Source organism: Collinsella sp. TF12-2AT, from assembly GCF_003436735.1.
Taxonomy (GTDB): Bacteria; Actinomycetota; Coriobacteriia; order Coriobacteriales; family Coriobacteriaceae; genus Collinsella.
Map to the genome: position 1 here is coordinate 57,672 of NZ_QSQK01000008.1, position 42,443 is coordinate 100,114.

General features: G+C 62.7%; 30 protein-coding genes, 1 pseudogene and 1 riboswitch (1 of these 32 only partly in view). Of the genes and pseudogenes, 14 read left to right on the forward strand and 17 right to left on the reverse strand.

Translation table 11 applies throughout. The features are described from left to right. From DXD24_RS06610 to DXD24_RS06635, 7 genes and pseudogenes are all read right to left on the reverse strand, one after another. Positions 1-516 carry the 5' portion of a transcription repressor NadR gene (locus tag DXD24_RS06610; RefSeq protein WP_117646419.1) on the reverse strand. Its footprint begins 30 nt before the window's first position, so 516 of the gene's 546 nt are visible here — the first part of the coding sequence; the start codon lies at positions 514-516; its stop codon lies beyond the left edge, outside the window. After that, positions 516-1,376, reverse strand: a complete 861-nt coding sequence (gene nadC / locus DXD24_RS10185; protein WP_117839956.1) for a carboxylating nicotinate-nucleotide diphosphorylase — start codon at positions 1,374-1,376, stop codon at positions 516-518. The genes DXD24_RS06610 and nadC overlap by 1 nt, the downstream gene beginning before the upstream one ends. 3 nt (positions 1,377-1,379) lie before the next feature. Beyond that, positions 1,380-2,783 carry an FAD-binding protein gene (locus DXD24_RS10190; protein WP_199407991.1) on the reverse strand — a complete coding sequence of 468 codons (1,404 nt, stop codon included), beginning with the start codon at positions 2,781-2,783 and terminating at the stop codon, positions 1,380-1,382. A 28-nt stretch (positions 2,784-2,811) separates the two neighbouring features. After that, a complete protein-coding gene (gene nadA, locus DXD24_RS06620) occupies positions 2,812-3,837 on the reverse strand; it encodes a quinolinate synthase NadA (RefSeq protein ID WP_117583639.1) in 1,026 nt (341 codons plus the stop codon). Between the two features lie 994 nt (positions 3,838-4,831). After that, positions 4,832-5,884, reverse strand: a complete 1,053-nt coding sequence (locus DXD24_RS06630) for an IS3 family transposase (RefSeq protein WP_158550166.1) — start codon at positions 5,882-5,884, stop codon at positions 4,832-4,834. Continuing rightward, positions 5,785-6,012, reverse strand: a pseudogene (locus DXD24_RS10260) (transposase); the annotation flags it as partial. The pseudogene DXD24_RS10260 and the gene DXD24_RS06630, both read right to left, overlap by 100 nt. Before the next feature lie 82 nt (positions 6,013-6,094). Then, complete coding sequence (locus DXD24_RS06635; protein WP_233502349.1) at positions 6,095-7,201, reverse strand: hypothetical protein; 1,107 nt, start codon at positions 7,199-7,201, stop codon at positions 6,095-6,097. Positions 7,202-7,304: 103 nt separating this feature from the next. Here DXD24_RS06635 and DXD24_RS06640 point away from each other — a divergent pair, with 103 nt between their 5' ends. Continuing rightward, entirely contained in the window at positions 7,305-8,459 is a 1,155-nt protein-coding gene (locus tag DXD24_RS06640) for a sensor histidine kinase (RefSeq protein ID WP_158548951.1), read from the forward strand. 18 nt (positions 8,460-8,477) lie between these two features. Here the strand turns inward: DXD24_RS06640 and DXD24_RS06645 are convergent, their stop codons facing one another. Beyond that, a complete protein-coding gene (locus tag DXD24_RS06645; protein ID WP_117564541.1) occupies positions 8,478-9,053 on the reverse strand; it encodes a hypothetical protein in 576 nt (191 codons plus the stop codon). 136 nt (positions 9,054-9,189) lie between these two features. Here DXD24_RS06645 and trxA point away from each other — a divergent pair, with 136 nt between their 5' ends. From trxA to hypE, 7 genes are all read left to right on the forward strand, one after another. Further along, positions 9,190-9,510 carry a thioredoxin gene (trxA, locus tag DXD24_RS06650; protein WP_117564566.1) on the forward strand — a complete coding sequence of 107 codons (321 nt, stop codon included), beginning with the start codon at positions 9,190-9,192 and terminating at the stop codon, positions 9,508-9,510. Positions 9,511-9,731: 221 nt separating this feature from the next. Next, entirely contained in the window at positions 9,732-9,980 is a 249-nt protein-coding gene (locus tag DXD24_RS06655; RefSeq protein ID WP_117564540.1) for a hypothetical protein, read from the forward strand. Between the two features lies 1 nt (position 9,981). Further along, positions 9,982-10,476 (forward strand): nickel-responsive transcriptional regulator NikR, encoded by a 495-nt coding sequence (nikR, locus tag DXD24_RS06660; protein ID WP_233502350.1) that lies wholly within the window; start codon positions 9,982-9,984, stop codon positions 10,474-10,476. Positions 10,477-10,534: 58 nt separating this feature from the next. Further along, positions 10,535-12,973, forward strand: coding sequence for a carbamoyltransferase HypF (hypF, locus tag DXD24_RS06665; protein ID WP_117646422.1), 2,439 nt, complete (start codon positions 10,535-10,537; stop codon positions 12,971-12,973). 146 nt (positions 12,974-13,119) lie between these two features. Further along, a complete protein-coding gene (locus DXD24_RS06670) occupies positions 13,120-13,380 on the forward strand; it encodes a HypC/HybG/HupF family hydrogenase formation chaperone (RefSeq protein ID WP_117564538.1) in 261 nt (86 codons plus the stop codon). Continuing rightward, positions 13,380-14,492, forward strand: coding sequence for a hydrogenase formation protein HypD (gene hypD, locus DXD24_RS06675; protein ID WP_117646423.1), 1,113 nt, complete (start codon positions 13,380-13,382; stop codon positions 14,490-14,492). The genes DXD24_RS06670 and hypD overlap by 1 nt, the downstream gene beginning before the upstream one ends. 48 nt (positions 14,493-14,540) lie before the next feature. Continuing rightward, entirely contained in the window at positions 14,541-15,575 is a 1,035-nt protein-coding gene (gene hypE, locus DXD24_RS06680; protein ID WP_117564536.1) for a hydrogenase expression/formation protein HypE, read from the forward strand. Positions 15,576-15,756: 181 nt separating this feature from the next. On the opposite strand, the gene DXD24_RS06685 is transcribed toward hypE, so the two are convergent. Beyond that, positions 15,757-20,301: an FIVAR domain-containing protein gene (locus DXD24_RS06685; protein WP_117564535.1), complete on the reverse strand. Its 4,545-nt coding sequence runs from the start codon at positions 20,299-20,301 to the stop codon at positions 15,757-15,759. Positions 20,302-20,468: 167 nt separating this feature from the next. After that, positions 20,469-20,596: riboswitch (cobalamin riboswitch) on the reverse strand. 261 nt (positions 20,597-20,857) lie between these two features. Between DXD24_RS06685 and DXD24_RS06690 the strand changes: the two genes are divergently transcribed. Further along, positions 20,858-21,523, forward strand: coding sequence for an HAD family hydrolase (locus tag DXD24_RS06690; RefSeq protein ID WP_199407992.1), 666 nt, complete (start codon positions 20,858-20,860; stop codon positions 21,521-21,523). 257 nt (positions 21,524-21,780) lie between these two features. Here DXD24_RS06690 and DXD24_RS06695 read toward each other — a convergent pair whose 3' ends face one another. The 4 genes from DXD24_RS06695 to DXD24_RS10025 form a co-directional block, all read right to left on the reverse strand. Continuing rightward, positions 21,781-22,338 (reverse strand): hypothetical protein, encoded by a 558-nt coding sequence (locus tag DXD24_RS06695; protein WP_117646425.1) that lies wholly within the window; start codon positions 22,336-22,338, stop codon positions 21,781-21,783. A gap of 235 nt (positions 22,339-22,573) precedes the next feature. Next, on the reverse strand, positions 22,574-23,110 hold the full coding sequence (locus tag DXD24_RS06700; RefSeq protein ID WP_055310775.1) for a PTS glucose transporter subunit IIA: 537 nt from the start codon (positions 23,108-23,110) through the stop codon (positions 22,574-22,576). Positions 23,111-23,249: 139 nt separating this feature from the next. Next, positions 23,250-24,689, reverse strand: a complete 1,440-nt coding sequence (locus tag DXD24_RS06705; RefSeq protein ID WP_117564532.1) for a glycoside hydrolase family 1 protein — start codon at positions 24,687-24,689, stop codon at positions 23,250-23,252. A 248-nt stretch (positions 24,690-24,937) separates the two neighbouring features. Then, entirely contained in the window at positions 24,938-25,939 is a 1,002-nt protein-coding gene (locus DXD24_RS10025) for an AraC family transcriptional regulator (protein WP_158550167.1), read from the reverse strand. A 124-nt stretch (positions 25,940-26,063) separates the two neighbouring features. On the opposite strand from DXD24_RS10025, the gene DXD24_RS06725 reads away from it, so the two are divergent. Together DXD24_RS06725 and DXD24_RS06730 are read left to right on the forward strand one after the other, a co-directional pair. Continuing rightward, on the forward strand, positions 26,064-28,679 hold the full coding sequence (locus DXD24_RS06725) for a glycosyl hydrolase (RefSeq protein WP_158548949.1): 2,616 nt from the start codon (positions 26,064-26,066) through the stop codon (positions 28,677-28,679). Positions 28,680-28,952: 273 nt separating this feature from the next. Further along, positions 28,953-29,807 carry a MurR/RpiR family transcriptional regulator gene (locus DXD24_RS06730; RefSeq protein ID WP_117564529.1) on the forward strand — a complete coding sequence of 285 codons (855 nt, stop codon included), beginning with the start codon at positions 28,953-28,955 and terminating at the stop codon, positions 29,805-29,807. A gap of 150 nt (positions 29,808-29,957) precedes the next feature. Here the strand turns inward: DXD24_RS06730 and DXD24_RS06735 are convergent, their stop codons facing one another. Continuing rightward, positions 29,958-31,271: a DUF4038 domain-containing protein gene (locus DXD24_RS06735; protein ID WP_117564563.1), complete on the reverse strand. Its 1,314-nt coding sequence runs from the start codon at positions 31,269-31,271 to the stop codon at positions 29,958-29,960. Positions 31,272-31,478: 207 nt separating this feature from the next. Then, a complete protein-coding gene (locus tag DXD24_RS06740) occupies positions 31,479-32,906 on the reverse strand; it encodes a PTS transporter subunit EIIC (RefSeq protein WP_117564528.1) in 1,428 nt (475 codons plus the stop codon). Between the two features lie 489 nt (positions 32,907-33,395). Here DXD24_RS06740 and DXD24_RS06745 point away from each other — a divergent pair, with 489 nt between their 5' ends. Beyond that, positions 33,396-34,733: a prolyl oligopeptidase family serine peptidase gene (locus DXD24_RS06745; RefSeq protein ID WP_117564527.1), complete on the forward strand. Its 1,338-nt coding sequence runs from the start codon at positions 33,396-33,398 to the stop codon at positions 34,731-34,733. Between the two features lie 266 nt (positions 34,734-34,999). After that, positions 35,000-36,511 (forward strand): nucleoside hydrolase-like domain-containing protein, encoded by a 1,512-nt coding sequence (locus DXD24_RS06750; protein ID WP_117564526.1) that lies wholly within the window; start codon positions 35,000-35,002, stop codon positions 36,509-36,511. A gap of 376 nt (positions 36,512-36,887) precedes the next feature. On the opposite strand, the gene pyrE is transcribed toward DXD24_RS06750, so the two are convergent. After that, complete coding sequence (pyrE, locus tag DXD24_RS06755; protein ID WP_117564525.1) at positions 36,888-37,568, reverse strand: orotate phosphoribosyltransferase; 681 nt, start codon at positions 37,566-37,568, stop codon at positions 36,888-36,890. Positions 37,569-38,004: 436 nt separating this feature from the next. On the opposite strand from pyrE, the gene mgtA reads away from it, so the two are divergent. Beyond that, positions 38,005-40,773 (forward strand): magnesium-translocating P-type ATPase, encoded by a 2,769-nt coding sequence (mgtA, locus tag DXD24_RS06760; protein ID WP_117564524.1) that lies wholly within the window; start codon positions 38,005-38,007, stop codon positions 40,771-40,773. 99 nt (positions 40,774-40,872) lie between these two features. Here the strand turns inward: mgtA and DXD24_RS06765 are convergent, their stop codons facing one another. Then, positions 40,873-42,417: a helix-turn-helix domain-containing protein gene (locus tag DXD24_RS06765; RefSeq protein ID WP_117646426.1), complete on the reverse strand. Its 1,545-nt coding sequence runs from the start codon at positions 42,415-42,417 to the stop codon at positions 40,873-40,875. Positions 42,418-42,443: the final 26 nt, after the last annotated feature.

Here is a 42,443-nt window from a genome sequence, read left to right on the forward strand (position 1 = left end):
ATCGGCAAGGTAGCCTTTCTCCTTGAGTATGGCCTCGATCTCGTCGAGGGTCTGCTCGTCTTCCGCCGCGATGCGATGGAAGTGGTAGCCGCTCGTCACCGTCAGCAGCGGGAAGCTCTTGCCGCTGGCGATGCCCTCTAGGTAGCGCTCGACATCGCGGCGGTTGCGGATGTCCAGGTCGGCCGTGATCTTGCCGTACACGCGGTGATTGACGATCACGTTGAGCACGGCGCCACCGGCGTCGACGATACTCGTGAGCTCATCGCCTGCCTGCTCCACGCTGTGGCGAACCTTGACCAAGCGCGTGGGCACGGCGGGGCTGCTGGGGGCCTCCTGCAGCACGTAGCCGCGGTTGGTCGCCACGATATCGTGCCCATCGGCACGCAACAGGGCAATATCCTGAACCACGACCTGACGGCTCACGCCAACCTCGCGGGCAAGTGCGCTGCCCGAAACGGGCTCCTTGGCTCCTTCGAGCACGCCCATGATGGCACGGCGACGCTCGCGGGCGTTCATTATTTACCGTCCAGCAGACGCAGGTGCTTAAGCGAGAGGTCGAGGATCGGCGCAGAGTGCGTCAGGGCGCCCGAGCTAATATAGTCGACACCCAGATCGGCCAGGGCGCGAATGTTGCTGGCGTCCACGTTGCCCGAGCACTCGGTCTTGGCGCGACCGGCGATAAGCTCGATGGCGGCGGCCATGTCGTCATGGGTCATGTTGTCGAGCATGATAATGTCGGCACCGGCCTCCACGGCTTCGCGCACCATGTCCAGGTTCTCGCACTCAATCTCAACTGTCGTGGTAAACGACGCATGGGCGCGCGCCATCTCGATCGCGCGCGTCACGCCACCGGCGGCATCGATATGGTTGTCCTTGAGCATGACGGCCGTCGACAGGTTGTAGCGGTGGTTGCTGCCGCCGCCAATCTCAACCGCCGCCTTCTCAAACACGCGCATGCCCGGCGTGGTCTTGCGCGTGTCGACGAGCACGGTCTTGGTTCCCTCGAGCGCCGCGGCCATGCTGTGCGTGTAGGTAGCGATGCCGCTCATGCGCTGCAGGTAGTTGAGCGCCACGCGCTCACCCGAAAGCAGCACGCGCGCATCGCCGCGCACCTGACCCACATGGTCGCCGGCGTGCACCTCGTCGCCATCGGCAACGTCGAGCAGCACCGAGCTCTGCGAATCCAGCAGCTCAAAGGTACGGGCAAACACATCCAAGCCGGCGATGATGCCGTCGGCCTTGGCGATAAGCTCCACCGTGGCGGGACGCGCCGTGGGGCACACGCTCGCCGTGCTCACGTCCTCAAACGTAATGTCCTCGCGCAGAGCCTGCAAAATCAGATCATCGACGACGAGCTTCATGGTAATGGGATTCATGGTCTACTCCTCTGCGGCCTGCGTGCCGGCGGCACGGGCCAAATCATCGATTGCAAGGGTATCGGAACTCAGGGCGCGATGGCGTCCATCGAGCGCGGGCTCGCCCGCCTGCTCCACGGCCAGCGACTCGCCGGTGCGCATGTACCACGCGGCGCGACGACCCCAGACCAGCGCCTCGAGCAGACTATTTGATGCAAGGCGATTCTTGCCGTGAACGCCGTTGCAAGCCGTCTCGCCCGCGGCGTAGAGCTCGGGCATCGAAGTGCGGCCGTCCTTATCGACCCATACGCCGCCCATAAAGTAGTGCTGCGTGGGCGTAACGGGGATGGGCTCGTCCAAGATGTCGCGGCCGTCCTCAAGGCAGCGCGCGCGAATGTTGGCAAAGTGCCCAGTCACCACGTCGCGCTCGACGGGGGCAAAGCTCAGCCACTCGTGCTCGGTGCCGTCCTGCTTCATCTGCTCGCGGATGGCGGCAGCGACAACGTCGCGCGGCTGCAACTCGTCGGTAAAACGCTCGCCGGCGGCATTGAGCAGAATCGCGCCCTCACCGCGGCAGCTCTCGCTGATCAGGAACGTACGGCCTGGCTGCGGCGAGAACAGGCCCGTGGGATGGATCTGCACGTAGTCCAGGTGCTCCATCTTAATGCCGTGCTCCTGCGCGATGTAGCAGGCGTCGCCCGTGAGCTGCGGGTAGTTGGTCGAATGGTCGTATACGCCACCGATGCCGCCCGTCGCCCACAGCGTATGGCGGGCATGGATCTTAAACGGCTTACCGACATGCACGCCCTCAGCGGCATTTGCCAGCTCGTCGGCGGGGCGAGCTGAATCGTCCTCGTCCACGGCAACAGCGACGACACCAGTGCACACCGTGGCCCCATCGCGCTCGGCCGTCAGGATGTCGGTCATGGCAACGTGTTCGAGAATCTGCACGTTGTCCAGCTTGCGGACGGCCTGAAGCAGCTTGGTCGTAATCTCCTTGCCCGTAATGTCGGCATGGAAGGCAATGCGCGGACGGCTGTGCGCGCCCTCGCGGGTAAAGTCGAGGCCGCCATCGGCCTTGCGCTCAAAATCCACGCCCATCGCTAGCAGGTCGTTGATGACCGAGCGGCTCGAGCGGATCATGATGTCGACGCTCTCGCGGCGGTTCTCGTAATGGCCGGCGTGCATGGTGTCCTCAAAGAAGGCATCGTAGTCCGAGCCCTCGGGCAGCACGCAGATGCCGCCCTGCGCGAGCATCGAATCGCACTCGTCGACCGCGCCCTTGGAGAGCATGATCACGCGCGTACTCGTCGGCAGGTTGAGCGCCGCGTACAGGCCCGCCACGCCGCAGCCGGCAATGACGACGTCGCACTCCATATCGGGGTATTGCTTGGTTTCCACAGGAATCCTCTCCCTTGAATGTGACATAAGGAACCGTCCATCATGCCACATTGTTCTAGCGTGCTGCGTACTCGAGCATGCGGTCGAGCGTGAGCTTGGCCTGGTCTGCCGCCTCGTCCGAGACGCCGATCTGCACCTCGCCCTCGCCCGTCTCCAGGCAGCGCACGAGCTTTTCGAGCGTGATGAGGTCCATGTTGACGCAGGTGGGCTGCACCGCGGGGAAGTAGAACTTCTTGCCGGTGCCCTGGCAGCGGCGCTCGAGCTCGTAGAGCACGCCGCGAACCGTCACGATAATGAACTCGCTCGCGTCGGACTCCTCGGCATACTTGATGATGCCGGCGGTGGAGCCGATGTAGTCGGCCTCGGCCAGGACGTCGGCCTTGCACTCGGGGTGCGCCAGCACGAGCGCGTCGGGGTGGGCCTCCGTCGCGTCGACGATCTGCTCGACGGTGATGATGTGATGGCGCGGGCAGTAGCCGTTGTTGAGAATGACGTGCTTTTGCGGCACCTGCTCGGCTACGAAGCGGCCGAGGTTTTGGTCGGGAATGAACAGGATATGCTGCTGCGGCAGCTCGGACACGATCTTGACGGCGTTGGAGCTGGTGACGCACACGTCGCTCCAGCTCTTGATCTCGACCGTGGAGTTGACGTAGCAGACCACGGCCAGGTCGTCGCCGTACTCGGCGCGCGCCGCGTCGACCGTCTCGCGCTTGACCATATGAGCCATGGGGCAGTCCGCGCCCGGCTCGGGCAGCAGCACGGTCTTGGTGGGGTTGAGCAGCTTGGCGCTCTCGCCCATAAACTCCACGCCGCACAGCACGATGGTCTGCTGCGGCAGGCTCTTGGCGAGCTTAGCCAGGTAGAAGCTGTCGCCGACGTAATCGGCCACAGCCTGGACCTCGGGCGCCACGTAATAGTGCGCCAGGATCACCGCGTCGCGCTGGGTTTTAAGTTGCTGAATGGCCTCGACGAGCTCTGCGGGCACCAATGCCGCGCGCTCCGTTGCCGTCGTTGCCGATGCCAGGCCGGCCGCAATGTCGCGTGCAAGCTCCGACGCATCCATGTTCGCGCTCTGTGCCATCAAGGCCCCTCTCTTTTGGCGAATCTTGGGGCTTTAGTATGACACCTAGGTTTACAGCTGACAAGACAGCTGTAAACCTAGGTGTAAAGTTGGAATAAAGATTCAATCTTGGAGCGGGTCCGTTTTCGAACTAGCAAGCTGAGGATAGTCGAAAATGGATCCGCCCCAAGATTCGAGCAGCCCGTTTTGTCCTGGACCAAGGGGCAGTGGTCAAAAAAGGCCAAATATGAGTACTGTCACCAAATTAGTAGCAGCGATTTTCCGGTCCAGATCAGCAAAATCGCCTTGTTTGGAGCCCGATCGTGACTCTGACGGACGAAAATCGATGCGCTTTTGGCCGCTGGCACCGATTTTGGAGGCCATTTGGCTGCCACTAAACTGGTAACAGTACTCATATTTGGCCTTTTTTGACCACCGGGCTTCCGGCAGACCCCAAAAGCGGGCCCGAATCGCTCGATTCGGACCCGCTGGGGGTAGCGAGCACAATCGAGGTGTAAGAAGCAAGAGAGGGCCATCGCCTAGAATCGTCAGCGCCTAGATATTCAACGAGAGGAAAGACAATGGTCCGCAGCGACATGCTACCCCAGCCGGACCGGGGGCTCGGCCTCGACCGGCCCCAGACCGAGGCATTTCACCGACGAGTTCAAGAGGAAGATAGTCGATCTCCACAACGCCGGAAAGCCCAGGCGCGAGGCCATGGACGAGTGCGACCTCGACAAGAGCACCGTGGAGAGGCGGGTCAAGTCGATAAACGAGACCGGCTCGCCGCGCGCCGCGGACAACCGCACGCCCGAGCAGAACCGGATCCTGGAGCTCGAGCGCGAGAACCGCAGGCTCCGGATGGAGGTCGATGTCTTAAGACGAGCGGCGCCAGCATACGCTCGGAAGTCAGGGCCATGGCGGCCAACGGGGGGCCGCTGCCCCATATCGGCGCAGCGCTGGCATCGAGGCCTTCTGACCTGTGTCAAGATTTCGGACACGCAAGCTCGAGGAATCAAGCGGCCATAGGCATGGCCTCGGGCTTGGGCTCGGTTCTCTCGAAGAAGGCCGCCATGGCCTCGGCCGGCACCTTGTAGCCGATCGTCGAGCGGGGCCTTCGGCGGTTGTAGTACGCCTCGATGAACTCGACCACCGCGTGCTTGGCGGAATCCCTGGTCGGGAAGCTGCGCCTGTAGTACATCTCGTTCTTCAGCGTGGCGAGGAACGACTCGGCCACCGCGTTGTCGTGGCAGTTGCCGGTGCGGCTGCAGGACAGCCGCACGTCGTTGTCGCGCGCCCATTCGGCCAGAAGCCTGCTGGTGTACTGGGCGCCGCGGTCGGCGTGGAATATCGCGTTGTCGGCCACGTAGCCGCGCGATTTGGCCGACGCCAGCGCCGAAACCACGATGTCGGCGGTCATGCGCTCGGAGAGCGACCAGCCCACCACCATGCGGGTGTTGAGGTCGATGACCGTCGACAGGTACAGCCATCCCTCGCCGGTGCGCAGGTAGGTGATGTCGCCCACGAGCTTGTAGGTTGGAACGGGACTGGTGAAGTCGCGGCGCACCAGGTCGGGCCGGGGCCTGGCCTTCGGGTCGGGGATGGTGGTGCGCTTCCTGGCGTTGGGCGTGCAGCCGCGTATTCCCAGCTCGCGCATCAGCTTGCGCACCCTGTACAGGGTCAATCCGGAGAACTCGCCGGGCAGGAAGCATTTCACGAACCGGAAGCCGAACCTGCGGTCCGACTCCAGCCACACGCGCCGGACCGCCTCGCGCTCGGCCGACCAGTCTTCTCGCGGGCAGCCGTTGGAGAGCCACGAGTAGAAGCCCGATCGGCTCACGCCGAGCACGCGGGCCATCATTTTCACCGGGAATTCGGCCTTCTCCGCCAACATCATCCGGTAGCATGCGGCTACGCCTGGCTTTTGGCGAAGAAGGCCGCGGCTTTTTTCAAGAAGGCGTTCTCCATCTCGAGCTCGCGTATGCGCCTTTTCGCCTCGCGAAGCTCGCGGTCCTCGGCCTTGGGGTCGGGCCCGCCGGCAAGCTCGCGCCGGCGGCTCTGCACCCACTTGTTCACGGTCTTGGAATTCAGGCCCAGTTCTGCGCAGCATTCCGTTATCGGCCTGCCCGTCGAGATGATGTAGTCGGCGGTCTCGCGCCTGAACTCGTCGGTGTACTTGGCGGCTGGGTTGGACATAGCATACCGTCCTCTCGGTCGTCGATGAATGCATTCTAAAGGATTGGGCCTCTAGCATGCGTGTCCGAAAAGACGATACAGGTCAGACAACCCAATCAGACGTCGTCTCGAGCACGTCCTCTGCACGGTCGAGCGTGCTTCTGGCCTTGGCACCCTGTTTGAACCACGAGCGCAGGTCCTCGAGCGTGCTGCCCGCTGCGTACACCTTGATTTTGCGACCGCCTTTCGTGGTCACCGTGCAACGGTCGCCGCTCTCGCTATCCTCGTGCGCCGTGACCTTCTTGAGATAATCGCGGCGGAACGCCACGACGCGGGCGTTGCTGATCTCGATGAACCAATCGTCGTCGACAAGCGAGGTGCCCGTGGCACCTCGGCTCGCCATCTCCTCGGCGAAGGAGAAACCGAGTTCGCGCTCCTGTCTGCCGATCTCGTAGATACCACGGGCGGGCATGCTGAGCATGAGCAGAGGCAGGAGTCCCCCTATGAACAGGAAGAGGCATGGGACGAGCAGGAGCAGACGAGCACCGGCGTCGGTGAAAACAGCCATGAAGGCGATCACGAGCGAGAAGACGAGCGCCATACCGTTGAAAACAACCGTCAACGGCTTGATGGCAGACCAACACAGACCCGCCTTGGTCATCGGGCCGTCAACAGCGTCCGAGACCTCGATGCCCTCTTCCTCCAGACGGGCGAGGAGGTTGAGCGAGCACACCCCCTCGAGGCTTATCGAGCAGAACTTCCGGTCGCCCTCGAACAGGTCGATCCTCATCATCTGCGTGTGAAGCGTTGCACGGGTGATGTTGCCAAACGTCGTCTCCTTGCGGATGCCGAAGGCGTTACGCGAGAGAATTCGCTCACCGTCCACGTCGATGCGCGGGATGCTCAGCAGGGCCCAGATGGCCATGCCCGCGAGCGCCATGGCGTGACCGAACCACACAAGTTCGTGGTCCCACTCGCCCAACGAGACGCCCTGCCAGACGTAGACACCCAGCATGAGCAGTTCGAACGCGACGGCGCAGCAGGCGATGATCGTGCGAATGGCAGCGGGCATGCGCACCGTGAAGCGATCGAGGCTGTCCGTCGCCTCACTGCGCTCGCGCGCGCCGCGACGGGCGACCCATGCAGTGAGCGGACCGACGATGAACACCACCATCGCCACGCGCAGGAACGATTCGAGTATGTCGCCCATATTAACCACCATCCCAATAGAAAACGTGAATTTGGGAGACTATAGCAGAGCGAAGCGATCTGCACGGCATCGTCCGGGTGTTTTCGGCATACGGTGGAAGCTGGTGGGGGTCGGCGCCGTAACCGGATGCGCATTCGGCCTCGCCAATGCCGTCGGCGGCGAGCTTTTCGCCCGACAGGCCTATCCACTCGTCGTGTATCTGCCGCTTGTCGTCTACCTGTGCGTACGCTATCGCCTGAGTCCGCTGCTCGCCATCCTGGGCGTTACCAGTGCCTACCTGAGCTGCCAGTTTAGCAACTGGATGGGCATCGCCGCATTCGCTGCCACCGATTCGCAAATCGCATATTACGCGGCGCGCATCATCACGACGCTCGGCGTCTTTGCGATCTTGCTGCATTGGGCCAGAGACATCGGTCCGCGCCTGGCGGCCAAAAGCCCCACCGAGTTGGAGATTCTGCTCATCCTGCCGCTCGTCTACTACATCTTCGACTACGCCACCAACGTCTATACCACGCTCTTCCACTCGGGCTCGGTAGTAACCGTTGAGTTTTTGGCGTTCGCCCTCTGCGCGTTCTACCTTATGTTTCTTGCCGTCTACCTTCGCGAATACGAGGCAAAGGAAATCGCCGAGCGCGAGCGCTGGATGCTCGCGACCCGCGACAGCGCGGCCATCAAAGAGCTCGAAGCCTGGCGCCAGTCCGGACGCGAGCTCTCGGTTCTCCGTCACGACATGCGCCACTACCTGCGCGGTCTAGCGGCCCTGATCGAAGAGGGTCACACCGATGAGGCACTCGAGCGCATCGACGCGCTCTGCGAGACCAACGACCGCACCGCCGTGCGCCGCTACTGCGCCAACGAAACGGTCAACATTGCGCTCTCGTCGCTTTCCGCGGACATCAACGCGCACGGCATCACCGCCGACCTGCACGCCGCCGTGCCCGAAACCGTCCACGTGGGCGATGTCGATCTATTCAGTGTGGTATCGAACGCCCTGGACAATGCCATCGCCGCGGCGAGCGCCGCCCCCGAAGGCAAGCGGTTTGTCGACCTGGACCTTCGCTACGAAGACGGTCAGCTTCTATTGCTGGTTTCCAACACGTTTGGCCGTGCGCCGCACATGGTCGACGGCATGCCCGTGGCTCAGCACACTGGGCACGGCTTTGGCACCAAGAGCATTATGCTTGCCGTCGAGCGCATGAACGGCAACTGCCAGTTCCGCATTAACGGCGACCGGTTTGAGCTGCGCGCCGTGATGTAGGGGCTGCCGCCAACCTCGCTACAGCGGTGCAGCCGCCGGGGTCAGCTGCTTAATGTAGGCCCACATGCGCTGCTTGGCGGCCTTGTCGGTGAGCGCCGCCTCAAAACCGTCGAGCGCCAGCACGCGGCGCCCCTGCACATGGGCGACCAGGCCGGGCTTGAGCATGGCGGTGTCAAAGTCATCAATTGCCACAAGCATATCGGCATAGGTCTCGCGCATGACATCGGCCGCACTGTTGTCCAGCAGCAGCACCGCCTCGGGGTCCAAGGTCTCCAGCGCCTCGCGGAACAGGTCGCACGTCAGGGCCTCGCCCGCCGCGACCGCTCCGTCGCCCGCGCCGGCGACGCTTGCCAGCACACAAAAATCCTCGGGGGCATATCCGATGGCACCGAGCGCCTTGCGCAACGCGGCGCCATCCGCGCCGGCGGCCAGCTCGCCGCCCGAGCACTCGGCTTCATCCAAATCGCCTTTGACCAGCACAATCGGCGAGCACGCGTTGCCCGCGATACGCACACCGCGATCTGCAAGCGACGCGAGCTCCTGCTCGGTCGCCTGAGCGATGGCTTCTTTTTTCTGGCTTTGTGACGTGGGCATGCGCTCTCCAATCGTTTGCGTGCCCACCATTATATAAAAGAGCCGCCCGCGAGTGGTTGCTTTGCGGGCCGCTGGGTATAAGCACGGTCGTACTGAGTTTTACGCGGCCGAGCCGCGTCGTATTATGGAGGTCACCATGGCTGACATTAAGCAGATTACCCCCGAGAACTTCGGCGCTGTCGTCAACGATAGCCTGCCCGTACTGGTTGATTTTTGGGCCCCGTGGTGCGGCCCCTGCCGCTCGCTCTCGCCCATCGTAGACGAGGTTGCCGACGAGCTGGCCGGCAAGTTGGCTGTGGCCAAGTGCAACGTCGACGACAACCAGGACCTGGCCATGAAGTATGGCGTCATGAGCATCCCCACGCTGATTGTGTTTAAGAACGGCGAGGAGATCGACCGCTCGGTCGGCGCTCTGCCCAAGGCGAGGCTGCAGGCGCTGCTGGAGAAGCATCTGTAATACGCTTGTTACTTACCCGCCGTCCATGAGCGGTTTTGTACCGCTCGCCGGACTGCCGGGTGCGGCGCGTGCGACCACGGATAGTATGGTAGTCACAAACAGCCCCCAGTGAACGGGTGCGAGTCGCACAGACTCGCACCCGTTTTCTTATGCAGTGGCGCGCAGAGCGGGCGTAGTAAAATCTGAACCGCCGGATTACCGCCTACACAAGGAGATTTCCCATGCATGATGTTGGAATGAACATGAGCCAGCTTGCCATGAGCGTCAAGCAGGTCGACGACACCATTGAGCTCGCTCACGAGTGGAGCCATCAGCTGCTGCACGCGACCGAGAACTTTGACATGGAGCGCATTGGCGCCAAGCTCGAGGCCGCCATGTCTGCGCTGCACGAGGCGCACGATGCGCTCGAGGGCTACGAGGAGGCCATCGAGGCAGATCACAACTCCGTCGGCTCTGTGAAACTGGTGTAACGTGGCCGAGCACGAGCACACGCACGATCACGGTGTGGACGACGATGCGAGCTGCCGCTGCAGCGGCTCCAGCTCCGAGCTGGTCCGCTTTTCGGTCACCGCGCCCGACGACCTGCTGCGCCGCTTTGACGAGCAGATCGCGCGCCGCGGTGACGTGGCCAACCGATCCGAGGCCGTACGCGATCTGATTCGCGCCTCGATCGCTAAGCAGCAGATGCGCACGCCCGACGAGCAGGTCATCGGTTCGCTCACCATGATCTATGACCACCATACCGGCGATCTGACGCGCCGTCTGGACGAGGTGCAGCACGACTACACCGACGAGATCGTCTCGACCATGCACGTGCATCTGGACCACCACAACTGCCTGGAGATTCTGGCGCTCAAGGGTCGCGGCGAGCGTGTCTACGAGCTGGCCGACCGGTTGCTGGGGCTGCGCGGCGTTAAGCACGGCGAGCTCACGTGCGCCGCCACCAAGCAGAGCCTGGGGCTGTAGCGGGATTTCCCACAGCGCACCTGCCATAAAGGGACAGGTTTCAACGAAGGAAGGTCGCATGCGGCATGTGCATATTCATGTAACGGGCATTGTGCAGGGCGTTGGCATGCGGCCATTTGTGTATCGCGAGGCTATGGCGCATGGCATTTGCGGCTGGGTGCTCAACGCGGGCGATGGCGTGCACATCGAGGCGCATGCTTCAGTCGAGGCACTCGACGGCTTTGTCGCCGCGCTGTCGGAGCACGCGCCTGCCGCGGCCCGCGTTGAGCATGTCGCTGTTGCAGACCTGGAGCCCGACGCTTGGGATGCCGACGATGAGCAGGTCTTTCGTATTGTAGCGTCGCAGGATCAGACCGTGCACACGACGCTCATCTCTCCCGATATCGCCACCTGTGACGACTGCCTGCACGAACTGTTCGACCCCACCGACCGACGCTATCACTACCCCTTTATCAACTGCACCAACTGTGGGCCGCGCTTTACCATCATCCGATCGCTGCCTTATGACCGAGCGGCCACGTCGATGGATTGCTTTCCTATGTGCCCCGAGTGCGCCGCAGAGTATGGCGACCCGCTTGACCGGCGCTTTCATGCGCAGCCCGATGCCTGCTATGACTGCGGGCCACATATTACCTGGCGCGAGGCGGCGGGCGACATGGGGCTCGAGGGCTCGGGGGCGATGCCGGCCGTCGGCAGCACGCGCGAAACCAGCGATGCCATTATTGACCGCTGTGTCGAGCTGCTGGCCAGCGGCGGTATTGTCGCCATCAAGGGGCTGGGCGGATTCCATATGGCCTGCAACGCCGCCAATGAGCAGGCGGTGGTCGAGCTGCGCCGTCGCAAGCGCCGCAGCAACAAGCCGCTTGCCGTTATGGTGCGCAGCCTTGCCGATACTGAACGCCTGTGCCATGTCGATGATGCCGAGCGCGACTTACTGGCCGGCAGCATCCGCCCCATTGTGCTGCTGCGCCGCCGTGTTGTTGGCGAGGGAGATTCCCCCGACGGCCTTACACTCGCGCCATCCGTCGCGCACGATCTACCCGAGCTCGGCGTCATGCTCCCCTATACACCGCTTCAGCATCTGCTGCTTGCAGCTGCCTCGTCGCATGGCATGCACGCGCTGGTCATGACCAGCGGAAACCTGAGCGAGGAACCTATCGAGACCGACGATGCCCTTGCATGGGAACATCTTGTTGCCGCCGGCATCGCCGACGCGCTACTTGGCAACGACCGTGCGATTCTCTCACGCTACGACGACTCCGTGGTACGTGTGGTCGACGGCACCGTCATGCCTGTGCGTCGCGCACGCGGATATGCGCCGCAACCGTTGTCGCTGCCGGCGCTCGACGGCACTGCACCCTGCGTGCTCGCCTGCGGGCCGCAGCAAAAAGCCACGATCGCGCTCACGCGCGAGGACGCCGACGGCCATGTGGCCTGTTTTGTGTCGCAGCATATCGGCGATGTCGAAAACGGCGCGACCTTCGATGCCTGGAGCGCCGCCCGCGCACGTCTAGAAAACCTCTTTGACCTGACGCCTGCCGCCCTGGCATGCGACATGCATCCCAGCTATCTGTCGAGCCAGTGGGCGCGTGAGCGGGCACGGGAGCACAGTCTGCCGCTAATCGAAATCCAACATCATCATGCGCACATCGCGAGCGTAATGGCAGAGGCGATTGTCGCTGGCCGGCTTGCGCCCGATGCGCGCGTCCTCGGTATTGCCTTCGATGGTACGGGTGCCGGCACCGACGGCACCATATGGGGCGGTGAGTTTCTTATCGCCGGCCTTGCCGATTTTGAACGCGCCGCGCACCTGCGCACCTGGGCGCTCCCCGGCGGGGCGGCCTCCGTGCGCGACGCCCGCCGCAACGCCTTTGCCCTGCTCAGTGAGCTCGGTCTGCTCGAGCACCCAGGCGCCGCTCGGCTTTTGGGCAGCCTCGACGAGCAAACGCGCAGCGTGACAGCCACCATGATCGAGCACGGCATCAACAGCCCGCGCACCAGCAGCATGGGGCGTCTCTTTGATGCCGCGGCAGCAATTCTGGGCATCTGCGACAAGGCAACCTACGAGGGCGAGCCCGCCATAGAACTCGAAGCCGCCGCCTGGCGCGCGCTCGGCGGTAAGACCGTTCGTCTCGACGACAATCACACAGGCGTATTCACGTCTGCCGACGACTCCCCCATCTTGGACCCCCAACCGCTCATCGAAGCTCTTCTGAATGGAATCGAGGCAGGCGCGCCGGCCGACAGGCTCGCCCTCGGGTTTCACATCGCCATTACGCACGCTACGACCCACATCGCACGCGAAATCTGCGCGCGCGAAGGCATCGATACCGTCGCGCTCTCGGGCGGTGTGTTCATGAACCGGCTTTTGCTTCAGCTCCTTACCCACGAACTCAAAGACGCCGGTCTTGCCGTCTTGGTCCCCCACGCTGTACCCGCCAACGACGGCTGCATCGCCTACGGTCAGGCCGCCATCGCTCGCGCTCGCCTCGCGTAGACGGCGTTGCGATAGGCTGTTTTGCCAGCCTGCGCGCCGCCGTCTCACAGGTGTAACGCGTTTGCTCGTGACTCCCGCGAGCGCTACCATCAACTGATGGGTAATTAGGCGCCTGTCCAGCGCAAAACGTATAAAAGGGGAACATTATGTGCCTTGCCGTTCCCGGTAAAGTGGTCAAACGCGACGACGACCTTAAGGCGACCGTCGACATGATGGGCATCGAGCGCCCCATTTCGCTGCGCCTCGTGCCGACGGCACAGGTAGGCGACTATATTCTCGTGCACGCCGGCTTTGGCATTCAGATTGTCGACGAGCAGGAAGCCCAAGAGACACTCGAGCTCGTCAATACCATGACCGAGCTGGCCGAAGAGGACCAACTCGCCACCAACCCGGCCGAGGCATACTAGTGGCGGCGGCGCAGCCGGTTCGCTCCGGTATCGACTTTTCGGCATTTCGCGACCCCAAGCTGGCCCGCGAGCTCATCGATCGTATTCATGAGCTTGTCGGCAACCGCAGCATCAACCTTATGGAAGTCTGCGGTACGCATACCGTGAGCATTGGCCGCTATGGCTTTCATTCCATTATGCCGACGGGGCTCAAACTGCTAAGCGGCCCGGGGTGCCCCGTTTGCGTCACCGCCAACCGCGACATCGATCACGCAATCGCGCTTTCCAACATGGACGGCGCCATCATCACCACCTTTGGCGACATGATGCGCGTGCCCGGATCGTCCACCTCGCTTGCCGCGCAAAAGGCGGCGGGGCGCGACATCCGCATCGTCTATTCTCCGCTCGACGCACTCGACATTGCCGAGCAAAATCCCGAACGCCCGGTCATCTTTATGGGCGTCGGCTTTGAGACCACAACGCCCACCATTGCCGCCGCCATCCTAGAGGCCGACGCGCGCGAGCTCCAGAACTTCTCGGTCTACTGTGCTCACAAGACCACGCCGCCGGCTCTGCGTGCGATCTCCAACGACCCCGAAACGACCATCGACGGCTTTATCCTGCCTGGTCACGTCGCTACCATCACGGGCCTGGCACCCTTTAGGTTTTTGGTCGATGAGTTCGAGACCCCCGGCGTAGTCACCGGGTTTGAGCCGGTCGATATCTTGCAGGGCATCTGCATGCTGGTCCAGATGGTTGTCGAGCACAGGCCCGCAATCGACAACGCCTACCGCCGTGGCGTCAATGCAGACGGCAATCCCGTAGCGCGCCAGCTGGTCGAGCAGGTGTTTGAGCCGTGCGACACCACGTGGCGCGGACTGGGACCGATTGCGGCTTCGGGTCTTTCCATCCGACCCGAATTCGCGCGCTTTGATGCCGGCGCCCGCTTTGATGTGCCCGTTGAGGCGACGGTCGAGCCACGCGGGTGCCGCTGCGGCGACGTGCTGCGCGGAGCCATCACGCCGAGCGACTGCCCGCTGTTCGGCCACGCATGTACGCCCGAACACCCCGTCGGCCCCTGCATGGTGAGCTCCGAAGGCAGCTGCGCGGCGTACTTTAGATACCGCGACTAGCCCGGACGCCCCCACGTACCGGCACCACCCACGATTGGAGTTTTCGATATGTCCCGTAATGCCACCGATAGCACTGTCCTGCTGGGCCACGGCTCCGGCGGCCAGATGATGAAGCGCATTATCGATGAGGTCTTTCTGGATGCCTTTGGGTCGCCCGAGCTGCTCGCGGGCAACGATGCCGGCGTCGCTGCGCTGCCCGCAAGCGGGCGAATCGCCATGTCGACCGACAGCTTTGTGGTAACGCCGCAGTTCTTCCCCGGCGGCAATATCGGCCGCCTCGCCGTATGTGGAACCGTCAACGACGTCGCGACCTCGGGCGCCAACGTGCGCTACCTCTCATGCGGCTTTATCCTCGAAGAGGGCTATCCCATGGACAAGCTCCGCCAGATCGTTCAGACCATGGCCGAAACGGCACATGAGGCAGGCGTGAAGATTATCACCGGCGACACCAAGGTGGTCGAGCGTGGAGGTGCCGACGGCGTCTACATCAATACCGCCGGCGTGGGCGAAGTGCCCGCGGGCGTAGCGCTCAGCGGTGCAAACTGTCGGCCCGGCGATGTCATCCTGGTGTCGGGTACGCTAGGCGACCACGGCATCGCCATCATGAGCCAGCGCGAGGGCTTGGCGTTTTCGAGCAACATCGAAAGCGACGCCGCACCGCTCAATCATCTGATTGCCGACGTGCTCGCCGCCGCCCCCGACACCCGCTGCTTCCGCGACCCCACGCGCGGCGGCCTGGCATCCACGCTCAACGAGTTTGCCCAGGCCAGCGGCGTTGCCATGGAGATCGACGAGGATGCCGTGCCCGTGCGCCCCGACGTGCAGGCCGCCTGCGAGATGCTCGGTTACGATGTGCTGCAGGTGGCAAACGAGGGCAAGATGGTTGCCGTGGTGCCGGCCGAGCAGGCCGATGCCGCACTGACGGCCATGCGCGCCGCGCGCTACGGCGAAAACGCCGCGATTATCGGTCGCGCGCTGCCGCTTGCCGAGGGCGCCCGTCCCGCCGTGCGCGTACGCACCGGCTGGGGATCGACCCGCATCCTCGACATGCTCGTAGGAGAACAGCTGCCGAGAATTTGCTAGCGGCTGCTCTGCAAGCTGCTCAGCATCCGGCCACAATCGGCCCGCCCATTTTCACTGGGACGTTGGCCCACTCAAACTGCGAGGAGATGGAAGGGCCCTCCTGCCGAGCTGATCGGTAGGAGGGCCCTTCGCTTTGCAAGACCATACTCCTTGCAGTATTTACCTGGTAGGCAGAGGCTCGCTACGCCGCGCGGCGTTTGGTGTAGACAAACCAGCCGCCGACGGCCCCGATACCGACGATGCCCACGGCAACGCCAGCGATAGCAAAGCCGTTTGGACCCGCGTCCGCAGCCTTGTTGGCGGCGCCGGCGCTCAACGCGGCGGTCTTGCCGGACGTACCCGACTTTTTGCCGCTCTTGTCTGTCTTACCGGCGACGGAAGACTCCGTCAAATCCTTCTTGCCGGATTCAGCCTCGTCCTTGGAATCGCCAGCTGCCTTGGCGCCCTCGCGCGAGGAAGCACCGGCCATCTTGGCGGCCACAGGAGCCATTACGCCCGCAAAACCGCCGGTCCCGTTGCCGGCACCGCCGTCCGACCCGGCACCCGGCGTCAGGACGCCCGGCGCCACCGTGGGCTTCTGCGGGTCCTTGCTGCTCGAGCCCTTGCCCGCCGTCACGGCCGTCTTCCAGGCAATCGTCTCTCCCGAGGAGACACGATATGTCGTGAGCGCGCGGAGCGCCTGCTCGGTCGCCATGGCGTTGGCCGCGCCGCCCTTGCTGTGCGCATAGCCGTTGCCGCCGTCCACGCGGTACAGGTCCAGCGCGCAGACCACGTTGGTCACAGCATTTGCAAACCCGTTGACGGGGTTGGCCGGGTCTCGGTCGAGCGAAAGCAGCGCGAGGATCACCTGGGCATTGGCCTCGGCAGAACCAAAGTCGCAGGTGCCCGCATTCATCTTGCCCTTGAGGTAGGAGAGGCCATTCTCGATGGCAGCATCGACCTTGGTGTCAACCGCGTAAGGCGCCACGGCCTGGATCGCCATAGCCGTCAGGTCCACGTCGCCCAGGCGCGTACCCTCCACAGCCGCGTCGCTGCCGAGGAGCTCACAGACGGCATCCACGAGACTCGCGCACGTCCAGGTGGAGCCGGCGGGCGCATCCGAGCCGCTCGCATTGAGCGCCATCAGCGCGAAGATCTTCTCGTTGGCGCGCGCCATATCGGTGCGGCTGCAGATGAGCTCGACCAGGTTGACGCCGTCATAGTTGGTGATGTCCTTGCCTATGGCGGAGAGAGCCAGCGCCACACGCTCGGTCTCGGTCAGAGCGCAGGTCGCACTCCCCCACTCGGCCTTGTGCTCGGCCAGCGAGGCATGGTAGTTGTCGAGCAGCTTGGAATCGATCTTGCGGCCCGCCTTGGCAAAGTCGTAGATCTCCCACTCGTCGCCGTACTGGAAGGCGTCGGAGCTGCGGCGCGCGTCGATGAACGCAGCGGCAGCGTCGATGCCCGCCGAGGCGGACTCACTCGTGGCGGGGCTCGCGGCCACACCGGCCACGGTGATGGTAAGCGTCACGGGCTCGGCGGGGGCAGTCGTGTCCACCGGCGTACCCGTCGCGACCACCGTGCCGGCCGAAAGCGCCGTCACCGTGTAGTCGCTCGAGGCCACGTACAGGCCGTCGTCGGGAGCGCCGTCGACGTGCTTCCAAGCGCCCTTCTCGTTGCGGTCGATGCTCACGATCCCCGAGGCGTCCTTGCCGTCGAGCGTCTTGAACGTCCAGGTGAGGCCGGGTTCGGTCACGCTCCAGCCGTCCGCGTCGTTCTTGCCGGTAAAGGCCAGGTCGAGCTTTTGCGCCGAGCCGGCCTTGAGGTAGAGGCTGTCCGTGCCGGCCGTCACGCTCGCAAGCGGATTTTGGTAAGCATAAGTCACGTCGCACGACGCGCTGATGACCTTGCCATCGGCGTCCGTGTCGGGCAGCGTCGCGGTAAACGTGGTGGTGCCAGCCTTGTACGCCGTGTAGCCGATCTCGCCCGCGGTGGTGTAGGCCGCCACGGCAGGATCGCTGCTCGTCACGGTAAAGTTGTCGCGGTTGGTGGCGTTGTCGGGCGCCACCACCGGGCGTGCGTGATCGGTCAAAAACGCGCCGCGCTCGGAGAGTGGGCTGCGGCCCTGCAGGTAGACGGTGGCGCCGTCCTCGTTATAGCCCATCGAGATGGACGTGGCGGCCACGGCTTCGGACGTCAGCGTCACGCTCTTGGAGCCGGCGCCCGCAGATGCGGCGTCGCGCGGGGTAACGGTAATCGTGGCACTGCCGGCATGCTTGAAGTAAAAGCAGGCCGAGTAGTCGTTGCTGTAGATGGTCGTAGGATCGCTCGAGGCAAAGTGGAAGCGGCTGAACGAGACGGGCACGTACTCGCCCTTATCGGCATCGACGTAATGCACGCGAATCTCGAGGTTGCGCACCTCGGAGCCCTGGACGGTAGCCGTACCATCGGTCACGTTGCTCACGGTGCCGTCGGAGGCACGATACCACAGCTCAAAGTCGTCGAACTGCTTGGCTTTGGCCTTGATCTTGATGGTAGCCACGGTCTGCTCGGAGCCATCGGCCTTGCGCTCGGTGGCGGTCACCGTGCCGGTAGCGTTGTCGTAGACGTAGAGCTCTCCCGTGGACTCGTTGATGCCGATGTTGCCGCGGTTGGCGTCATCGGTGCCCCAGGTGATGGTGCTCGTGGCCGGGACGCCCTTAAGTGCAAAGACGCCAAGTTTGCGGTAGGCGTCCACAGCATCAGGCGAAACCTCGAGCATATGGCCGGCAACCGTCTGGCTGGTGCCGTCGTTGGCCGTGAAGCTCACGGTGTAGGCGTCGGCGGGCGTGGTGTCCTCGGGCGCCTGGTAGCTGTTGCCCGAGCCAAAGACCGGCGTGCCATTTTTATCGATACCCCAGCTGCTGCCGTTGGCGCCGCAGTTGGCGTTGATAAGATCGGCGAAGGCATCGGTGGCCATGTCGGCGGGGTCGACGGCATAGGAGTTGACGAATGCCGAGGCGGGAGCGTCCATCTTGTTGGTGAGGAATGCGCCCCAGTAGGTGTTGACGAGCTGGCCCGCGCTATAGGTCGCGAACAGCGCGCCCGCTGTGCCCTCGGAGGTCGACACGCAGTTGGACACGATGCCGCCGTCGAGCGTACGCGCAAAGCCCGCAACGCCCTTGCCGGTCACACTCGTGGAGCAGTTGAGCACGGCACCCTGAACCTTGTTGCCCAGGGGGCCGAACGCCTTACCGTCCGTCGCCTGCTTGAGTTCACCGGAAAACGAGATGTTCTGCACCACGCCCGTGGAGGCAACGCCGTCCATGAGCGACTTCACGCCGCCACCGTTGGCGAAGGTGATGGTGTGGCCCTGGCCGTCGAGCGTGCCCGCGAGCATGCCCATGGGGGCAAAGAACCAGCTGTCATCGATGGTGATGTCGTTGTCGAGAACGTAGTAGGCGTCGGCGTCGGCGGGCTTGAACTTGTTTTCGAGGTCGCTCTGCGAGCTCAGGCGCACTACGTTCTGCGGCCGAGCCACGGGCTCGGTGGGCTTGGGCTTCTCGAGTGCGGCAATGGCATCGGTGAGCGCCTTGGTTGCGCCGTTGACCTCGACCTGTGCGGCATCGTCGTTGGCGTAGACGTCCTGGGCGCTCACAAGGGCCTCGGCGAGCTTCGACCAGCTCTCGGCCGTGTAGTCGCCCTCGACCCTGGCGCTGGCATCGTCAATCGCAGCCTTAAGGGCATCCTTGTTCACGACGACCGCAGCACCGCCCGAGACCAGCACGGGCAAACCGCCCTGTGCAGACCAGCTAAAGCCGGTGGCAGGAGCATCGGTGTTGAGCTTATCGACCGAGGCCTGGGTCTTGAGGTCGTCGACAGAGATTTTGCTGCCGAAGGAAGAATCATTGCCAAAACCGCAAGCCTGGTCGCCCGCGGTGAAGAGGTTGTTGACCATAGCACCGGAGCTATACCGGCAAACGAGACCATGAGCGAAATAGCCCGACATCGATCCGGAAACGTAAGAGTTGATTACAGACCCACCGTTGAGCGTTCCCACCAGGCCACCGTAATCGGCCCAAGTGCCGCCATCGCTCAAAGTGACCGTCGACCAGCACATCTGCACGGTTCCCGAGCAATTGATCGCAAGGGCGCCCTCATAATCGCCCATGGTTGCCCGGCCCGTCACGCCCAGATTCTGCACCGTGCCAGTCACGCTCTTCGCAAGTGCCTTGCCGTTAAGCACGATGCTGTGGCCCTGGCCATCGAGCGTGCCGGCCACGGTCTCGATCTGCTGGTCGGCGCCAAGACTGATATCCGCCGTAAGCCTCACGACGGCCCCAGCCTCGATGGTGGTAGGCAGCTCGCCAGCAGAAGAGACCGTCATGGTCTCGCCGGCCTTGGCAACGCGCACGTCACGTGCCTGCTGAACATCGGCGTCGTCATCGTCGACGTTCACCGCAGCGGCGTTCTGCCCGTCCGCACTCAGCATGGCGGCAAGCCCCTCATCGGCAGACGGAGCAACGTCGGATCTTGCCTCGTCCGCCGACGCCTCGGCGCCTTCAGCACCCGTCTGCTCGTCCGCAGTGAAACTCGACTCGTCGGCATTCTCGGCAGTATCCGCCTGCTGCGAGGCCTGGGCCTGCGCCTGCACAGCGATCTCTGCCACGCCCTCGGCAAATGCCGACGTACCCGGCATCGACCAGACTAGCAGCACCGAGAAAGCAGCGGCCCCCAGGCGCTTGAGCATAATGTTGTTTCGCGTCACCCGTTCTCCTTCTTTCGCGAACCTGCAATAGAGCCATGGCGAAGAAGGCGGGACAGGCGATACCCCGGCAGCACAAAGGCGCACGTCAGCCACCCTATCGGCAGCAAAACACACGCTCAGCAGCACCCCTTGTAGACCGGAATCCAGCGGCAAACAGAAAGGCCCTCGGTTTCGAGAAGAGCGCGGGCAGGTAATCTGGCTCGCGGGCGCGCCCGCACACAGTAACCGCCTTGCTCGGGATTCTCACCCGATTCCCCTTTATGCGCTCGCGCGCACCCGTGCTCCGGCTTCTATTTTTTAACGGAGGAAGTGTACGTTACCGCAGGTAAATTGGTCAATGCACTACACAAAAACCGCCATATCCGAGCCATATGGCTCCCGGATAACCGCCTATAGGCAACCTCTATCGCCACCAGGCCGCTGACGAACCAAACCCACCCACAAGATTGAGCGGCCCGAATGCCCCCGCGGGACTTTTGACCCGCCCATTCCCGGCTGGGCGGCACGCGCTATTATGGTTGCCGTTTGCGTGAGCTATATAGATGGGAGCGTACCTATGGCAGCTTTTTCCACCGTGATCTTTGACCTTGACGGCACCATCCTCAACACGCTCGAGGACCTGGCGGCCGCCGGCAACCATACCTGCGAGACGCACGGCTGGCCTACGTTTGCCGTCGACGAGTACCGCTACAAGGTGGGAAACGGCATGCTCAAGCTGGTTGAGCGCTTTATGCCCGCCGAGTATGCGGGCGACGGCCGTATGTTTGAGCAGACGCTTACCGAGTTTAGGGCTTACTACGGCGAGCACAAGGAGGACCACACCGCCCCCTATGCCGACACGATCGAGATGCTCGACCGCTTGCGCGCCGCGGGTGTGCAGCTTGCCGTACTCACTAACAAGGACCACGTCTCGGCGGCTCCGCTTATCGAGAAATACTTTGGTTCCGAGCGCTTTGCGCTGGTGCAGGGCCGTGTCGATGCGTTTCCGCCCAAGCCCGAAGCACCCGTCACGCTGCATGTGATGGAAGAGCTGGGTGCCGATCCGGCAACCACGCTCTATGTGGGCGATTCCAATGTCGATATCCTGACCGGCCACAACGCCGGCCTTAAGAGTGCGGGCGTCAGCTGGGGCTTCCGCGGCCGCGCAGAGCTGGAAGCCGCCGGCGCCGACTACGTGGTGGACACCCAGGCAGAGCTCACGGCGCTGGTACTGGGCGAGTAACCGCCCATCCCTCCCACGGGCAGCTAATGTGGGACGGAACTCTTTTAGCCGTCCCCCGCACCAAAGAAATGTCCCCAACTGCCGGCAGAAAAGGAACGCCCCCAAGTGCAGCACCATGGCAACGTCGCAGGTAGAGGACGGACAGCGAGCGGGCACCAGAGCGAACAAATTGGCATGAAAAGAGGACGGCATAGACCTTCTGGTCATGCCGTCCTCTTTGAATGACAAGTTGTCGCTCTGGTGCCCGCGTAACCCCCCTAGTTCATCATCGCATTCATCATCTCGGTGGTTGCGGAATCGTCGGCAGACCACTCGCCATCGTCATTGCAGGAATACTTGAAGGTGACCTTGGTGTCCTTGGTCTTAGCAGCCTTGGTCACATCGACCATAACCTGACCGGCCATCTTGTACAGCTCGTCATCGGAAGGCATCGAATCGAGCGCGGCGACCTTCTCCTGATACTGGGTGGCAAAATCCTCAACGATCTGGTTCATGGACTTGCAGGTAATGGTGACCTCGGCAGTTGCGGTGCCCTTGTCCTCGTCGACCGTCACGTCACCGATCTTGTAGTCAAAACCCTCGAGATAGCTCTTGGCGTACTCCTTGGGATCGATACCCAGCTGCTCGAACTCGTCGCCCGAGGCCTCTTCCAGGCCGGCGAGGAAGTCGTCGCCGCCGTTCTTGACCTCGTCAAACAGCGTCGTAAGATCCTCGGTGATGAGCTCCTCAACCGAAGGACCTCCGCAGCCGGAAAGCACAACCACGCACGCGACCAGAACAGCCATCAGGGGCGCAAGCAGCAGCTTCTTCTTCATGACATTCCTCCCAACAAGCGGCACCGCGCTTCCCGACGCGGTGCGCGTCGTAACAATAAGGCCATATTAGCCGATAACGAACACCCCCGGCAAAGCAAAGGCGCAGTCGGCTCGATTTAACGTCCGAACGGTTTACCGGTCCGCCCAACGCGCAATAAAACGTTCCGCCGCATTGCAATAAAAAAGGGCGGCCGGATAACCCGACCACCCCAAAACACCCTTATGTTGCCGCAGACTACTTGCGGACGACCTTGACGATGGCATCGCCGGCGGCGACAGCGGAGTCAGCCTCGACGGCGAGCTCGACGTCGGCGAACTCGGCGGTGTTGGACACGGCCACCACGACGCAGTCCTTGTAGCCGGCAGCGGCGATCTTGGCGCGGTCGATCTTGAGCATGGGCTGGCCAGCCTTAACGACGTCGTCGGCCTTGACGAAGCCCTCGAAGCCGTCGCCGTTCATGTTGACGGTATCGACGCCAACGTGCACCAGAACCTCGATGCCGCTATCGGACTGCAGGCCCACGGCGTGACCCATGGTGACGGTCACCTTGCCGTCGCAGGGAGCGTAGACCAGATCGTCCTCGGGCCACACGGCGCAGCCCTTGCCCAGAACCTCGCCACCAAAGACGGGATCGGGCACGTCGGCCATCTTGATGACCTTGCCCTTGACGGGCGAGCACAGCACGTCGGCGCCGGCAGAAGCAGAGATGGAGGCCGGAGCAGCGGCAGCCGCGGGCTCAGCCTTCTTCTTGAACATGTCAAACAGACCCATACGTTTTCTCCTCTTGATCAAGCGCAACGTTATGCGCATGCCTATGGTGATTATAGTGCCAAATGGTTCAAATGCTAAGGTGGGGACTCGAATCGCGAGCCCGTACCAAGGCTTTCCCCGGTGGCACTCATCTTGTCAATTAAGCCAGGCCCTCGGTACCGTTGGACTTGATGATCTTCTGGTAGGCGAAGAAGCTGTCCTTGCGGCGGCGCTCGTAGGTGCCGGTGCCGTCATCGTACTTATCGACGCGGATAAAGCCGTAGCGCTTGCGCATCTCGCCGGTGCCGACGGAGACCAGGTCGATGGGACCCCACCAGGTATAGGCGATCAGGTCGACGCCGTCCTCGATGGCCTCGCCCATGGCTTTGACATGGCTCTGGAGGTAGGCGATGCGGTACGGGTCGTGGATGGAGCCGTCCTCCTCCACCTCGTCGTAGGCGCCCATGCCGTTCTCGACCACCATCAGCGGAATCTCGTAGCGGGCGTAGATCTCGTTGAGGGCGATGCGCAGGCCCGTCGGGTCAATCTGCCACCCCCAGTCGGTGCTCTCGAGGTAGGGGTTCTTGCCGCCAAAGGCCATATTGCCCTCGGTCATCTCGTGGTCCTTATGGGTGCCCACGGTGCCCGACATGTAGTAGCTAAAGGTGTAGAAGTCAACCTTGCCGTCGGCGATGTCCTGCAGGTCGCCGTCGGCGATGTTAAGCTCGATGCCGTTCTCGGCCCAGAAGCGCTTGGCGTAGAACGGGTACTTGCCGCGCACCTGCACGTCGGAGCAGTACCAGTTCATGGTGTTCATCTCCTGCTGGGTGGCAAGGACGTCGGCCGGGTCGCACGTGGCGGCATAGGACAGGATAAAGCAGTCCATGTTGCCCATCTTGAGCTTGGGGAAGTGCTCGTGCGCATAGCGGATGGCGCGACCGCTCGCCACAAACTGGTGGTGGAGGGCCTGGAAGCGCTGCTGCGGAGTGGTGTGGGCGCCGGAGGCCGGGCCCTCGTAGCCGCGAATCATGCTGGTCTCAAAGAGGTTGCCCAGGTCCAGGGTGCCACAGTTGATCTCGTTGAAGGTGAGCCAGTAGGTCACCTTGTCGTGATAGCGCTCGAGCACGGTCTGGGCATAGCGCTCAAAGAAGCCGATAAGCTCGCGGCTCTCCCAACCGTTGTACTTCTCGACCAGGGCATAGGGCATCTCGTAGTGGCTAAGCGTAACAAGCGGCTCGATGTTGTGTGCGCGCAGGCAGTCGAAGACGCGGTCGTAGAAGGCAAGGCCGGCCTCGTTGGGCTCGGCATCGTCACCGTTGGGGAAAATGCGGCTCCAGGAGATGGACATGCGGAACATGGTAAAGCCCATCTCGGCAAAGAGCGCGATGTCTTCCTCGTAGTGATGGTAGAAATCGATACCGTCGTGATTGGGGTAGAAGCGGTTGGGGTCGATGTCGAGCGTAATCTGACGCGGCTCCTTGTAGCTGCCGCCCAGGAAGTGGTCGTCTACGCTGGGGCCGCGGCCGTCAACGTTCCATGCGCCCTCAAACTGGTTTGCGGCCGTGGCGCCGCCCCAAAAGAATCCCTCGGGAAATCCCATATGTGCCTCCTCGCAGCGGGTTTTATGTGCTGAGCTGAGTATCGCGCGCGCCCGGGCGCCCAAGGCGCGGAGGCGGCGCATTGGACACTTCTTTTCGCCCCAGCACGTCCGCCGGCTGACACTTTTTGATACCGAGGTCTAGACGAGGCAAAAATCGACCTGACGGCCACCCTCCAACCCGGGTGGATGAAACGAAACGACCTATTTAGATGTGGCATATCGATAGCTAAAAGCCCGCCCCGCCTTGCTCATCCACGGTATGTTGCCGGCGTGCAGCCGTAGGCGGTGCGGAACTTGCGATAGAAAAAGCTCATGTTCTCATAGCCAACGGCACGCGCCGCCGCCTCGGCCGTGGCACCCGCGCGCAAGAGCTCCGCGGCACGCGCGAGCCTGCGCTCCTGGACCAGCTGTCGGTAGGTCTTTCCCACATGCTGCTTGAGCAGCGCCGACGCGTAGTTAGGGCTCACATGAAAGCGTGCCGCCATCTCCTCGAGCGAGCAGGTGGCAAACGAGCGCTCGATGTAGCCGAGCATCCCTGCCACGAGCGAGGCCGCGCGCCCCGACTCATCGCGCCCCGCCGCCGCGCCGCGCACGAGCTCGTGCTCGTAGCAATCCATGAGCTCGGCCAACAGAAGCTGAAACAGGCGCAGAACGATCTCGGCGCTGTTGAGGCTCGGCTCGTAGCGTTCGCAGAGCATCTCCTGCATGTAGCGCCGCACGCGCCGGCTCTCCCCGCAGCGAAAGCGCACGTGCCCGCGATGGTCGGTCTCGCTGTTGAGCGCGTTGAACAAAAACCGCGAGACCGCGCTCTCGCGCGAGAGGCTCGCCTCGAGGCCGCGCTGCAAAAAGGTACGTGAAACGGTCATACTTAGCATGATGTCATCCTCGCCGAGCGCCGCCACCGCGTGCGGGCAGGCGGCATCGAGCAGCAGTACCTCGTTGCGTTCGAGCACGAGCTTCTCCCCCGCAACCGTCTGCGGACAGCGCCCCCGGTACACATAGCTGATCTCAACGTAGTCGTGCACATGCTCGGGTACCGCGTTAAAGCGCGAGTTTCTCCTGATCATCAGGCCAGCTGGCATTCCGGCCTGAGCATATTCCGCCCCCATCTGCCCGATCTTTCGCACCGACCGTCCATCGACCTCAACGCGCTCGGTCATGATCGACCAGTCAAAGGGAGCCTCGTCCCTATATCGCCTCTCGCTGGCGCTCAGCTCGCTCAGCCGGCGCTCGAGCTCCAAGATCTCCATGGCCCCACCAATCGTTGATTCGGTCATATTCTGTCGTGATTTGGATATTAGCACGCCATCGCCCGCACGCCAGAATGGAGTCATGCAACATACGCTGCCCACCATCGGCTTGCAAGGAGGATCCATGACCGCATACTACCAGCAGGTGCTTAACGGTGCCTATGACAACCACGTGCTCCCGTTTTTGTGGATGAAGGGCGAGGACCAACAGACCATTGCCGAATATCTGGAGAAGATTGCCGGCGCCGATATCCACGAGGTCTGCCTCGAGAGCCGCCCGCATCCCGATTTTTGCGATGAGGGCTGGTGGCGCGACCTGCACTTTGTGATCGACACGTGCAAGCAGCTGGGCCTCAAAATCTGGATCTTAGACGATGCGCACTTTCCCACCGGATACGCCAACGGCGCCGTCAAGGAGGCGGCGCCCGAGCTCCGCAAGATCGTTCTCACCCACCGCACCATCGACGTGGTGGGCCCCACGCCGCAGGCGAGCATCGCGCTCACCAACATGTTCGACAAGACGGAGCGCTTCTATGGCGTAACGTTTATGCAGGAAGGGCGCACCGTCGAGGTCGAGCACCGCGTAATCGAGGACGAGCACGGCATGCCCTGCCGCTTGGTCTTTGACGCACCGGCCGGCACCACGCAGGCGTGCGTGATGTTCACGAGCGGCAAGACCTCCTACAACGAGGACTACATCAACATGGTCGACCGTGCCTCGGTGGCGCAGCTCATCGATGCCGTGTACAAGCCGCACTTTGCGCATCTGGGCGATGAGTTTGGCAAGACCATCCTGGGCTTTTTCTCCGATGAGCCCGGCTTTGCCAACGAGAAGGGCGTCACCGGCGCCAACGGCATCTCCGACACACTCATCGGTAAGGCCACCGCGCCCCTGCCCTGGTCGGCCGAGCTCGAGCGCCGCCTGCGTGCGGCGCTGGGCGAGCGCTACCTGGACGAGCTCCCGCACCTGTGGGATCGCAAGGACGCCGGCGCGCACGTGCGCCACGCGTACATGGACATTGCGAGCACGCTCTACAAGGAGTGCTTCTGCGACCAGCTCGGCGACTGGTGCCGCGCGCACGGCGTGCAGTATATCGGCCACGTGATCGAGGACAAGGATTGCCACGCGCGCCTGGGTGTGGGCGCCGGCCACTACTTCCGCGCCGTGGGCGGCCAGGACATGGCGGGCGTGGACATCGTGATCAACCAGCTCATCCCCGGCATGGACCGGGGGCTCCACTCCTACGGCCGCGGCGTGTGGGACCTGGAGTTCTACAACTACGTGCTGCCCAAGCTGGGCTCCTCGGCAGCGCATCTCGACCCCAAAAAGCAGGGCTGCTGCATGGCCGAGGTATTTGGCGCCTTTGGCTGGCATGAGGGCCTGCGCGAGATGAAGTGGATCGCCGACCACGTTATGGTGCGCGGCGTCAACTGGTTTGTGCCACACGCCTTTAGCATGGCCGCCTTCCCCGATTTCGACTGCCCGCCGCACTTTTACGCGCACGGTCAGAACCCCCAGTTTGCGCACTTTGGCAAGCTCATGAGCTACATGAACCGCACCTCGAGCCTGCTTTCGGGCGGGCGGGCCGCCACGCCGGTGGCGCTTCTGTACCACGCCGATGCCGAGTGGGCGGGCGAGGCCTCGTTTATGCAGCATGCCGCCGCCGAGCTCGTGCGCGCGCAGATCGATTTCGATATCGTGCCGGCCGAGTCGTTTGAAGATACCGAACGCTACTCCGTGGAGTTCGCCGCAGACAGCAGCGGCTTTAGCGTGAACGGCCAGGCGTACCGCTGTCTGGTGATGCCCGGCGCCGAATATGCCGGCGGGGCCGTACTCAACTTTGCCGCGCGCGCTGCGGCCGCAGGCGCTGGCGTATATGCCCTGGATAAGCTGCCGAGCAAGCGCTATGACGGCGAAGCTGCCAGCCGCGCGGGCTTTGCCCCCGTGGAGGCCAGCGAGCTTGCACGTGTGCGTGTTGTTGCCACTTCCGAGCTTGCGAGCGTGCTCGCCGCAGCCGGCATGCAGACCGTGTCGTGCACCGAGCCGCAGCCGTGGCTGCGCGCGCTTCGCTACGACCGCGCCGGCGAGAGCTACCTCATGCTGGTAAACGAGCATCCCAAGCAGGGCATTCACACGCATGTTGAGTTCGCAGACGGCGCGCCCGTGCACGGCGTGCGCCTCGATTTGCTCAACGGCAGCGCACCCGTCGCCTTTGACGGCACGCTTGAGCTCGCGCCCTACGAGAGCTGCATTGTGGTGCTCGGGGCCGAGGCGCCCGCTGCCGCCGAGCGCGGAAACTCCGATGCCGAGCGTGAGGTCATGCGCGTTGACGGCCCCTGGAACGTCTCCTTTGCCACGCCCGACGCCGATGCCACGCACCTGGTCTTTGACGAGGCCGTCGAGCTTGGCGACCTGCACGATCTTTCCTGCGCCGAATTCCCCGGCAAGGCAGGCACTTTCCGCTACCAGGCAAGCTTTGCCGTTGCTGAGAACCTCGCCGGCGCCGCGCTCGACCTGGGCGAGGTCTTTGAGACCGCCACGGTCGCACTTGACGGCGCGGATCTGGGCTGCCGCATCTGTCCGCCCTACCGCTTTGAGCTCGGCACCCTTGCCGCCGGTGAACATGCGCTCACAATCGATGTAATCAACACCCTCGACCACGCCATCCCCGACATCTTCGCCCTCACCGAACCCTCCGGACCCAGCGGCCTGCTCGGCCCCGTGCGCCTGCTTGGCTAACGGCATCGAAGCCCACTTCAATCAAGGCAAAATCCTTGGTTGAATCTAAGTCAGCGAGCGGGTTCCAAGTGCCCCAGGTTGCCACGAAGCAAGGCGGCATAGGGCTTTTGCCCATGCCGTCGAAGCTGAGCGGCAAGATGGGGTGCTTGGGGCCCGCGCAGCGTCAAGCGGTCCGCCGTTCGTTAGAACGGCGGACCATAGAAAGGGCTTGCTCCCCGGCGTTTTGTTTACCGCTATGATTGATACATAGCGACACGAACGCATAGGAGTCATATGGACATCAAGCGCAAGATCACGCAGGGCAAGGAGCTCACCCCCACCGAGCAGCAGCTCGGGCAGACGGTTCTCGCCATGGGCGAGGACGTCCGCGGGCTCTCCATTAAGGAATTTGCGCGCCAGGCCAATGTCTCCGTTGCGAGCATCCACCGCTTTTGCAAAAAGCTCGGCCTCGAGGGCTTCAAAGAACTCAAGGTCGAGCTGATGCGCGCAGCCTCGCGCGCAGACTCCGCCCCCGAGGTGGATATCAACTTTCCCTTTGATGCGACCTCCAGCGCCCAGGAGATCTCCGAGCGCATGGCGCGACTGTACGAGACCACGCTTTCCGAGACGCGCGAAATCCTCGACCCGGCACAGCTCGACTACGCCGCCAAGCTCGTCTTACGCGCCGGCACCGTGGACATCTACACGGGCTCGCACAACCTGTATCCGGCGGGAATGTTCCGCGATCGCCTGCTTTCCGCCGGTAAGAGCTCAACGTGCTACGACAATATCGAGGCCCAAGTGCGCACGGCGCTCGCCTCGGGCCCCGACCATGTGGCAATCGTCATCTCCTACAGCGGCCTTGCCCCCAACCTCAAGGAGATCTTGCCGATCCTCTGCAGTCGACATGTCCCGGTCATCGTCATCGGCACGCCATACTGTGCCCGCATTCACCCCGGCTTTGCGGCATATCTCACCGTAAGCGATATCGAGAGCCTGAGCCACCGCATCACGCAGTTTGCCAGCCACATCGCCGTGCAATACGTACTCGATTCGCTCTACAGCAGCTACTTTGCCAAAGATTACGCCCGCTGCTCCGAGTTCCTCGAGCAGTCCTTCCCCTTTACCAAGCTGCCCGGGCTCAAATAAAACGAGAGAGGATTTTTGGTCACTTAAATGACGAGGGTGGATAATCTCCCACTTTGAGCCCGTACACAGGCAAAAAACGGGAGATTATCCACCCTCATTCTGTAGTCGTTACTCGGGCCTTTTTGCCGCCGGTCGCGTTGGAACCGCGCGCTACTGAGCGGGCGAGACCACCAGGAGTGCATCGTGCTCGAAGGGATGCTGGGCCACGCGCACGGCACCGTCGACGGGCACAACCGGCAGGTTTGCCACGCGCTTGTTCTCTAGGTCAAACGCCACAGCATTCCAGGCGGTGGTGCCGCCCTCGAGTTTGAGCTTGACGGACGTGGTCCTCGGCAGATAGACCACCACGCGTTCGCCCACGCGCGCCACGCGGATGGCCTCGCGTGCGTCGTCGAGCAACTCCTGCGCGGGTTCAACAGCTACCGCCCCATCCGCGCTCGTGGCACCCAGGCCGCGCAGCACGTGCTCGATCAGGCCAAAGTCCCACACGCCCGCAAACTGCAGGCACTCTTGCCAGCGGAACGGCATGTCAAAGCCCTCGCCAAGGACGCTGCCACGGCTCTGAGAGGTCTGCCAGTTCCACACGCCGTGCGCACCGTAGGTAATGCCCGCCGAGGCACCGGCCAGGATGCTCGACCACACGCTTGCACGGCAATCCTGCGCGGTAAAACGCCAGTACACGTTGCGCGACGCACCCATCTGCTCGTAGCAGGGCTCGGAGTTGACCATCGGGCGCTTGGGATAGTTGGCGCGGAAGTCCTCGGGGAGCTTCCAGGCCTCGGGCTGACCCTCGTAGTTGTGCCCGGGCTGGAACATGTAAAAGTCCAGGCGCTTGGCAAACTGCGTGGGCAGGCTGCGGTTGCCGCGGTTGATGTGCATGGTGCGCAGGGCCTCGGGCGCCAGTTTGGCGGCCTCGTCGAGCGCCTCCTCGTAATAGGCAATCGCCTCGCCACTGGCAAAGTCGGTATCGCCCGTCACCACGTAGACGGGGTCGAACTCGCCCAGGTTCTCGACGACACGCGCAACGTGGGCGCGAACCTCCTCGCGCGGCATAATCTCGGCACCGCAACGCTCGGCAATCTTGGCGCCCCAGGTACCGGGCACGTAGTTACACCACATGAGCACGAGCGCCGGGCGAATGCCGTGCTCCACAGCTGCCTCGCACATGCGGCGGGCGCGGTCCCAGTACTCCTGGTTGGGCGCGTTCCAGTCAAAGTGAACGCCGTCCTCGCTCGCGTAGGGCCAGATACCCAGATCGGGCAGGCAGCGGTCCCACTGCGGCAGGGTGTTGATCTGCAGTACGTTCATGCCCTGCTCGGCACGGCGGGTCAGGTAGTAGTCCCAATCCACCTCGGTGATGCTCGTGAATGCGCTCCAGCACGTATCGGCAAACCAAAAGAATGGTTTGCCGTCGCACAAGAAGCCATCCTGGCGACCGTTAACGGTCAGTTTTCCCAAACTCATCTGCATGTCCTTTCGTTTGACAAAGGAGTTGCGAACCGCCGGGGGCTTTCGCGGTAGCCCCGCGCGAAAGCCCTCGGCACTTGGCAATTCCTCGCGGGCGGATCTCATCCGCCCCCAATCAGTCTACCTTGCAAAAAAGACCCCGCCGGGCTTGCGCCTGACGGGGCCCTGTCGTGTAGGGGTCTTTTTAGACCGAATGGCTTGGCCTTAGGCCTCCATCTCGGCGAGCTCCTCCTTGGAGAAGCCGGAGACAAAGACGACGGCAGCGGCGATGACAAAGGAGATTGCCATACCGACGATAGCCCAGACGGTGTTCATCTGGCCGCCCTGCAGGTAGTTGGTGAAGACCAGGAAGTTGGAGGCACCGCCTGCGAGGTAATAGGTAACGCCCATGAGGCCGGAGAACACAGCGCCGATGGCACCGCCGATGAACATGCCAAACATGGTGCGACGGAAGCGCATGAGGATACCGAAGAGCGCGGGCTCGGTGACGCCGCCGGCGATAGCGGAGATGACGTAACCGATGGCAAGGGACTTCTCGTCGGGGTTCTTCATCTTGAGGAAAGCACCGAAGGCGCAGCCCCAGACAGCGGCCATGGCGCAGTTGGTGGAAACGAAGACAAAGGGATCGAAGCCGGCGGCGATGATCTGAACCTGAGCGAGCAGGATGACGGGCATGTGCATGCCGCAGACCACGAAGAGCTGCCAGAAGGCGCCGAGCACGGCCATGACGACGAGGACGCCGATGCCGCCCATATCAGCCAGGCCAAACAGAGCGTTTGCGATGAGGGAACCGATCTCGTTGCCGACGGGGGCAAGGACGATGAAGGCAATGGGGATCGTGACGATCATGGTGCAGAACGGCGTGAAGACCGTGGAGAGCACGTCGGGCATGACCTTCTTGAAGAACTTCTCGATGAAGTAGAGGACAGGCACCGAAAGGATGATCGGCAGAACGGACTGCTGATAGTTGGCGGCAGCGATCTGGATACCGTAGACGGAGATGATTCCGCCACCCTCCTGCGTAGCGGCCGTCACCACGGACGGGGCCATGAGAGCGCCGCCGAGGAGCATGCCGAGCACAGGGCTGGCGCCGAGCTTCTTAGCCGCAGCATAGCCCAGATAGATGGGGATAAACGTAAAGGTTGCCTCGTACAGCGTGGTGTAGAGGAAGGTGTAGGTCGGGTCGTCGGCCGAGAGCACGCCGAGCATGGTGGGACCGAGGACCGCGGCGATGGTGCGGAACAGACCGCCGGCCATGAGCAGCGGGATGAGCTGGGTCATGGAGCCGGACAGATAGTCGAGGATGATGTTCGGCAGGTTCTTGAGCTCGAACTTCTCCTTGGGCGCGTCGAGGTTCTCGTTGACGGCCTCGCCCTGCTTGACGCCGGACATGGCCACAAACTCGGCGAGCACCTTGGGCACGTTCTGGCCGATGATGACCTGGAGCTGGCTGCCGGCGAACTGGCAACCCAGAACACCCTTGACCTTCTTGATCTTCTCCACGTCGGCCTTGCTGTTGTCCTTGAGCGTCAGACGCAGGCGCGTCATGCAGTTGGTGGCGACGGTAACATTCTCCGCACCGCCCACGAGCTCGAGGACATCGGTGGCAATCTGCTTGTTATCTACTGCCATGGGACCCCTCCCCATATCTTCGTGTGCCTATCCGCTTGGGCGTAGGCACGCCTTTGGCCCGGTGACTATAACCCCTTACGGTTACCGAACCCTTGGATACGTCGTCGTAAACATTGTGTTTACTGAACGTTTACGGACTTTAGTTTACACGGAGCGCCTCATTTGTGGCAATTCTGCCGTCTAGAGTCCGGTGAACGGTAGGAAATCGGGGGTAAGCGTATTTAGACGGTAGAAGATCGTCTATTTGACCCGATATTGATATATGGCTATTTACGTGGGCTTTTATTTTGATAAACACCTCTATAACCTGTTGGATCCTCAACAAAAGTCCTGCTAGTTAATAGTAAACGTCTGTTTAGTAGTTCATTGCGTGTTCAGTTTTACCGTTTACCGAGTTCATCTGCTCATTCTACAGTTCTGCATTAAACTAAACATGTTTAGTCTGTATTGCCGCTCTTGTTTAGTACTTGCGGCACAAAGGAGTAGCTCATGGAACTCAAATCGTGTACCTACGCAACCGTCACCACGCTGGGCGATTTTGGCCCCTGGATCAGCAAGGTCGTACTCGACTTGCCCTGTACCGTGCGCGCCAACGACGTGAACGAGCACACGTTCAATATCTACTGTGCCCGCCACGAGCGCGCCGGCGAGGTCTTGATGCGCAAGGAGCACGGGACCGATCACGCGGCGCCCTCCGTGGGCTACGTGCCGGTCCTCGCCACCTACCCCTGTGATGAGAACGGCCAGCGCCTGCCCAAGGGCACACACGTAGCGCTCGAGACGCCCGAGGTGCGTCTCACCAAAGAGATCGAGGGTGGCGTGCTGGGTTCGCGCTATATAGAGAACCGCCTGCGCGTGACGCAGCTTGTGGCGCTCCCGGGCGAAGACGGCGATGACCCCACCGCAGGTCTCGTCTTCGACCGCAGCCGCGGCGACATCTGCCCCGCGCTCAAGGGCTGGCATAACGCCGTGCAGCAGACGCCCGTCGACGGCATCGCGCTCGAGTACGGCTATTATGAGCCGAGCTTTGAGCCCGCTGACTCCGCGCTCTTCAACCCGTTTGCGCCTGAGGACACGCCCGCCGTCGAGAAGGCGCCGCTGATCGTGTACCTGCACGGCGCCGGCGAGGGCAAGGGCGCCACGCAGGGCGAGGGCGCGACGCGTGCTTACACCGGCAACCGCGTGACAGCGCTCTCACAAAAGCAGATCCAGCGCTACTTTGGCGGCTTTGCCTGGGTGCTCGTGCCGCAGTCGCCCACCTTTTGGATGGACAACGGCATCGAGCAACTCGGTCGCTCCAACCAGAGCATCTACTCCCCCGTGCTCAAGGCGCTCATCGACGAGTTTGTCGCCGAGCATGCCGACCGCATCGACACCGATCGCATCGTGGTCGCCGGTCTTTCCAACGGCGGCTTTATGACCCTGCGCCTGTGCGCCGACTACCCCGATTTCTTCGCCGCGGGCCTTCCCTGCTGCGCGCCGTGGTACAACGCCACGGACGAGGACGTGGCCGCACTCTCCAAGACGCCGTTGTGGTTTACGCACTCCAAGGGCGACGAGCTCGTGTGCCCGCAGCAGACGGTGCTGCCGCTCACGGCGCGCCTGCGTGATGCCGGCGCCAACGTGCACCTCACCTACTTTAGCCATGTCGAGGACCTGACCGGCGTGTACCGCGAGGCCGACGGCTCGGCCAAGAAGATATTCAACCACGGCGTGTGGATCCACCAGTTCAACGACCTGTGTTATCAAGACTTCGACGGGGGCAACGTACTCATCGACGGCGAGCCGGTGGGCTGCTGGGAGTGGTCGGCCAGGGTTTCGAGGTAACCATTCCATCGGGTGCCCCGCCCTTTAGTTTTGTGAACGTCCTCGCGCATGGGCCCGTTCATCCTGCTCCTTCGGAGCATCGGATAAACGGGCCCGCGCTGCGGAATGTTCACAAAACTAAAGGGCGGGGCACCCTGAGCTAACGTTGTTCGAAACGCTGGCCGGGCGCTTCCGGCGGACCGCCGGGTCGGTGGCGATGTGAACGTGGGTCCCGTCTTGCCTTGCGCGTAACTGGCTGAAAAAAAATCGTGGTTGGAGTTGTTCCTATGTCTCAGAATTTGACTCGGGTGATTGTCACCACCGATATGGAAGTCGATGATATGAACTCTCTGGTTCATTTGGCTCTGTATCTCAATGTGCTCGATGTGCAGGCTGTGGTGTACACGGCTTCGCAATATCACTTTCTTGGCGATGGTGTCCATACGCTGGGCGAGGTGAATCCGCATTGGCGGACCAAAGGTGTGCGCTCCTATACCTGGGACGTCGTTCCGCACGAGCCCGACCCCGAAGCTGGCTCGCTCATGGAGTACCGTCCATTCCCCGAGGGTTGGATCGAAAGCCTGTGGAGCAACGAGTATGCCCAGGCCTGGCCGCAGCTGCAGGCCAACGCCGCTGCCGCCGGCGAGCCGTCCTTCCCCACGCCCGCTCAGATGATCGAGCGCACCTATATGGGCAACGCCGCCTTTGAGGGCGACGTGCGCGAGGAAACGCCCGGTTCGCGCGTCATCGCCGACGCCATCATGGATGACGATCCCCGCACGCTGTGGCTGCTCAGCTGGGGCGGTATGAACACTATCGTTCGCGCCCTCATGAGTATTTCCGAACGCTATCGCGCCACACCCGAGTGGCCCGCCGTTCAGCAGCGGATCTATCAGAAGGTGCGCGTGATGGGGGTTGCCAATGGCGTAGGCCAGGACAACTCATGGCTCGACCATGGGCGCGAGCTCTTTCCCAAGCTCGTCTTTTGGCGCGTGCCCTATAGGTATGGCGGCTATGTCGACGCCAAGACGGCTCAGCCCGATACGCTGCGGCTGTTTAAGGCTCCTTGGCCTGCACAGAACCTCACGCAGGGCAACGGCCCCCTCATGGCGCGCTATATGCTCTATGGCGATGGCAAGGTCTACGAAAACGAGCCCGAGCGCTTTCAGTTTGGCAAGCATGCCCGTCTGGATTGGGGTCTGGAAGGCATGCCCGCGATGCAGTTTGAGCGCGGCGACTTTATGGCCGAAGGTGACAGCATGACCTATATTCCACTGCTGCCGTTTGGCCTGCGCGGTATCGACGACCGCGGCTTCGACACACTGCTCGGCCGCATGTTTCTTGATGGGCATCCTGATGCAAACGCGCCCGCCGGTTTTGCCGCTATCAGCACGCCCGCAGACGACAATCCCAATCCCTACCTGCGCGCTTATCAGGAAGACTTTGCCGCCCGCGCGCAATGGTGTGCCCACGATCCGGCAGTCTGCTCGCATCCGGCGTATGTTGTCGAGGTTACGGCCGACCGTAGCGCCGCTGCTAGCGAGCGCGTCGCCCTTGCAGCGACGATTGTCGACCCCGACGACCGCGGCTTCGACGCACATTGGGATGTCGCCGTAGGCCCGTCGAGCTATGCGGGCGCCCAAGATCTGTCGCTTTGGCAAGAATGCACGGTGGACACCGCCTTCATCGTGCCCGCCGACGCACGACCAGGCGACCGCTTCGTGCTCACCCTCAGCGTGCAGACGCGCGCCGAGCGCCCCTGCACCCGCTACGCCCAGATCGCCATCACCGTCGCGTAGCAACCGGCGGCGCCCACATTCGGCAAGGAGTGTCCCCAGGTGCCGGCACAAAAGAAACGTCCCCAAGTGCCAAAATGACGAGAGTGGATAATCTCCCACTTTGAGCCCGCAAACAGGCCAAAAACGGGAGATTATCCACTCTCACTCTGCGGGCACTCATTTAAGTACGTCCCCAATGAGTACCCAATGAGTACCCCCACAGCAACGGCAACGCCGATGTTTTGGCAACGACAGCGAGCGGGTCGCATTTGAGACAAGGTGACGTGAAACGAAAGGGCGCTGACCTTCTGGTCGCGCCCTTGAAGTTGAACGTCAGATTGTCCAAATGCGGCCCGCGCAGCGTCGGCCGGTCCGCCGTTCGGCAGAACGGCGGAACCTACTTAACTCCGTACTGCTCGTAGTAAGCGTCGATGGCGGCCTTGAGCTCGTCATCGATGACGACCTTGCCGTCGATCTCGTGGTTGTAGAGGGTCTCGACGACCTCGGCCATGGAAACGATGCTCGCGACGGGGAAACCGTACTTGGCCTCAATCTCCTTCTGAGCGGTGGTCACGCCGCCCTTGCCGACCTCCATGCGGTTGAGCGAGACGATCAGGCCCTTGATCTCGACATCGGCCGCAGCCATGACCTTGGGATAGGTCTCGTCGATGGACTTGCCGGAGGTGGTCACGTCCTCGACCATCACCACGCGATCGCCGTCCTGGGGCTCATAACCCAAAAGGTTGCCCTTGTCGGCACCGTGGTCCTTGGCCTCCTTGCGGTCACAGCAGTACTTGACCTCCTTGCCGTACAGCTCGTGGTAGGCAATGGCGGTAACAACAGCCAGCGGAATACCCTTGTAGGCCGGTCCAAACAGCACGTCAAAGTCGTCGCCAAAGTTATCGTGGATGGCCTGGGCATAATACTCGCCCAGCTTCTTGAGCTGATAGCCCGTCACGTAAGCGCCGGCGTTCATAAAGAACGGGGACTGACGGCCGCTCTTGAGCGTAAAGCTGCCGAACTTAAGGACGTCGGACTCGACCATGAACTTGATGAACTCTTGCTTGTAAGCCTCCATGCGGGCTCCTCTCGTGTTCGCGTACGTGCCTTCCAGTTTAGCGCAGGCAGGGCTCATTGCGGGCGCGCTTTGAGACCGCGACATTCTGTAAAGGCTTTGTCAGGGGCGATGATTTTCCGAACAATGGGGTTGACACGGCAAACCCCCTCATCAAGAATACGGGCGGATTCAAACGGGCACGAGATGCCCGAAGCGCGCCGCGCCCGGCCTTAAGGAGGTGTGCCATGGAAGGCAGTCATAGTCGAAAAACCTGCATGTCGCCCTCGGCACGCCGCGAGGATTCCGCGCACGCATAAGCGCCACTAACCGATCGTCAAAACCACCACCAAGGTGCCTGTCCCCTTTGTGGTGGTTCGCGAGTATGACGTGAGCGACATCTAGGTTTTTTAAAGCAAATACGACACGTACGCTAACTCCCTTCAACAAGGAGGACCCTATGCTGATGCTCAAAACCGCCACGGTACTCGAAGCCATCTCCAAGCGCCGCCGCACGGCGCGCCCCGCCGCTCACGCCGGCCTGTCAAAGAACACCATATTCGCCGCCACCCATAGCGCCGAGGACGCCCTCGTGCTGCTCGACACCACGGCCGACGGGCTCACTGCCGAGCACGCCGCCGAGCGCCTAGACGCCACCGGGCCCAACACCATCGAGGCGCCGACCAAAACGCTCGCCCGCCGCATCGCCGACGCGTTCATCGATCCCTTCGCCGGCATCCTCGCCGCGCTCGCGCTGGTCTCGCTCTACATCGACGTGCTCGCCGTGCCCGAGCCGCAGCGCGACCCTTCCACGGTCATCGTCATCGGCATCATGCTGCTGGTATCGGGCGGCATGAAGTTTATCCAGGAAGCCCGCAGCGGCAATGCAGCCGAGGCCCTCAAGGACCTGGTCTCCAACACCTGCTGCGCCCTGCGCGACGACGAGCGTCTCGAGATCCCCTTCGACGAGCTCGTCCCCGGCGATGTGATCCACCTCTCTGCCGGCGATATGGTACCGGCGGACGCCCGCATCATCACCGCGCGCGACCTGTTTGTGATCGAGTCAGCGCTCACGGGCGAAAGCGAGGCCGTCGAGAAGACCGCTGCCGCCACGGTTATCGAGGGTGCCGACAGCTCCGCGCTACCGCTCTCTGCCTGCAAGAACATCGTCTTTACCGGCACCTCCGTGCAAAACGGCAGCGCCATGGCACTTGTCGTCGCTACCGGATCGGACACCTACCTGGGCGGCATCGCCAAGATGCTCAACGGGCGCGGCGAGAAGAGTGCGTTTGACCGCGGCGTCTCGAGCGTCTCCATGTTGCTCATACGCCTCATGCTCGTTATGGCGCCGGCCGTCTTTGCCATCAACGCCGCCACCAAGGGCAACGTCATCGACGCGCTGCTGTTCGCCACGAGCGTGGCCGTGGGCATCACGCCGCAGATGCTTCCCGTCATCGTGACCACGAGCCTGTCGCAGGGCGCCAAGGACCTCGCCCGTCGCCAGGTTATCGTCAAGGACCTGCCGGCGATTCAAAACCTGGGTGCCATGGACGTCCTGTGCTGTGACAAGACCGGCACCCTCACCGAAGACCGCATCGTGCTCGAGCGCTACCTCAACACCGACGGCAACGAGGACGCACGCGTACTGCGCCATGCATTTTTGAACAGCTTCTTCCAGACCGGCCTCAAGAACCTTATCGACCTGGCCGTAATCGACCGTGCCGACGTGACGCCCTCGACCGTCGTGCCCGATTCCATGCTGGGCCAGAGCCTGCGCGACCGCTATACCAAGGTCGACGAGGTGCCCTTCGATTTCTCACGCCGCCGCCTGAGCGTAGTTGTCGCCGACGCCCAAGGCAAAACCCAGATGGTTACCAAGGGAGCTGCCGAGGAAATGCTCGAGATCTGCTCCTTTGTCGAGGTCAACGGCATCGTCCAGCCGCTCGCCGACGAGGAGCTCGCCCAGATTCGCAAGCAGGTCGCCGGACTCAACGCCGAGGGTCTGCGCGTGATTGCCGTGGCGCAGAAGACCAATCCGCGCTGCGTGGGCGAGTTTGGCATCGCCGACGAGTGCGACATGGTACTGATGGGCTTTTTGGCCTTCCTCGATCCGCCCAAGGCAAGTGCCGCGGGCGCCGTCGCCACCCTCGAGGCCAAGGGCGTAGCGGTCAAGGTCCTGACCGGCGACAACGATCGCGTCGCTGCAACCGTCTGCGAACAGATTGGTATCGACGCGAGCAACGTCTTGCTGGGCTCCGAGATCGATGCGCTCGATGACGCCGAGCTTGCCGAGCGCGCTGAGAAAACTCATCTCTTTGCCAAGCTCTCGCCGCTGCAGAAGGCGCGCCTGGTGCGCGTCATGCGTGAGCTGCTCGGTCACACCGTGGGCTTTATGGGCGACGGCATCAACGACGCCGCCGCCATGCGTGCGAGCGATTGCGGCATCTCGGTCGACTCCGCCGTCGACATCGCCAAGGAATCCGCCGATATCATCTTGCTCCAGAAGGACCTGGGCGTGCTCGAGCGCGGCATCATCGAAGGCCGCCGCACCTACGGCAACCTGCTCAAGTACCTCAAGACCACGGTGAGCTCCAACTTTGGCAACGTACTGTCCGTAACCGTCGCGAGCCTGTTCTTGCCGTTTTTGCCCATGAGCGCCCTGCAGCTGGTACTGCTGTCGCTGGTCTACGAAATCGTGTGCATCGCGCTGCCGTGGGACACCGTCGATGACGCCTGGACTGCCCGTCCGCGCGCCTGGGACGCCGCGTCCATCAAGGGCTTTATGCTCGAGCTGGGCCCCGTGAGCTCGCTGTTTGACATTGTGACCTTTGCCGCGCTCTTCTTTGTGGTATGCCCCGCCGCCGTGGGCACGAGCTGGTCCGAGCTTGCCGCCGCGGGCGACGTCGCGGGCATGGCGACCTTTGCGGCGCTCTTTCAGAGCGGCTGGTTCGTTGAGTCCATGTGGTCGCAGACGCTCGTGATCCACATGCTGCGCTCCCCGCGCCTGCCGAGCCCGCGCGACCACGCCGCCCCCGCGCTGTGCGTACTCACCGTGCTGGGCCTGGCGCTCGTCACCTGGCTGCCGGCAAGCCCCATCGCCGATGCACTGGGGCTCATGCCGCTGCCAACGAGCTTCTTCGCGCTGCTCATCGGCATCGTCGCCGCCTACATCGCACTCACTCAGCTGGCCAAGCACCACTACATCGCCCGCCACGGCGAGCTGCTGTAGCGTCGCCGGAACTATCGTCAAGAATGCCCGGGCCGCCGCGACCCGTCCCTGCTGGCCGCAGCGGCCCAAAACAGCTAAAAAAGCCCCGTCCCAAATTAACTAATCATTTGGTGTCCAAGACCAGAAGAAGTTGATAAGGGCCACGCGCGAGGCGGCGCCGGTCTTTTTGTTAATCGAGGCGATATGACGGTAGAGCGTGGAGCGCGAAAGGAAGAGCGTTGCGGCGATGTCCTGAACGCTCTCGTGCGATGCGACCAAGGCCTCCAAAATATCGCGCTCGCGCTCTGTAAGCTCAAAGGCGGCGACAAAGGCATCGAGCCGCTCGCCGAGCGTGAGCTCCGGAACCTCCGCGAAATCGGGCTCGCTCTGAGCAGACGCGCGGTCCGCACCAAGATCATCGGCAGCAAACGCCAGCTCGCCGGGCGCCGCAGCGTCATCGGTCCGATGCCCAGACTGCCCCAGCAGCGAAATCGCAATGCCCACAAACAGCACGAGCACCGCACTCACCGCCAGCAGCACGTTCTGGCTCGAGACAATCGCCACCGCCGGCGCCGTCACGAGCATCGCGCAAACGTTGCTGATGACACGACCCATGCACGGCCACAGATACGACCAGTGCGCATAAACCGAAATGGCAGCAAATTTCGTCGTGAAAAACACCACGAAGAAGCCCGAACCCAGATAGAAAATCGCCATGGCCGCAAGCGCATTACCGCCATTGCCGTCGACGAGCAAGACAAAGAACGAAAGCGTGGACAACATGGCAGTGCAAGTCATGGTGATGTTCATATACGAACGACCGTGCAGGTCAAATAGGGCGCCGGCGACTAGAGCGCTCACGCCCATCAGCAAGCGCGGCCAATCGCCCAAGTCGATGGCCCCGGCGGCGTGCGAGGTCGTGAGCCCCGCATTGAGGGCGGCAAACACGCCAGCAAGACAGGCGATTGCGACCGTCAAACGCACCACGGCGCGCCGAAAAGCCGCCGTTGATTCAGAATCGTCTTGCCATTTGGCGCCAAATTCCGACGCATCCACCGAAAGCTCGGCGATATCGGACTCGCTCCCAGGCTCAGATTCACCGCGCAGCTTGGCACGACGAGCGTCGTGGAGCAGCGCCACCTGCACAACCGCACAGGAAACAAGAACAAACTGTTGCGGAATTCCCGCGGGCATCACCATATGGTTGAGCACCTGCACCAGAACGCCCAGGGCATACGAAAGCGCCGCCGCGCGCGCCAAATACGGCGTCCGTGCAAAGCGTCGCGCAAAGTTGGCATGGGCGGTCGATCCGCAGTAGCCCAGCGTGCAGCACGCTATCAAACCGCCAGCGATTACCACCTCAAACCGAACAGCCATAATCAGCAGCAGCAATGCCGATACCAGCAGCACGCCCGTGACGTCGCTCGTCGTATCGATCGCATGGGGGCGGCGGTAGTACAGAAGGGGGCGCACAAGAAAGCCGATCACGCTCGCACCGACGATGAAGCTCTCGTAGACACTGACCTCGCTCGGCGGCACAAACTCGGCAACGCGCACGTCAAAAAGATACTCGCCAGCCAAATACGTAAAATAGAACAGCGCCAGGCATATAATCTCCCGAATGCCCCGACGCAAGTATGCGGCTGCGTCTCCCATGCCTCTCATGAATCCCCCCCCCCCCCCCCCCCCCA

What these genes read in the sequence shown, in the direction of transcription:
- DXD24_RS06705 (WP_117564532.1), bottom strand. Translation starts at nt 24,689, where the DNA reads ATGGGATTTCCCGAGGGATTCTTTTGGGGCGGCGCCACGGCCGCAAAC.
- DXD24_RS06765 (WP_117646426.1), bottom strand. Translation starts at nt 42,417, where the DNA reads ATGAGAGGCATGGGAGACGCAGCCGCATACTTGCGTCGGGGCATTCGG.
- DXD24_RS06645 (WP_117564541.1), bottom strand. Translation starts at nt 9,053, where the DNA reads ATGCCCACGTCACAAAGCCAGAAAAAAGAAGCCATCGCTCAGGCGACC.
- hypF (WP_117646422.1), top strand. Translation starts at nt 10,535, where the DNA reads ATGCGGCATGTGCATATTCATGTAACGGGCATTGTGCAGGGCGTTGGC.
- DXD24_RS06670 (WP_117564538.1), top strand. Translation starts at nt 13,120, where the DNA reads ATGTGCCTTGCCGTTCCCGGTAAAGTGGTCAAACGCGACGACGACCTT.
- nadA (WP_117583639.1), bottom strand. Translation starts at nt 3,837, where the DNA reads ATGGCACAGAGCGCGAACATGGATGCGTCGGAGCTTGCACGCGACATT.
- DXD24_RS06635 (WP_233502349.1), bottom strand. Translation starts at nt 7,201, where the DNA reads ATGGGCGACATACTCGAATCGTTCCTGCGCGTGGCGATGGTGGTGTTC.
- mgtA (WP_117564524.1), top strand. Translation starts at nt 38,005, where the DNA reads ATGCTGATGCTCAAAACCGCCACGGTACTCGAAGCCATCTCCAAGCGC.
- DXD24_RS06725 (WP_158548949.1), top strand. Translation starts at nt 26,064, where the DNA reads ATGACCGCATACTACCAGCAGGTGCTTAACGGTGCCTATGACAACCAC.
- DXD24_RS06690 (WP_199407992.1), top strand. Translation starts at nt 20,858, where the DNA reads ATGGCAGCTTTTTCCACCGTGATCTTTGACCTTGACGGCACCATCCTC.
- DXD24_RS06740 (WP_117564528.1), bottom strand. Translation starts at nt 32,906, where the DNA reads ATGGCAGTAGATAACAAGCAGATTGCCACCGATGTCCTCGAGCTCGTG.
- DXD24_RS06700 (WP_055310775.1), bottom strand. Translation starts at nt 23,110, where the DNA reads ATGGGTCTGTTTGACATGTTCAAGAAGAAGGCTGAGCCCGCGGCTGCC.
- DXD24_RS10190 (WP_199407991.1), bottom strand. Translation starts at nt 2,783, where the DNA reads ATGTCACATTCAAGGGAGAGGATTCCTGTGGAAACCAAGCAATACCCC.
- hypE (WP_117564536.1), top strand. Translation starts at nt 14,541, where the DNA reads ATGTCCCGTAATGCCACCGATAGCACTGTCCTGCTGGGCCACGGCTCC.
- pyrE (WP_117564525.1), bottom strand. Translation starts at nt 37,568, where the DNA reads ATGGAGGCTTACAAGCAAGAGTTCATCAAGTTCATGGTCGAGTCCGAC.
- DXD24_RS06735 (WP_117564563.1), bottom strand. Translation starts at nt 31,271, where the DNA reads ATGAGTTTGGGAAAACTGACCGTTAACGGTCGCCAGGATGGCTTCTTG.
- DXD24_RS06745 (WP_117564527.1), top strand. Translation starts at nt 33,396, where the DNA reads ATGGAACTCAAATCGTGTACCTACGCAACCGTCACCACGCTGGGCGAT.
- DXD24_RS06655 (WP_117564540.1), top strand. Translation starts at nt 9,732, where the DNA reads ATGCATGATGTTGGAATGAACATGAGCCAGCTTGCCATGAGCGTCAAG.
- DXD24_RS06730 (WP_117564529.1), top strand. Translation starts at nt 28,953, where the DNA reads ATGGACATCAAGCGCAAGATCACGCAGGGCAAGGAGCTCACCCCCACC.
- DXD24_RS10025 (WP_158550167.1), bottom strand. Translation starts at nt 25,939, where the DNA reads ATGGAGATCTTGGAGCTCGAGCGCCGGCTGAGCGAGCTGAGCGCCAGC.
- DXD24_RS06695 (WP_117646425.1), bottom strand. Translation starts at nt 22,338, where the DNA reads ATGAAGAAGAAGCTGCTGCTTGCGCCCCTGATGGCTGTTCTGGTCGCG.
- DXD24_RS06750 (WP_117564526.1), top strand. Translation starts at nt 35,000, where the DNA reads ATGTCTCAGAATTTGACTCGGGTGATTGTCACCACCGATATGGAAGTC.
- nadC (WP_117839956.1), bottom strand. Translation starts at nt 1,376, where the DNA reads ATGAATCCCATTACCATGAAGCTCGTCGTCGATGATCTGATTTTGCAG.
- trxA (WP_117564566.1), top strand. Translation starts at nt 9,190, where the DNA reads ATGGCTGACATTAAGCAGATTACCCCCGAGAACTTCGGCGCTGTCGTC.